General features: G+C 63.4%; 45 protein-coding genes, 1 tRNA gene and 1 pseudogene (1 of these 47 running past the window's edge). 28 read left to right on the plus strand and 19 right to left on the minus strand.

Annotation, left to right across the window (positions count from 1 at the left end):
- The 5 genes from NKK50_RS27110 to NKK50_RS27130 all read left to right on the plus strand — a co-directional run.
- Nucleotides 1-370: the final stretch of an alpha/beta fold hydrolase gene (locus NKK50_RS27110; RefSeq protein ID WP_023727309.1), read on the plus strand. Its footprint begins 464 nt before the window's first position; only the last 370 of its 834 coding nucleotides appear in the window; its start codon lies off the left edge, out of view; the stop codon is at nt 368-370.
- A 116-nt stretch (nt 371-486) separates the two neighbouring features.
- The gene (locus NKK50_RS27115) at nt 487-1143 is read left to right on the plus strand and encodes a glutathione S-transferase family protein (protein ID WP_023683999.1); all 657 of its coding nucleotides are present in this window, start codon (nt 487-489) and stop codon (nt 1141-1143) included.
- A gap of 5 nt (nt 1144-1148) precedes the next feature.
- Nucleotides 1149-1475, plus strand: a complete 327-nt coding sequence (locus tag NKK50_RS27120; protein ID WP_023699361.1) for an ArsR/SmtB family transcription factor — start codon at nt 1149-1151, stop codon at nt 1473-1475.
- A 23-nt stretch (nt 1476-1498) separates the two neighbouring features.
- Nucleotides 1499-1873 (plus strand): nuclear transport factor 2 family protein, encoded by a 375-nt coding sequence (locus NKK50_RS27125; protein WP_032893136.1) that lies wholly within the window; start codon nt 1499-1501, stop codon nt 1871-1873.
- A gap of 16 nt (nt 1874-1889) precedes the next feature.
- Nucleotides 1890-2354, plus strand: coding sequence for an SRPBCC family protein (locus NKK50_RS27130; protein ID WP_352544166.1), 465 nt, complete (start codon nt 1890-1892; stop codon nt 2352-2354).
- A 29-nt stretch (nt 2355-2383) separates the two neighbouring features.
- On the opposite strand, the gene NKK50_RS27135 is transcribed toward NKK50_RS27130, so the two are convergent.
- The 3 genes from NKK50_RS27135 to NKK50_RS27145 form a co-directional block, all read right to left on the minus strand.
- A complete protein-coding gene (locus tag NKK50_RS27135) occupies nt 2384-2647 on the minus strand; it encodes an ArsR/SmtB family transcription factor (RefSeq protein WP_023670147.1) in 264 nt (87 codons plus the stop codon).
- 32 nt (nt 2648-2679) lie between these two features.
- Complete coding sequence (locus NKK50_RS27140) at nt 2680-3918, minus strand: MFS transporter (protein ID WP_352544167.1); 1239 nt, start codon at nt 3916-3918, stop codon at nt 2680-2682.
- 96 nt (nt 3919-4014) lie between these two features.
- Nucleotides 4015-4209 (minus strand): DUF1192 domain-containing protein, encoded by a 195-nt coding sequence (locus tag NKK50_RS27145; RefSeq protein ID WP_023670145.1) that lies wholly within the window; start codon nt 4207-4209, stop codon nt 4015-4017.
- 136 nt (nt 4210-4345) lie between these two features.
- On the opposite strand from NKK50_RS27145, the gene NKK50_RS27150 reads away from it, so the two are divergent.
- The 3 genes from NKK50_RS27150 (at nt 4346) to NKK50_RS27160 (ending at nt 6873) form a co-directional block, all read left to right on the plus strand.
- Nucleotides 4346-5356 carry an NAD(P)H-quinone oxidoreductase gene (locus NKK50_RS27150; RefSeq protein ID WP_032903975.1) on the plus strand — a complete coding sequence of 337 codons (1011 nt, stop codon included), beginning with the start codon at nt 4346-4348 and terminating at the stop codon, nt 5354-5356.
- A 356-nt stretch (nt 5357-5712) separates the two neighbouring features.
- The gene (locus NKK50_RS27155; protein WP_023670143.1) at nt 5713-5853 is read left to right on the plus strand and encodes a DUF1127 domain-containing protein; all 141 of its coding nucleotides are present in this window, start codon (nt 5713-5715) and stop codon (nt 5851-5853) included.
- Between the two features lie 327 nt (nt 5854-6180).
- Nucleotides 6181-6873, plus strand: a complete 693-nt coding sequence (locus NKK50_RS27160) for a DUF1013 domain-containing protein (RefSeq protein WP_023670142.1) — start codon at nt 6181-6183, stop codon at nt 6871-6873.
- Between the two features lie 63 nt (nt 6874-6936).
- On the opposite strand, the gene NKK50_RS27165 is transcribed toward NKK50_RS27160, so the two are convergent.
- The 3 genes from NKK50_RS27165 to NKK50_RS27175 all read right to left on the minus strand — a co-directional run bounded on the left by NKK50_RS27165 (nt 6937) and on the right by NKK50_RS27175 (nt 8546).
- Nucleotides 6937-7656, minus strand: a complete 720-nt coding sequence (locus tag NKK50_RS27165) for a helix-turn-helix transcriptional regulator (RefSeq protein WP_023683994.1) — start codon at nt 7654-7656, stop codon at nt 6937-6939.
- A gap of 126 nt (nt 7657-7782) precedes the next feature.
- The gene (locus NKK50_RS27170; protein ID WP_031199867.1) at nt 7783-8193 is read right to left on the minus strand and encodes a hypothetical protein; all 411 of its coding nucleotides are present in this window, start codon (nt 8191-8193) and stop codon (nt 7783-7785) included.
- A gap of 182 nt (nt 8194-8375) precedes the next feature.
- A complete protein-coding gene (locus NKK50_RS27175; RefSeq protein WP_023670139.1) occupies nt 8376-8546 on the minus strand; it encodes a hypothetical protein in 171 nt (56 codons plus the stop codon).
- Nucleotides 8547-8750: 204 nt separating this feature from the next.
- Between NKK50_RS27175 and NKK50_RS27180 the strand changes: the two genes are divergently transcribed.
- Complete coding sequence (locus tag NKK50_RS27180) at nt 8751-8912, plus strand: hypothetical protein (protein WP_023683991.1); 162 nt, start codon at nt 8751-8753, stop codon at nt 8910-8912.
- A gap of 9 nt (nt 8913-8921) precedes the next feature.
- Here NKK50_RS27180 and NKK50_RS27185 read toward each other — a convergent pair whose 3' ends face one another.
- The 8 genes from NKK50_RS27185 to tkt all read right to left on the minus strand — a co-directional run bounded on the left by NKK50_RS27185 (nt 8922) and on the right by tkt (nt 18702).
- Nucleotides 8922-9242, minus strand: a complete 321-nt coding sequence (locus NKK50_RS27185) for a hypothetical protein (protein ID WP_155924185.1) — start codon at nt 9240-9242, stop codon at nt 8922-8924.
- Between the two features lie 25 nt (nt 9243-9267).
- Nucleotides 9268-9981, minus strand: a complete 714-nt coding sequence (locus tag NKK50_RS27190) for an SGNH/GDSL hydrolase family protein (protein ID WP_023745776.1) — start codon at nt 9979-9981, stop codon at nt 9268-9270.
- Nucleotides 9982-10043: 62 nt separating this feature from the next.
- Nucleotides 10044-10784 (minus strand): DUF899 domain-containing protein, encoded by a 741-nt coding sequence (locus NKK50_RS27195; RefSeq protein ID WP_352544168.1) that lies wholly within the window; start codon nt 10782-10784, stop codon nt 10044-10046.
- Between the two features lie 174 nt (nt 10785-10958).
- Nucleotides 10959-11984: a class I fructose-bisphosphate aldolase gene (locus NKK50_RS27200; RefSeq protein WP_023745777.1), complete on the minus strand. Its 1026-nt coding sequence runs from the start codon at nt 11982-11984 to the stop codon at nt 10959-10961.
- Nucleotides 11985-12104: 120 nt separating this feature from the next.
- Complete coding sequence (locus tag NKK50_RS27205) at nt 12105-13307, minus strand: phosphoglycerate kinase (RefSeq protein WP_352462188.1); 1203 nt, start codon at nt 13305-13307, stop codon at nt 12105-12107.
- Between the two features lie 145 nt (nt 13308-13452).
- Nucleotides 13453-15339: a potassium/proton antiporter gene (locus NKK50_RS27210; protein WP_023670131.1), complete on the minus strand. Its 1887-nt coding sequence runs from the start codon at nt 15337-15339 to the stop codon at nt 13453-13455.
- Nucleotides 15340-15544: 205 nt separating this feature from the next.
- Entirely contained in the window at nt 15545-16555 is a 1011-nt protein-coding gene (gap, locus tag NKK50_RS27215; RefSeq protein ID WP_023683984.1) for a type I glyceraldehyde-3-phosphate dehydrogenase, read from the minus strand.
- A 155-nt stretch (nt 16556-16710) separates the two neighbouring features.
- Nucleotides 16711-18702 (minus strand): transketolase, encoded by a 1992-nt coding sequence (gene tkt / locus NKK50_RS27220; protein ID WP_352544169.1) that lies wholly within the window; start codon nt 18700-18702, stop codon nt 16711-16713.
- 273 nt (nt 18703-18975) lie between these two features.
- Between tkt and NKK50_RS27225 the strand changes: the two genes are divergently transcribed.
- The 4 genes from NKK50_RS27225 (at nt 18976) to NKK50_RS27240 (ending at nt 21494) form a co-directional block, all read left to right on the plus strand.
- The gene (locus NKK50_RS27225; protein ID WP_023670128.1) at nt 18976-19248 is read left to right on the plus strand and encodes a DUF4164 domain-containing protein; all 273 of its coding nucleotides are present in this window, start codon (nt 18976-18978) and stop codon (nt 19246-19248) included.
- A gap of 12 nt (nt 19249-19260) precedes the next feature.
- Entirely contained in the window at nt 19261-19626 is a 366-nt protein-coding gene (locus NKK50_RS27230; RefSeq protein WP_023670127.1) for a cell division protein ZapA, read from the plus strand.
- Nucleotides 19627-19815: 189 nt separating this feature from the next.
- Nucleotides 19816-20475: a peroxiredoxin gene (locus NKK50_RS27235; protein WP_023670126.1), complete on the plus strand. Its 660-nt coding sequence runs from the start codon at nt 19816-19818 to the stop codon at nt 20473-20475.
- Between the two features lie 146 nt (nt 20476-20621).
- Entirely contained in the window at nt 20622-21494 is an 873-nt protein-coding gene (locus tag NKK50_RS27240) for an MBL fold metallo-hydrolase (RefSeq protein WP_352445271.1), read from the plus strand.
- Nucleotides 21495-21797: 303 nt separating this feature from the next.
- On the opposite strand, the gene rpoH is transcribed toward NKK50_RS27240, so the two are convergent.
- A complete protein-coding gene (gene rpoH / locus NKK50_RS27245; protein ID WP_023670124.1) occupies nt 21798-22709 on the minus strand; it encodes an RNA polymerase sigma factor RpoH in 912 nt (303 codons plus the stop codon).
- A gap of 244 nt (nt 22710-22953) precedes the next feature.
- On the minus strand, nt 22954-24012 hold the full coding sequence (locus tag NKK50_RS27250; protein WP_023748341.1) for an RluA family pseudouridine synthase: 1059 nt from the start codon (nt 24010-24012) through the stop codon (nt 22954-22956).
- A 26-nt stretch (nt 24013-24038) separates the two neighbouring features.
- Between NKK50_RS27250 and NKK50_RS27255 the strand changes: the two genes are divergently transcribed.
- The 6 genes from NKK50_RS27255 (at nt 24039) to tolA (ending at nt 27679) form a co-directional block, all read left to right on the plus strand.
- Nucleotides 24039-24419 carry a hypothetical protein gene (locus NKK50_RS27255; protein ID WP_023748342.1) on the plus strand — a complete coding sequence of 127 codons (381 nt, stop codon included), beginning with the start codon at nt 24039-24041 and terminating at the stop codon, nt 24417-24419.
- A 13-nt stretch (nt 24420-24432) separates the two neighbouring features.
- Nucleotides 24433-24840, plus strand: coding sequence for a VOC family protein (locus tag NKK50_RS27260; RefSeq protein WP_352544170.1), 408 nt, complete (start codon nt 24433-24435; stop codon nt 24838-24840).
- A gap of 92 nt (nt 24841-24932) precedes the next feature.
- Nucleotides 24933-25007: transfer RNA gene (locus NKK50_RS27265), tRNA-Glu, on the plus strand.
- A gap of 594 nt (nt 25008-25601) precedes the next feature.
- On the plus strand, nt 25602-26183 hold the full coding sequence (locus NKK50_RS27270) for a VOC family protein (protein WP_023711666.1): 582 nt from the start codon (nt 25602-25604) through the stop codon (nt 26181-26183).
- Nucleotides 26184-26208: 25 nt separating this feature from the next.
- Nucleotides 26209-27084, plus strand: coding sequence for a glutathione S-transferase family protein (locus NKK50_RS27275; RefSeq protein ID WP_023742938.1), 876 nt, complete (start codon nt 26209-26211; stop codon nt 27082-27084).
- A gap of 226 nt (nt 27085-27310) precedes the next feature.
- Nucleotides 27311-27679 (plus strand): cell envelope integrity protein TolA, encoded by a 369-nt coding sequence (gene tolA, locus NKK50_RS27280; RefSeq protein ID WP_352544171.1) that lies wholly within the window; start codon nt 27311-27313, stop codon nt 27677-27679.
- A gap of 134 nt (nt 27680-27813) precedes the next feature.
- Here tolA and NKK50_RS27285 read toward each other — a convergent pair whose 3' ends face one another.
- Complete coding sequence (locus NKK50_RS27285; RefSeq protein ID WP_023670117.1) at nt 27814-28029, minus strand: hypothetical protein; 216 nt, start codon at nt 28027-28029, stop codon at nt 27814-27816.
- Between the two features lie 171 nt (nt 28030-28200).
- Between NKK50_RS27285 and NKK50_RS27290 the strand changes: the two are divergent.
- Nucleotides 28201-28842 (plus strand): annotated as a pseudogene (locus tag NKK50_RS27290) (DUF2865 domain-containing protein); the annotation flags it as partial.
- 118 nt (nt 28843-28960) lie between these two features.
- Here NKK50_RS27290 and NKK50_RS27295 read toward each other — a convergent pair.
- Complete coding sequence (locus NKK50_RS27295; RefSeq protein WP_023670115.1) at nt 28961-29317, minus strand: hypothetical protein; 357 nt, start codon at nt 29315-29317, stop codon at nt 28961-28963.
- 188 nt (nt 29318-29505) lie between these two features.
- On the opposite strand from NKK50_RS27295, the gene NKK50_RS27300 reads away from it, so the two are divergent.
- The 7 genes from NKK50_RS27300 to phoB all read left to right on the plus strand — a co-directional run bounded on the left by NKK50_RS27300 (nt 29506) and on the right by phoB (nt 40759).
- Entirely contained in the window at nt 29506-34068 is a 4563-nt protein-coding gene (locus tag NKK50_RS27300) for a PAS domain-containing hybrid sensor histidine kinase/response regulator (protein ID WP_502896544.1), read from the plus strand.
- A gap of 496 nt (nt 34069-34564) precedes the next feature.
- The gene (locus NKK50_RS27305; RefSeq protein ID WP_023670113.1) at nt 34565-35593 is read left to right on the plus strand and encodes a substrate-binding domain-containing protein; all 1029 of its coding nucleotides are present in this window, start codon (nt 34565-34567) and stop codon (nt 35591-35593) included.
- A 98-nt stretch (nt 35594-35691) separates the two neighbouring features.
- Nucleotides 35692-37152: a phosphate ABC transporter permease subunit PstC gene (pstC, locus tag NKK50_RS27310; protein WP_023706293.1), complete on the plus strand. Its 1461-nt coding sequence runs from the start codon at nt 35692-35694 to the stop codon at nt 37150-37152.
- On the plus strand, nt 37149-38465 hold the full coding sequence (gene pstA / locus NKK50_RS27315; protein ID WP_023683971.1) for a phosphate ABC transporter permease PstA: 1317 nt from the start codon (nt 37149-37151) through the stop codon (nt 38463-38465). The genes pstC and pstA overlap by 4 nt, the downstream gene beginning before the upstream one ends.
- A 17-nt stretch (nt 38466-38482) precedes the next feature.
- Nucleotides 38483-39307: a phosphate ABC transporter ATP-binding protein PstB gene (gene pstB, locus NKK50_RS27320; RefSeq protein ID WP_023754147.1), complete on the plus strand. Its 825-nt coding sequence runs from the start codon at nt 38483-38485 to the stop codon at nt 39305-39307.
- Between the two features lie 41 nt (nt 39308-39348).
- Nucleotides 39349-40053 (plus strand): phosphate signaling complex protein PhoU, encoded by a 705-nt coding sequence (gene phoU, locus NKK50_RS27325; RefSeq protein ID WP_023670109.1) that lies wholly within the window; start codon nt 39349-39351, stop codon nt 40051-40053.
- Between the two features lie 16 nt (nt 40054-40069).
- A complete protein-coding gene (phoB, locus tag NKK50_RS27330) occupies nt 40070-40759 on the plus strand; it encodes a phosphate regulon transcriptional regulator PhoB (RefSeq protein WP_023822590.1) in 690 nt (229 codons plus the stop codon).
- 30 nt (nt 40760-40789) lie between these two features.
- Here phoB and NKK50_RS27335 read toward each other — a convergent pair whose 3' ends face one another.
- Complete coding sequence (locus NKK50_RS27335; protein WP_023683969.1) at nt 40790-42025, minus strand: ROK family protein; 1236 nt, start codon at nt 42023-42025, stop codon at nt 40790-40792.
- A 266-nt stretch (nt 42026-42291) separates the two neighbouring features.
- Here NKK50_RS27335 and xylF point away from each other — a divergent pair, with 266 nt between their 5' ends.
- On the plus strand, nt 42292-43332 hold the full coding sequence (xylF, locus tag NKK50_RS27340; RefSeq protein ID WP_352544174.1) for a D-xylose ABC transporter substrate-binding protein: 1041 nt from the start codon (nt 42292-42294) through the stop codon (nt 43330-43332).
- The last annotated feature ends 159 nt before the right edge of the window (nt 43333-43491 follow it).

Here is a 43491-nt window from a genome sequence, read left to right on the forward strand (position 1 = left end):
CGACCAGGTGGTCGGCTTCGTCGTCAAGGATGCGCGTGCGATCGCCAGCACCGCGCATCCCTTCGACGAGAAGGCGATGCGGGCGTTCGTCGAACGGGACTACGACCGATCCGGCGGCTTCCTGAGCGCGACTAACCATTTCATGCTGAAGAGCTGCGAGGATCTGAAAGGACGCCTGCGCGAGATCAAGGTTCCGCTGCTCGTCATTCACGGGACATCGGATCCGATCTTTCCGGTCGAGCATGGCGCAGCCCTTGCCGACGCTGTTGCCGGCGGGCGGCTTGTCCGCGTCGAAGGCGGTGGCCACGAACTGCATCCCGACGACTGGGGCACGATCGTTGCCGCCATCGTCACGCATACCAAACCCTGAAGGCAGTCTGGAACCTTGACACATTCGCCTCACGGAAATAGTTAAGTAATTGCTTCAGTGTCGGCGCAGGCTGGCACCGCTCCAGCATCGGCGAACCACAAACAGACGAGCAAAAAATGTCCCTGACCTTCCATTTCCATCCGCTGGCATCGTTCTGCTGGAAACCGCTGATTGCGTTCTACGAGAACGACACGCCCTTCACGCCGGTTATCGTCGACCTCGGCGACGAGCAGTCGCGGGCAGCATTCCTGAAGGTGTCGCCGACCGGCAAGATGCCGGCGCTGCGTGACGATGCACGCAATCGCACGGTGCTGGAATCGACCATCGTCATCGAATATCTGGCGGCGCATTATCCCGGGCCGGTCGAGCTCATCCCGGCCGAGGCCGACCTTGCTCTCCAGGTCCGCCAGGCCGACCGTTTCTACGATTTCTACGTGCAGGCTCCGATGCAGAAGATCGTCGGCGACAGGTTGCGCCCGCAGGACAAGACCGATCCGTTCGGGGTCGAGGAAGCGCGCGCGCAACTGCGCAACGCCTATGCGATCATCGAGGAGGAGATGCGTTCGAAAATCTGGGCGGCCGGCCCCACCTTCACCATGGCCGACTGCGCGGCCTCGCCGGCGCTGTTCTACGCCAACAAGGTCGAGCCGTTCGGCGACAGCTATCCGGCCGTGAAACACTACCACGACCGCCTGCTCAAGCGGCCGTCCTTCGCCCGGGTGGTCGAGGAGGCGCAGCCCTACTTCAAGTTCTTTCCCTACAATAACGGCTGATCGCGATGCTGCACGATCCCGCCCAGCTCGACCTGATGTTCCAGGCGCTCGCAGACCCGGCCAGGCGCAGCATGGTCGAACGGCTGTCGCGTGGGCCGGCCTCGGTCAGCCAGTTGGCCGAACCGCTGGCGATGTCGCTGTCGGCCGTCGTCCAGCATCTCAACGTGCTCGAAGCAAGCGGGCTGGTGCGCTCGGAAAAGCTCGGCCGCGTGCGCACCTGCCAGATCGCGCCGCAGGCGCTGCGCAGCGCAGAACACTGGATCAACGAACGGCGGCTGACATGGGAGCGTCGGCTCGACCGGCTCGGCGATTTTCTCGCCGGGACCGAATGACCTGAAGCAGAGGAGAAATGACCATGCCCGGCAAAAGCAGAGCGGAGTTGATCCGCGGCTATTTTTCCGCCTACCAGGCGAATAACAAGGCTGCCGTCGCGGCGGTGCTCGCCGACGATTTCACCTTCACCAGCCCCTATGACGACGCCATCGACCGTGCGACCTATTTCGAGCGCTGCTGGCCGGACAGCCCGGCCTTCAGCTCGATCGTCATCGAGCGGATATGCGAGGACGAGGACGCCGCCTTTGTCCTCTATCGCTGCGAGACGGCGGACGGAAAGACCTTCCGCAACACCGAACTGCATCTGTTCCATGGCGACAGGTTGCGCGCCGTCGAAGTCTATTTCGGCGCGTCCTATCGCGACGGCGTCTTCGTCGCGCAGAAACCATCAAGCTGACCAAGAGGACCCGACCATGGCCGAACGATCCGTCGTCCACTCCACCTTGGTCCTCGAGCGCCTCTATCCAGTTGCGCCGGCGAAAGTCTATTTCGCGCTCAGCGATCCGGCCGCCAAGCGGCGCTGGTTCGCCGACCCCGACAACCCGATGACCCACAGGCACGAAATGGATTTTTGCGTCGGCGGCCAGGAGGTCAATGCCGGCGGGCCGAAGGACGGGCCGATCCACACCTATACCGCCACCTATCAGGACATCGTGCCCAACCAGCGCATCGTCTACAGCTACGACATGCTGTTCGGTGATGTCAGAATCTCGGTTTCGCTGGCGACAATTGAGCTTCGCCCGGAAGGCACGGGCACGCGTCTGGTGCTCACCGAGCAGGGCGCGTTTCTCGATGGGCACGACACACCGTCATCGCGCGAGCATGGTACCGGATTCCTGCTCGATGCGCTGGGCAAGGCGCTGGCAACGGACACTTGAAAGCCAGGGAGGCGAGCTGGAATCGCGGCCTATGCTTCCCAGAACTGATCAAGCCAAATATTGAGCTTGAGGAAGCCGCCACTGCTGACTGTATAGACCCGCCTCGTGCCCTCGGCCTTGGCCTGAACCAGACCGGCGTCCAGCAACACTTTCAAATGCTGGGACACGGCCGGGCGGGAGACTGGCAGGCCCGAAGCCAGTTCGTTGACGGTTTTCGGGCCACGCCGGAGCTCTTCCAGAAGATAGCGCCGGTTGGGGTCCGCAATCGCCATGAAGGCGTCAGAAAAGATCATGCCTATACTTGTGGGGCAAAGCTTTTCAAATCTCAACCGTCGGCTTCCGCTTTTCTGAGCCGCAGTGCTTCAGGGGTGACCGAGCGATCGGCCGGCTGGGTCTTGAAGGCGTCGCGGTCTTCGATCGGCACCGGCGCGCGGCGGCTGATGCGCAGCAACGTGTAGGCGGCGAGGCTGAGATGCGCCAGCGCGGTGGCCAGGAACAGGCCTTCGGGGCGGAGCCAACCCATCAGGGCGGCAGCCAGCAGGGGCCCGATCATGGTTCCGAAGCCATACAGAAGCAGCAGGCCGCCCGAGACCTTGACGAAACCCTCCGATCGGGCGTGGTCGTTGGCATGCGCCACGGCGATCGAATAGAGCGTGTAGGCAAAGGCGCCGTAGGCGGCGGCGAAGACAATGACGAGGACGGCGGAACGCGGTTCGAACAGGAAGATCAGGATGGCGAACAGTGCGGCGCCGAAAGCCGCGCCCGCCAGCACGAAACGGCGGTCGGTCTTGTCGGAGAGGCGTCCGGCCGGAAGCTGCATGGCCGCGCCGGCAATAACGACAAGGCTCATCATCAGTGCGATCTGGGCGGTGGAGATGCCGATACGGGCGCCGTAGACGGCGCCAAGCGTGCCCCAGGCGCCATTGGCGATGCCGACCAACAGGCAGGCGATCGCCGACACCGGCGAGTTGGCGTAGAGACCTTTGACGTCGAGCTTGACGTCCTGCAAAGGCTTGGGAGACGAAGCCGACGACACCGCGGTCGGGATCAGCGACAGGCAGAACAATATGCCGGTGATCATGAACAGCGATGCCGATCTGACGTCGCCGCCGGCAACGATCATCTGGCCGCCCATGATCGAGGCATAGGTGACCATCATGTAGAGGCCGAAGACGGTGCCGCGGTTCTCGTTGGTGGCCTTCTCGTTCAGCCAGCTTTCGATGACCATGAAGGCTCCGGCCATGGTGAAGCCGGTGAAGGCGCGCAGCAGGATCCAGACATATTCGTCGATGATCAGGCCGGTAAGCAACGCCACGATGGCGCCCGAAGCGGCAAAGGCGCCGAACGCCCGGACGTGGCCGGCGCGGCGCACCAGGCGCGGTGCGAAGAAGCAGCCGGTGACGAAGCCACCGGCCCAGGCCGTGCCCATCAGGCCGAGCGATGCGGTCGAAAACCCTTCGAGCTGGCCGCGCAACGGCAACAACAGGCCGTGCAATCCCGAAGCCGCGAGCAGGAAAGCGGTGCCGCGAAGCAGCGAGAGGATCGGCCTGTAGCTTGCAAACATTGTTTGATCCGTCTGGAGATTCGGTGGCGGGGTCTGAAGACAGGCGCATTCGGGCTTTTCGGCGGCGGATGCTCAACGCCGAAACTAACGCGAAAACTAGCCGCGGCGAAACAGGGCTTCGGCCGCCGATTTGGTGCTGCCCTTGGTCTGGAGCTCGGCTTCGAGCCGGGCAATCTCCTCGCGCAGGATGCTGATCCGTTCGGTCAGGTCACCGACCGAAAGCAGCGACAGATCCTGTCCGATCTCATGCGGGCGGGCTTTCTTCTTGGGTTCGTCGTCGAAGATCGCCATCGTCGCTCCTCCCTATTCAGTATTGGGGCTGATTTGGCCATTTGCCTGATCCGGCAATCAGCATACATAGGGCAGGGGCGTAGATGCAAACAGCCGGCAAGAAGCTGGCAGCCGGCGGACCGAGACGGGAAATTTCATGGCGAGCGGACATAAAATTCCAGCCACGATGACGGCCATTGCAATCTCGCAACCGGGCGGGCCGCGGGTGCTGAAACCGGAAACGCGCGACGTGCCGGTGCCTGGTCCCGGCGAAATCCTGATCCGGGTGCGTGCGGCCGGCGTCAACCGCCCCGACGTGCAGCAGCGCAAGGGCGCCTATCCGGCGCCGCCCGGCGCTTCCGACCTGCCCGGTCTCGAGGCATCGGGCGAAGTGGCCGTCCTTGGCGACGACATATCGCGCTGGCGCATCGGCGACCGGGTCTGCGCGCTGACGCCGGGGGGCGGTTATGCCGAATATGTCAAGGTTCATGCCGGCAGCGTGCTGCCGCTGCCCGCCGGCTTCACCCACACGGAGGCGGCCGCGGTTCCGGAAAACTATTTCACCGTCTGGCACAATGTGTTCGAGCGCGGCGGCCTGAAAAAGGGTGAGACGCTGCTGGTCCATGGCGGCTCATCGGGCATCGGCACCACGGCGATCCAGCTGGCGTCGGCCTTCGGCGCCTATGTCGTCACCACCGCCGGCAGCAAGGAAAAATGCGACGCCTGCCTGAAACTCGGCGCCGACCGGGCGATCAACTACCGCGAGGAGGATTTCGTCGCGGCGGTCAAGGATGCGACCGGCGGCAAGGGGGCCGACGTCATTCTCGACATGGTCGGCGGCGACTATATCGCGCGCAACTACGAGGCCGCCGCGGTCGAGGGCAGGATCGTCCAGATCGCCGTCCAGGCCGGCGCGGTGGCGAGCGCCGATTTCTCGAAAATCATGGTCAAGCGGCTGACCCACACCGGCTCGACGCTGCGGCCTCGCACGGTCGAGTTCAAGGCGGCGCTCGCCGCCGCACTGGAAGCACAGGTGTGGCCGCTGCTCGGCACCCGGAAGGTAGCGCCGGTGATGGACATGATCTTCCCGCTGACCGACGCCTGGCGGGCGCATGAGCGCATGGAAGAGGGCGAGCATATAGGCAAGATCGTTCTCGACGTCGGCTAGATGGGGCGAGATTCAGGTGAGGCCGGCCTGCGAATGGCGGCTCCCTGCGCTTCCGGCCTTCGCCGGCCGAAGCCCTCATGAGGCGTTGCGGCAGTTAAGGCTACGGCCGGCGTAGGCCGGTGCTTCGTACTGAAGTACGCTTCGCTCCGGTTCTCGGGAGCCGCCATTCTCGGCTCGGCCTGACCTGAACCTCGCGCCATGCTCCGCGCTCAGCCTGTCGGCAAGATGAACACAAGCTTAATGCTGCAATGCAGCATTTGCATTGCGGCTATGCAAAGACGTCTGTTCAATTCGTGGGCAGCACTGCCTATCTAAGCGTCATCGAAACGATTTGATCCAACAACTGGAGGACAACCATGAACCCGATCCGCGCTTTCCGTAACTGGCGTATGTACAACGAAACCGTGCGCGAGCTGAACAAGCTCAACGCCCGTCAGCTCAGCGACCTCGGCATCAGCCGCGGCGACATCGAGAGGATTGCCCGCAAGGCCATCTAATTCGAAGCCTGGTCGGCCGATGAGGCCTGACCACGCGGCAGAAGCAAGAGCCGCCGCAGACGGTATCCCGTCGCCGGTTCCGAGCCCGCTGGACCCTGTCCGGCGGGTTTTGTCGTCTTGGACCCCCTGTACAACTCGGCATCAATGATCGCCGGAGCCGAGGTCCTCCTGGCCTCCCCCGCTGTCCGGTGTCCGACGGGCTGCGCCCTGCGCCAAAAACATTGCGAAACGGCAGCGGAGCGGTTATACAGGCCGCGAATTTCCCATTTTGGTGGCTCTAAACCACCGCCCGCGCGGGAACGCGGGCGAACGAGAAGGATTTTTGAAATGGCCAATACGCTGCTGATGCCCAAGGCGACCGCCGTCTGGCTGGTCGACAACACCGCGCTTTCCTTCGAGCAGATCGCGCAGTTCTGCGGGTTGCATCCGCTCGAGGTCAAGGCGATCGCCGACGGCGAATCGGCGCAGGGCATCAAGGGCATGGATCCGATCATGACCGGACAGCTGACCCGCGACGAGATCGCGCGCGCCGAGAAGGATCCGAACCAGCGCCTGAAACTGTCCGACCCCAAGGTGCGGGTGCCGGAATCCAAGCGCAAGGGTCCCCGCTACACACCGCTGTCGAAGCGCCAGGACCGGCCCAACGCCATCCTGTGGCTGGTCCGCAACCATCCGGAATTGAAGGACGCGCAGATTTCGCGCCTGGTCGGCACGACCAAGTCGACGATCGAACAGATCCGCGAGCGCAAGCACTGGAATTCGGCCAATCTGCAGCCGATGGACCCGGTGACGCTGGGTCTCGCTTCGCAGATCGACCTCGACATGGAAGTCAACCGCGCCTCGCGCGGCCGCGAGCAGGCGCAGCCTGTCGGCGACACGCTGCTGCCGGCTGCCGTGACCGAGCGCCTGGTGCCGGCGCCGGAGAAGCCGAAGGACGAGGATGCCGAGCTCGACGCAAACGCCGTGTTCGCCAAGCTCTCGGCGCTCAAGTCCAAGAAGGAAGATGCGGACGACGAGTAAGGTTTGCGACAGTTCATCAAAAAAGCCCGCTTCGAGCGGGCTTTTTCATTGATTATCGAAGTCTCAGCTGCGCGCCGCCCGGTCCGGCGTCATGCCATAGTCCTCCGAGCGTTCGACGGCGCGGTAGAAGTCGGCAAGCTGCTTGCCTCGCTCAGGCTTGAAGATGCGGCCGGCGATGACCACCGAGGCGATGCGGTCGATGCGGAAGGCGCGGAAATCGTCGCGCATCTCGCACCAGGCAACCAGCGTCCATACCTTGCCCCAGAACCACAGACCGAGCGGACGGATGTCACGCCCGGTGCCGCGGCCGGCCTCGTCGCGGTAGTCGATGGTCAGCACCTGTCGCTTCTCGACAGCGCGCTCGATCACGTCGATCGCCTCACGCGCGGCGTCGCTCACCACCCACATCGGCGTGTGGATCTCGGTGCGGGCGATGCGGTCCTTCTCGGCGTCGGGCAGGACGGCGCCGATCTTGACCAGCGCCTCGTCGGCCGCACGCGCCATGGCCGCGCCGCCAAAGGCCCGCACCATGCGGGCGCCGGCGACCAGCGCGACGATTTCGTCACGCGTGAACATCAGCGGCGGAAGGTCGAAACCCTCCCTCATCATGTAGCCGACGCCGGCCTCGCCGTCGATCGGCACTCCGGTCGACTGCAAATCGGCGATATCGCGGTAGATGGTCCGCTCGGAAACCTCGAGCCATGTGCCGAGCTTCTGGGCGGTGACCAGCCGGCCGCCACGCAGGTGCTGCACGATCTGAAAGAGCCTGTCGGCACGTCGCATCGTATGGTCCCTCGGCTGCTTGTCTATGAATGTCATGGGGCCAAAACCGGTTCCGGGTGACATCCATGTCCTGTTTTATGCTTGTCGTTCTCCCAAAAACCGCTGCGCACTTTTGGGCGACACGCATTATGGTTTAAGTCCTTCGCGCTTGCGCTGCACGGCGACGAATTCCGCGCCGAAGGACAACTTCTTCGTTGTCGGCGTGTTCACGTCGAGCACACGCCAGTACGGCGTGATATCGTTCAGCGTCATGCCGCGTTCGAGATCCTCATTGGCGGCTTCGGCGACGGTTCGCAGATGATAGCCGATGGTGACCGGACATGTCACTTGCGCCCCATGCTCGATGGCGAGCGCGGTGCGCAAGGCGCGTACATCCATCTCGAGGCCGTTGGGGATCGTGCGGATGAAATCATCGACCTGACGGGCCGTCGGCACCAGCATCGGCTGGCCCTCGACGACGTCGCCCATTGTGCGTGGCGTCGGCTTCACGCCGTTGACGCCCGGCGTGTTCAGCCTGTCGTTCCAGCTTTTCACCATTCATGTCTCCTGACACGTTTATGGCATGGTGCTCCTGACAGCATTCTGTCAGGAGCCTTCAGCATTGTCCGTAGCAGGCGCCAAAAGTCTTTGCGCCAGCCCAAGGCGTCGCCGCCCGGGGGTCCATGTCAATGATCCGGGCGTTGCGGGGTCCGCATCCAAGCATTGTCATGTAAAACGCCTCAGATCTCGCGAATGCGGCTGTGACCCTCATACATATCCGGCCAGCCAATGTCCTTGCGGATGTCCGCCGGCAAGGAGTTCAGGAAGCGCTGGGTACGGACTTCATTGCGCATCGTGCGGATCTTGCCGACATAGTGCTGTACGCTGTTCAAAATACCAAAGCTGTTCATGACCATCTCCTCTTCTCTGATGGAGACACTATCGCATACCCCTCCTGACAGCAGTCTGTCAGGAGCATGTCAGCTCGTTGAAGAAAGCTGCGAGGTGCTTGGCGGTCGGTTCGGAAACGAGCCTTTTGTCAGGAATGGCCAAGTCGACCGAGACCATGCAAGAACCGCTTTGACAGCCTGTCGCGATGCTGCTCAAAGGCGGGCATGTCGAAACTCCTCGCGCTCGTCATCATCGGCATGATGGCCATTCAGCTGATCAAGCCGCTCGGCTGGCCGGGCCTGAAGCGGCGCGGCGATTTCTGGAAGCTGGCCCTGATCGCCATGGCGGCCATCGCGCTGGCGGGTGCGCTGGGGCACTGGGCATAGCCTTGAGGGTCAGGTCGGGTCCACCGTTCCCATGGCAATCATCCGGATGGCGTTGAGGCTGGGCACGAAGAAGTAATCGCCACCGCGCGTCGTCATGAATTCCGGCAGGTTCGCCGCAATAAAAGGCGTGGCGTTGGCCGGGCCGGCCGGAATGACATGCTTGCTCGATTCGGCGCGGTTGCCGGTCAGCGTGCAGGTGTCGTTGCCGGTTTCGGAATCCAGGCCGTAGCTCGTCCATTGCTGCTGGATGATATTCTGGCTCAGATCCATTGGAAGCAGGCTGCAATCAACAGTATTTGGAAATACTCGCGTCAGTTCTCTGAAGCCCACCAGTCCGAGCTTGTGCCCCCTCAGGTCAATCGGCGAGCACCCATCCGACCAGATGTTCGGCCCAGGCGCGGTAACCGGCTTCCGAGGCATGAAAGCCATCGGAGGCAAAGCCGGCCTCAGGGTTGGTGATCGGCAGCCGTGGCGCCGGCACGGCGCCGCGCTCGAAACAGAGGCGCTCGCCCATGCGGTTCATTGCGGTAGCGCGGATTTCGAGTATCTTGCCGAGCAGCGGCGGCATGGCCGGCGCACGGGTGAATTCCAGCACCGGCGACCAGACGACGCGGGCCTCCGGCCATTTGGCGCGCAGCGCGTAAAGCAGGCCGCCGAACTCTTTCTTGAAGCGCGGCACCGAGTGGAAATTCTTGGTGTCGTTGGTGCCGATGGCCAGCACTATATGCGTCCACCGATCGGCCGACAGATTGGGCAGCACATGGTCGCGGATCTGGCCCGACGTTGCCGAGTTGAAGCCGGCGGCGCGCCAGCGCACGGCAAGGCCGGTTCGCTGCGCGATCATGACGGCAAGCTGCGCGGCAAGCCCGTTCTCGGAATTGCCGATGCCGACGGAAGCGGCCGAGGAATCGCCCAGCACCAGCAGCGAGATGGCCGGCGCCTTGCCCGATATTTCGTGCATGACCGGCCCTTGTGCCGGCAGCATGCGGGTGGTGCGGCGGCGCACGCCGATGCCCTGCCAGACATAGACGGGGTAGGCGAGCCAGGTAAGAAGGGCCGGGAAGCGCATGGCAGTACCGTTAGAGGTTAACGGCAGCCTTAGCGCATGTTTGGGCGCAGGTGAACGCGCTTCTAGTCGCAGCAGTTTTCCTTAGCCGCCTGCTTTTCCTGATATTCGTCATGCAGCCGCACCCAGTCCATCAGGCTTTGATAAGGGCCATTTTCGCCGCGGCCCTTCGGCGTCATATCGAGATAGTCATAGGTGCCGATCTGCGCCTCGCCGCCGCGGGCGCGCGACATAAAGGTGAGAAAGATGTCGCCGTTCTCGTCCTTGTAGAAAACACTGGTGCCGGCAAGGTCCTTTGACGTGCGCGGACGCGTCTCGAAATTGTAGGTGGTGTCGCCGGCCGCGATCTGCTTGTCGGTGAAGGAGACCTGCATGTCGAAGTTGAAATCCGAGGCGTAGGACGACACCCAGTCGAATTTCCAGCCCATACGCTGCTTGTAAGGCAGCAGTTCCGCCAGCGGCGCGCGCGCAACCACCACCAGCGACACGTCGTGGCGCCTGAGATGCTGATCGGCGCCGTCTATATGGTCGGCAAGGAAGGAGCAGCCTTCGCAGCGGTGGTTCGATCCTGGCGTCATCATGAAGTGGTAGACGATCAGTTGGCTGTTGGCGCCGAACAGTCCGGCCAGGTTCTTCGGACCCTGCTCGGTCTCGAAGACATAGTCCTTGCGGATTTTCATCCAGGGCAGTTCACGCCGCTCGGCGGCGATGCGCTCACGCAACCGTGTCAATTCCTTCTCGCGCGCCAGATGCGCCTTGTGCGCCTCAAACCAGTCTTCACGCGAAACCACCTTGCTGCGAGTCATGAAGTTCTCCCTGTCTGTTCACCCAAGGACGTTTGGGGTGGGCAGAAACCGACATCGCCGTCAGCTTTTGCCGAAAAGGAGATAAGGATGGGCGAACTCCGTCCCAAGCCCGCCTTGTCATAAACAAAACCCGGGCGCATCGGCCCGGGTTGTATGACAACGGGAGGACTGCGCTCAGGCGGCCTGTTCGAGGCTCGCCGTCCATCGTCCCAGCGCCGCCAGATGGTTCATGTGGGCACGATGGGTGAAGGCGGCCTGGCCGGAGGCGACGTTCGATGCCTTGCCGCTCCAGGCCTTTTGTGGGGCGGCCTGCAAGGCGCGGCCATAGGAGAAGGTCAGCTTCCACGGATGCGGCCCGATGGCGTTGATGGCGTTGAGGTTGGCGGTCGCCTCCTCGTCCGACTGCCCGCCCGAAAGGAAGGCGATGCCCGGCACCGCTGCCGGTACGGTTTCGCGGAACAGTTTTATGGTCTTTTCCGCGACCTCTTCGGGGCTGCTCACCTTGCCCGACTTCCTGCCGGCCAGCACCATGTTCGGCTTCAGGATGGTGCCTTCCAGCACAACGCGCGCCGCATGCAGCTCGTCATAGAGCTTGATCAGCGTTGCCTTCGAGATGTCGTAGCAGGTGTCGATGTCGTGCGCGCCGTCCATCAGCACTTCCGGCTCGACGATCGGCACGATGCCGGCCTCCTGGCACAGTGCGGCATAGCGGGCCAGCGCATGGGCGTTGGAGGCAATCGAATTGACCGAGGGCACGCCCTTGCCGGTGTCGATGTCGATCACCGCGCGCCATTTGGCGAAGCGGGCGCCGAGCTTGTAATAATCTGCGAGCCGCTCGCGCAAGCCGTCGAGGCCTTCGGTAACGGTATCGCCGGGAAAGCCGGCGAGTGGCTTGGCGCCGGCATCGACCTTGATGCCGGGAATGGCGCCCGCCGCCTTGATGATGTCGACCAGAGGCGTGCCGTCGGCAGCCTTCTGACGGATGGTCTCGTCGTAGAGAATGACGCCGGAGATGTACTTCGTCATTGCGTCCTTGGCGCGGAACATCATCTCGCGGTAGTCGCGGCGGCTATCGGCGGTCGATTCGACGCCGATAACGTCGAAGCGCTTCTTGATGGTGCCGGAGCTCTCATCGGCGGCCAGCAGGCCCTTGCCGCCGGCCACCATCGCGGCGGCAATGTCTTCGAGACGTTCGCTCATTTTTCTTCTCCTAAGGGGGTACGTTCCGCGCGTAACGGAAGTCTACCGCCAAAGGAATGGGATCGGAAAGCTCGAATCGATTGAAAGTTCCTGGCGTCCGTTTTTGCGCCCCCGATCCGGTCAGGCTTGTTTCTTCAGCACGTCGACGCCGGGCAGCGGCTTGCCTTCCATCCATTCGAGGAAAGCGCCGCCGGCGGTCGAGACATAGGTGAAGTCGTCGGCGACGCCGGCATGGTTGAGGGCGGCCACCGTATCGCCGCCACCGGCGACCGAGACCAGCTTGCCGGCCCTGGTGCGGGCCGCCGCGTGCCTGGCCGCCGCCACCGTGGCGTGGTCGAAAGGCTCGATCTCGAAGGCGCCGAGCGGGCCGTTCCAGACCAGCGTCGCGGCGCGGTCGATCCATTCACCGATCGTCTTCACGGTCTTTTCGCCGAGATCGAGGATCATGCCGTCAGCCGGGACATCCGAAATGGCAACGGTCTCGCTGGCCGCACCCGCCTTGAATTCCTTGGCGACGACACCGTCGACAGGCAGGATGATGGCGCAGCCGGCCTCGGCGGCCTCGATCATGATCTGCTTGGCGGTCGCGGCAAGGTCATGCTCGCACAGCGACTTGCCGACAGCGGTGCCACGCGCGGCGAGAAAAGTGTTGGCCATGCCGCCGCCGATCACCAGCGCGTCGACCTTCTTCACCAGGTTCATCAACAGGTCGATCTTGGTCGACACCTTGGCGCCGCCGACAATGGCGACGACAGGGCGGACCGGATTGCCGAGCCCCTTCTCCAGCGCCTCGAGCTCGGCCTGCATGGTGCGGCCGGCATAGGACGGCAACAGCCGCGCCAGGCCTTCGGTCGAGGAGTGCGCCCGGTGGGCGGCGGAAAAGGCGTCGTTGACGAAGATATCGCCATTGGCGGCGAGCCGCTCTGTAAAGGCCGGGTCGTTCTTCTCCTCGGTCTTGTGGAAGCGGGTGTTTTCCAGCAGCAGCACATCGCCCTTGTTCATGGCGGCGACCGCACTGCCCGCCGTGTCGCCGACGCAGTCGCCGGCAAAGCCGACGGGGCGGCCAAGCACCTCCGCGGCAGCCTTGGCGATCGGCTCCAGCGAGAATTCGGGCGAGGGACCATCCTTCGGGCGGCCGAAATGCGCGAGCAGGATGACCTTGGCGCCCTTGCCGGACAGCTCGGCGATGGTCGGCGCGATGCGTTCGATGCGGGTGGCGTCGGTGACCTTGCCGTCGGCGACGGGCACGTTGAGGTCGACGCGCACCAGCACGCGCTTGCCGCTGATATTGCCGATATCGTCGAGTGTCTTGAAGGCGGCCATGCGGGTTCCTTTCCGTGGAAAATCGCCGGGACCATACCTCGCATCGATGACGATGCAAGGCTTGAGCCGGGGTGCGAGCTAAATTTTGAGATCAAGGCGAAGGCTGTCATGATGATGCGGGACGTCAGCGTGAACCGATCGCTTGTCAGCCTTCTGTCGTTATCTTTTCCGCCGTCGGCTCAAGGGCCTTCTCATTGGCTGTCGCCTCTGCAGTCTGCGTCTCGGTCGGCTTGCGCCAGTTGCGGATGAAGGCGGAGACACGATCGCCGATCTCGCCGGCGCTCAGGAACACCGGAACCCGCGCCACCGGCGCGGTCGGCTCGAAGGAGAGGCCGAGACCGGTGATCTTGCCCTTGTCGTCGACGTCGCGGACGATCAATTCGATCGGGCCGATCAGCACCCGGTCGGCATATTCGGCATGGCCGCCAAGCCTTGCCGTCACCAGCGCGCCGACGGTGAGCTTCTGCTCGGCTTCGCTCAATCCCGGTGTGTATGCGGCCTCGAGCTCTGCGGCCGAGCGGGCGGGATCGACGGCGAAGGCGCCGAAGAAGTCGGCATCCTCGGGGTCGACTACGGCGCGGCTGGCAAACAGCTTGTCAAGCAGGCGCGGATAGCGGTCGGGCACGAAGATGTAAACCTGGTCGCCGGCCGCGAGCCGGCCCATGTCCTGGAAACGCATCGAGCGGCCGTCGCGCAGCACCAACGAGGGCCGTGCCCAGCGCGGGATACGCTCGCCGCGCGCCACCGGGCTGCCGGGCGCCACGCGGTAGGCGAGCAGTTCGTGGTGGGCGGAGCCCGGCAGTTCGAGTTCGACCTTGTCGAGCGGCCCGAGCCTCGCCGGCACGATCAGGCCGAGCCGGCGCGCCAGCGGACCGACCGACCAGCCCTGCACCACCAGCGATACCAGCACGATGATGAAGGCGACGTTGAAGATGGTGCGGCCGTTCTCCAGTCCGCCGAGCAGCGGGGTGATGGCAAGCAGGATGGACACGGCGCCGCGCAGGCCGACCCAGGAGACGAAGGCGATCTCGGGACGCGGCAGGCGGAACGGGATAAGGCAGAGCCAGACGGCGACCGGGCGCGCTACAAACATCAGGAACAGGCCGAGCAGCACCGCCGGCACCATGATCGCCGGAAACTGCGAGGGTGTCGCGAACAGGCCGAGGATCAGGAACATGATGATCTGTGCCAGCCACGACATGCCGTCCTGGAAGCGCTTCAGGATGGTGACGGCGCGGATGTCGGAGTTGCCGGCAATCAGCCCGGCGAGATAGACCGCCAGGAAGCCCGAGCCGCCAATGGCGCCGGCCGCGGCGAACACCATCAGCGACAGGGTTAGCACGAAGATCGGCAGCAAGCCATGGTCGAGGTTGAGCCGGTCGACGAGGCGCACGATGCCGAGCCCGCCAAGCACGCCGACGACGGCGCCGAGCCCCATATTGAGCAGGAAGCCGAGGATCAGGTCGGTGACCAGCACATGGGTCTCGGGATTGGCGTGGGCGGCGATGATCTCGACCAGCGTGATGGTCAGGAAGATGGCGATGGGGTCGTTGGTGCCGGATTCGACTTCGAGCGTGGCGCGCACGCGCTCGCGCAGATTGATTTCGCCGGCGCGCAGCAGGAAGAACACCGCAGCCGCGTCGGTCGAGGCGACGGCAGCTCCCAGAAGGAAGGATTCCAGCCAGCTGAGGTCGAGCAGATAATAGGCGGCGGCGCCGAACAGGCCAGTGGTCAGGATTACGCCGAAGGTCGCCAGCGACAGCGCCGGTCCGGCCGCTTGGCGCAGCGCGTTGAGCGGCGTGCCGAAACCGGAATCGAACAGGATGACCGCCAGCGCCAGCGAGCCGGCAAAATATGCCACGCGCGCATTGTCGAATTCGATGCCGAGACCATCGACGCCGCTGGCGAGGCCGATGCAGAGGAAGAGCAGCAGCAAAGGGGCGCCGAAGCGGAAGGCGATCAGGCTCGAGAACGCTGCGGCGACGACTAGCGCTGTGCCGACCAGCGTGACGAGATAGATCGCATGCTCCATCCGTGATTTGCCCCTCGAATTCCTCTTTCTACCGATTCACGGGAGAGTGGGGCGAAGGCATGGCCGGTGCAAGGCGCAAGGATGGCTTTTTGCCTGATGCCGCTGATTTTCCGGCGTTTGGCGGCTTGGCCCGCCTTGCCCGCCGCCCTGACGAAAAACGCCCGGACAAGCCGGGCGTTCGAAGCTGCGAGACGATGCCTTCAGGTCAGGCGATGGTCTTGCCAAAGGCGACCGAGGTGTCGGCCATGCGGTTAGAGAAGCCCCACTCATTGTCGTACCAGGACAGCACCGAAACGAAGTTGCCGTCCATGACCTTGGTCTGGTCGAGCGCCAGGATCGACGAGCGCGGATCGTGGTTGAAGTCGATCGACACATTCGGATGATGGGTGACGCCGAGAATGCCCTTCAGCTTGCCGTTGGAGGCAGCGATCACCGCTTCGTTTATCTCCTGCACGGTGGTGGCGCGCTTGGCGATGAACTTGAAGTCGACAACCGAGACGTTGGGGGTCGGCACGCGGATCGAGATGCCGTCGAGCTTGCCCTTGAGGTCGGGCAGCACCAGGCCGATCGCCTTGGCCGCACCGGTCGAGGTCGGGATCTGCGACAGGGCAGCCGCGCGGCCGCGGTAGAGATCCTTGTGCATGGTGTCCAGCGTCGGCTGGTCGCCGGTGTAGGAGTGGATCGTCGTCATCATGCCCTTTTCGATGCCGACGGTCTCGTGCAGCACTGCGGCCAGCGGCGCCAGGCAGTTGGTGGTGCAGGACGCATTCGAGATGACGATGTGGTCCTTGGTCAGCTTGTCGTGGTTGATGCCGTAGACGACGGTGAGGTCAGCACCTTCGGCAGGCGCGGAGACGACGACGCGCTTGGCGCCGGCGGTCAAATGCGCGGCAGCCTTGTCGCGGGCGGTGAAGATGCCGGTGCATTCGAGCGCGATGTCGATGCCGAGTTCCTTCCACGGCAGTTGCGCCGGGTCCTTGATCGCGGTGACCTTGAAGGTCTCCTTGCCGACGGTGATCTGGTCGCCCGAGACCGACACTTCGTGCGGGAAGCGGCCGTGCACGCTGTCATAGCGCAGCAGATGCGCGTTGGTCTCAACCGGGCCGAGGTCGTTGACGGCGACCACGTCGATGTCCTTGCGGCCGGATTCATGGATGGCGCGCAAGATGTTGCGGCCGATGCGGCCAAATCCGTTGATGGCAACTCTGACGGTCATTTTACTCTCCCTGGGAGCTGGAGGCGGCAGATGGGTCCGCAGCTTCATAGCGGCGGATGGCACAAGAATCCAGCCGCAGAAGGCCGAATTTAAATCGATTAGGTTGGTCCAGCCCCGCGAATCCGCCTTGGAGGTGCGCGGGACTGACCCTGATCTTACTTGCCGTGCAGGCGGGCTTCCGCCGCCTTGGCCGCGGCTTCGGCGGTGATGCCGAAATGCGGGTAGAGCTGCTCGATGGTGCCGGAAGCGCCGAAGCCGGTCATGCCGATGAAGATGCCGTCGGAGCCGATCAGGTGATCCCAGCCCTGGCGGATGCCGGCCTCGATCGCCATCTTGATCGGCGCGTTGCCGATCGTCTCCTTGCGGTAGGCGTCGCTCTGCTGGTCGAACAGTTCGAAGCAAGGCACCGAGACGACGCGGGTCGGGTGTCCATGCTTTTCAAGCAACTCACGGGCGCCGAGCGCGATCTCGACCTCGGAGCCGGTGGCGAAGATCGTCACCGCCGCTTCGCCGCTCGCCGTGGCCAGTTCATAGGCGCCCTGGCTCGAGAGGTTCCTGGCCGAGTGCTCGGTGCGCACCGTCGGCAGGTTCTGACGGGTCAGCGCCAGGGTGGACGGGGTCTTTTCCGATTCAATGGCGATCTGCCAGCATTCGGCGGTTTCCACCGCGTCGGCCGGGCGGAAGACATTGTGGTTGGGGATGGCGCGGAGCGCCGCCAGGTGCTCGACCGGCTGGTGGGTCGGGCCGTCTTCGCCCAGACCGATCGAATCATGGGTCATGACGAAGATCGAGCGGATGCCCATCAGCGACGCCAGCCGCATCGACGGACGGGCATAGTCGGAGAAGCACATGAAGGTGCCACCATAGGCGATGAGGCCGCCATGCAGCGTCAGGCCGTTGAGGGCGGCCGCCATGCCATGCTCGCGGATGCCGTAGTGGACATAGCGCTGGCCGTAATCGTCCGGCGTGATGTTCTTGGTCTGGCTGGTCTTGGTGTTGTTGGAGCCCGTCAGGTCGGCAGAGCCGCCGATGGTCTCGGGCACGGCGCCGTTGATGACTTCCAGCGCCATTTCCGACGATTTGCGGGTGGCGACCTTCGGCTTGTCGGCCGACAGCTTCTTCTTGTGGTCGGCAATGACGGCATCGAAGTTCGACGGCAGCTTGCCGGCGAGGCGGCGCTCGAACTCGGCCTTCATCTCGGGCTTGGCCTTGGCGAGCCGGCCCTCCCAGTCGGTGCGCGGCTTGGCGCCGGCCTTGCCGGCGGTGCGCCAGGCGTCGAGGATGTCGGCCGGGATCTCGAAGGGCGGCGAGTCCCAGTTGAAGAATTTCCGCGCGCCTGCGATCTCGTCGGCGCCGAGCGGCGAGCCGTGCGCCTTGTTGGTGCCGGCCTTGGTCGGGGCGCCGAAGCCGATGGTCGTCTTGCAGGCGATCATCGTCGGCTTGTCGGAATGGCGGGCGGCTTCGATGGCGTAGGCGATCGCCTCGGGATCGGTGCCGTCAATGTGGCTGGCGTTCCAGCCCGAGGCCTGGAAGCGGGCGACCTGGTCGGTGTTGTCGGCAAGCGAAACCGGACCGTCGATCGAGATGTTGTTGTTGTCCCAGAAGACGATCAGCTTGTTGAGCTTGAGGTGGCCGGCCAGCGCGATGGCTTCCTGCGAAACCCCTTCCATCAGGCAGCCGTCGCCGGCCAGCACATAGGTGTAGTGGTCGACGAGGTCGTTGCCGAAGGCGGCGTTCATGATGCGCTCGCCGAGCGCGAAGCCGACCGAATTGGCGAGACCCTGGCCGAGCGGGCCGGTCGTCGTCTCGATGCCGGTGGCATGGCCGTATTCGGGATGGCCGGCGGTCTTGGAACCCAGCTGGCGGAAATGCTTGATCTGGTCGAGGGTCATGTCCTCGTAACCGGTCAGATGCAGCAGCGAGTAGAGCAGCATCGAACCATGGCCGGCCGACAGGATGAAGCGGTCGCGGTCCGGCCAATGGGGGTTCTTCGGATCATATTTCAGGAAGCGGGTGAACAGCACTGTGGCGATGTCGGCGCAGCCCATGGGCAGGCCGGGATGGCCGGACTGGGACTTCTCGACGGCGTCCATGGAGAGAAAACGGATCGCATTGGCCATCCGGTCATGTTGTTCACGCGACGTCATGGTACCTCCGGGGTGGGGATTTGTGGGCTTGGCAGAGCCCAGGAAAGAGTGCGCGACACATAGCAGCCACGGGCTTTTAGTCAACAAATCGGCTGCACATTTGCCGGTCTTGTGATGGCTTTGAGACCTTATGGGGCGACCTACATTGGCGTTAGCGGGGGACAGTCGCGAGAGCTTTGTTGACGTTGCCTTCACCCGGTGCCTAATGTTTCCTTGTTAACGCGTTCTGAACGCGAAGCGATTCGGTGATGGGCAGGGCACAGGACGAAGGCCATGACCGGCGAAACCACACTCAAGGAAGTCATCCACAGGCTGGGCAAGGCCATCGAGGGGCTGGAAAACGCCGTCGCGGCCAAGCTCGAGCACGAGCGCGACTATTCCGAAGCCGAGGCTGAGGTGCAGCGCATGAACGCCGACCGTTCACGGCTGGCGCAGGAACTCGACAATTCCGAAGCCCGCGCCGAACGGCTGGAAGATGCCAACAAGGAAGTGTCGCGCCGCTTGGTGACCGCCATGGAAACCATCCGCGCGGTGCTGGACAGGTAGGAGCTGCAGGCCATGGCACAGGTCACGGTTTCCATCGACGGCAAGCAGTATCGCATGGCTTGCGACGAGGGTCAGGAAGAGCACCTGATCGACCTCGCCGAGCGGTTCGACCGTTATGTCTCGCATCTGAAGGATTCGTTCGGCGAGATCGGCGACCAGCGGCTGACGGTGATGGCCGGCATCATGGTGATGGACGAGCTTTCGGAGCTGCAGAAGCGGGTCAAGGGCATGGAGACCGAAGTGCAGACGCTGCGCAAGACGCGCGACGAAGCGCTGACCAAGGCCGACAAGAACGACACCGTGCTGACCAGCGCGCTCGGCGCGCTCGCTCAGCGCATGGAAGACCTGGCCACGTCGCTGGCGGTCAACAAGGCCTGAGCCTTCCCCGCACAAACGAAGATTGTCGACCCAACGTCGGTCCGTAGAACGAAAGTGCTCGTTCCGTCGCCAATAATAGTTTCCTATTGTCCTGCAGCCGCGATTTTTGCGCTAAGATGCGGGAATGCCGGAGCGTTGACGCCGTCCACGGCCGCTCCTGACGAAATCTGTTGCTGGGGAAATAATGCCATGAGCCTTCGTATCAACGACATCGCGCCTGACTTCACCGCCGAGACCACGCAAGGGCCGATCAAGTTTCATGACTGGATCGGCGACGGCTGGGCGATCCTGTTCAGCCATCCGAAGAATTTCACCCCGGTCTGCACCACCGAGCTGGGCACGATGGCGGGGCTCGAAGGCGAGTTCAAGAAGCGCAACGTCAAGGTCATCGGCATTTCCGTCGATCCCGTTGCGAGCCACGACAAGTGGCAGGCCGACATCAAGACGGCGACCGGCCAGACGGTGAACTACCCGCTGATCGGCGACAAGGACCTCAAGGTGGCCAAGCTTTATGACATGCTGCCGGCGGGCGCCGGCGAGACGTCGGAAGGCCGCACGCCGGCCGACAACGCCACGGTGCGCTCGGTCTATGTCATCGGGCCGGACAAGAAGATCAAGCTGGTGCTGACTTACCCAATGACGACGGGCCGCAACTTCGACGAGATCCTGCGCGCGGTCGATTCCATGCAGCTGACGGCCAAGCACCAGGTGGCGACGCCGGCCAACTGGAAGCAGGGCGAGGATGTGATCATCACCGCCGCGGTTTCGAACGAAGATGCGGTCAAGCGTTTTGGCGCTTTCGAGACGATCCTGCCCTATCTCAGGAAGACCAAGCAGCCGTCAGCCTAGGTTTTCTCCGTCGGAGCTATTTCGGGCTTCAGTCCTATTTGTGGCAAGGCGTGCTTGACCGGCGCGCTTTGCCAGATGACCATGCTCTTGTTCAGCCCCGACGGAGAAAACGGTTCCTGTCGGGCAAGGGGCAGGGGAGCCGGATATTGGACATCGCTTCGGCCAAACCTGAGGTCGCCGGCTTCTACGACAAGCCGACCGGCGCCATCCAGTATGTCGTCACCGACCCGGTGACGAGACGCTGCGCCGTCATCGACCCGATCCTCGACTTCGACGAAAAATCCGGCGCGACGGCGACGAAGAATGCCGACGCCTTGCTGGATTTTATCCGCGAAAACGGGCTGGAGCTCGAGTGGATCCTGGACACCCATCCGCATGCCGATCATTTCTCGGCGGCGCACTATCTCAAGGAAAGGACCGGCGCGCCGACGGCGATCGGCGACAGGATCGTCGAAGTCCAGGCGCTGTGGAAGGCGATCTACAACTGGCCGGATTTCCCCGCAGACGGCTCGCAGTGGGACCGGCTGTTTGGGGAAGGCGAGACGTTCCTGATCGGCAACCTGCCGGTCAAGGTGCTGTTCTCGCCCGGCCACACGCTCGCCTCGATCACCTATGTCATTGGCGACGCAGCCTTCGTCCACGACACGCTGTTCATGCCCGACAGCGGCTCGGCAAGGACGGACTTTCCCGGCGGCAGTGCCGCGCGGCTGTGGCATTCGATTGAGGGCGTTCTGGCGCTGCCGGACGAAACGCGGGTGTTTGTCGGCCACGACTATCAGGCCGGCGGCCGCGAGCCGCGCTGGGAGAGCACGGTCGCCGAGCAGAGGGCGAAGAATATCCACCTCGTTGCGGCGCGCAGCGAAGCCGAGTTCGTCGACTTGCGCGAAGCGCGCGACAAGACACTGCCGATGCCGCGGCTGATCCTGCATGCGCTGCAGGTCAACATGAATGGTGGACGGCTGCCGGAACCGGAGGCCAATGGGAGGCGGTATCTGAAGTTTCCGCTTGATGGGCTTTGAGAGGGCAGTTGGCGAAGCTGCCGATCTCCCCCCTTGCGGGAGAGATGCCCGGCAGGGCAGAGGGGGGTGCTGTCCCGCTGACCTGTCAGTCGGGTAGCTGTGCCGTCAATTCCGATAGGGTAGCCAAAACCGAAGTTGGCGATCCTTCACACCCCCCCTCTGTCCTGCCGGACATCTCCCCCCGCAAGGGGGGAGATTGGATGTCAAGAATGCTTTCGCCAATCGCCAGCGTAAGCGTAAGACATAAAAAAAGGCGGCGCCGGTTTCCCGACGCCGCCTTCTGTTCCTTAGCCGAACCCAGCTTTACGCCGCCGGCTGCGCCTCGATCGTGCGCAGCGCCTGCATCTGGCGCTTGGCGGCGGCCTTGACCGCGTCCTGCACCTTCTCGAAGGCGCGCACCTCGATCTGGCGCACGCGCTCCCGGCTGATGTCGAACTCGGACGACAGCTCTTCCAGCGTCAGCGGCTCCTCGGCGAGGCGGCGGGCCTCGAAGATGCGCCGCTCACGATCGTTGAGCACGGCCAGAGCGCCCGACAGCATGCCGCGGCGGTTTTCCAGCTCGTCCTGCTCGATCAGCATGTCTTCCTGGCTTTCGTGGTCATCGACCAGCCAGTCCTGCCATTCGCCGGATTCACCTTCGCTGGCGCGGATCGGCGCGTTCAGCGACGCGTCGCCCGACAGGCGGCGGTTCATCGACACGACTTCGGCTTCCGACACGTTCAGCCTGGTGGCGATCTCGGTGATCTGGTCGGGCTTGAGGTCGCCATCGTCCAGCGCCTGGATCTTGCCCTTCACCTTGCGCAGGTTGAAGAACAGGCGCTTCTGATTGGCGGTCGTGCCCATCTTGACCAGGCTCCACGAGCGCAGGATGTACTCCTGGATCGAGGCCTTGATCCACCACATGGCGTAGGTCGCGAGGCGGAAGCCACGCTCGGGTTCGAATTTCTTGACGGCCTGCATCAGGCCGACATTGCCTTCCGAGATCACTTCGCCGATCGGCAGGCCGTAGCCGCGATAGCCCATGGCGATCTTAGCGACGAGCCGAAGATGGCTGGTGACGAGCTTGTGCGCAGCGCTGGTGTCTTCATGCTCGGCGTAGCGCTTGGCGAGCATGTACTCTTCCTGCGGCTGAAGCATGGGAAAGCGGCGGATTTCTTCCAGGTAGCGGCTGAGGCCGCCTTCGCCGGAAACAATACTGGGTAGTGACTGGGCCATGATAGCGCCCCCTCTCTATTGGAGTGATGCCCCCGAAACGCGGCGGGCATGTGACGCGAGCACCAAAAGGCTCGCCCGCGGCAGCTGATTTATATAGGAACAAAACCAGAAAAGACAGGCATTTGTTCAACACGAAACAGTGTGTCACGCTGAAGTGAACAATGCCGCTCAGGTTTTAGCTGGCTTGTTTAGACGCAATTCCGGACGGAAAACCGTTTCACACTTTTCCTGGAATTGCTCGGGTTCAGAGTTTGCGAAAGCCGCCGACGAGTTCCTCCATGTCCCCCGGTATCGGCGCCTCGAACCTCATCGATAAATGGGTAGCCGGGTGCCGAAATGCAAGGAGCCAGGCATGCAAAGCTTGCCTGGAAAATGCCTTGACCTGACCCTTCAGCCGCTCGGGCAGCCGGTTGGCCTTGGTGCGGAAGGCCTGGCCGTAATCGGGGTCGCCGATGACGGGATGGCCGATATGGGCCATGTGGACGCGGATCTGGTGGGTGCGGCCGGTTTCCAGCCGGCATTCGACCAGGCTGGCGGTGGCGAACGCCTGCTGGCCCTCGCCGAAACGCTCCTTGACGGTGAAATGGGTCACGGCGTGGCGGGCATCGTCACGGCCTTCCGGCACGACGGCGCGGCGCACGCGGTCGGCGGCACGGCCAAGCGGCGCATCGACCGTTCCGGCCGGCCGCGACGGGATTCCCCAGACCAGCGCCAGATAGGCACGTTCGAGGTCGCCGGTGCGGCCGTGGTCGGCAAAGGCCTCCGACAGCGCCTTGTGGGCGCGGTCGGTCTTGGCCACCACCATGACGCCGCTCGTTTCCTTGTCCAGCCTATGGACGATGCCCGGCCGCCTGACGCCGCCAATGCCGGAAAGACTGTTGCCGCAGTGGTGGATCAGGGCGTTGACCAGCGTGCCGGTCCAGTTGCCGGCGCCGGGATGGACGACGAGGCCGGCCGGCTTGTTGATGACGATCAGCTCGTCGTCCTCATAAAGCACGTCGAGCACGATGGGCTCGCCTTGCGGTTCGGCCGGTTCCGGCTCGGGCATGACGACCGATACGCGCTCGCCGGCACTCATCTTGCGCTTGGTCTCGTCGACCGGCTTGCCGTCGATCGAAACGGCACCTTGCCGGATCAGCATCTGCACCCGGCTGCGCGACATGTCAGGCCCGAGGGCGCTCGCCAGCCACTGGTCGAGGCGCTGGCCGGCCGCTTCCGCGCCGGCTTCGAGCACGGTCGGCGCCGCCTCTATGAATTGTCCAGCCTCTATCAATTCAGGGGTCTCTTCGCTATGAGCGCTCATCGAAAAAAGTTCCGGAAAGTTCTGCCATGGCCCGGCCCGTTGCCGATGAAGAAGAAAAGCCGCTCGATCCCGAGATCGAAAAGGTGCGCGGCAGGCTCATCCGTTTCATGGCCATCAATCTCGGCCTGCTTTTGCTGGCCCTTATGGTGGTGATCGCGGCCATTGTCTACAAATCGCGCAAAGCGCCGCCCGCGAACCCGCCGCTCGCCAACGACATTCCAATTCCGCCCGGCGAGCCGCTCGCGGCCGACATAGTGCTCCCGGTCGGAGCCAAGGTGATCAGCCAGGCTCTGTCGGGCAATCGAATTTCAATCGACGCCGAGCTCAGCGACGGCAGCCGCACCATCTTCGTCTACGACATCGCCGAGCGCCGTATCATCGGCCGCTTCGCCATCCGCAACAAATGAGCGGGCCGAAACAATGACCGGGTTTGCCGACCATCGCCGCATAGCAACCGTTACGCTCGTCGTCGCCGATTATGACGAGGCGATCGCCTGGTATGTCGGCAAGCTTGGCTTTGCGCTCTGCGACACCATCGATCTCGGTGACGGCAAGCACTGGGTGACGGTGACGCCGTCGGCCGGGCAAGGCCCCCGGCTGCTTTTGGCGGAAGCGTTGGACGATGTGCAGAAAAGCCGCGTCGGCGACCAGACCGGCGGCCGCGTGGTTTTGTTTCTCGAAACCGACGATTTTGCCAGGGACCATGCGACGATGCTGGAAAACGGCGTCGATTTCCATGAAACGCCACGCCATGAGCCGTACGGCACCGTGGCGGTTTTCGCCGATCTCTACGGCAATCTGTGGGACCTGATCGAGCCGAAACGCTAAGTCCGCAAACCGAGATTGCACAGAAGCGGTCCGGCCGTTCGAAGCCCAGTTGCTTTTTCCAAACCGTCAGCCTATATCGCCGGTTCTTGAACGCGCCCATCGTCTAGCGGTCAGGACACCGCCCTCTCACGGCGGGAACAGGGGTTCGATTCCCCTTGGGCGTACCAAGCAACCGCTTTCCTTCCGCATCATCGACAATTTCGGGCAGCAGCCGCGCGGATCGCGTGTGACCGCGAGGGTCGGCGGCATCAGCGAAAACCCGGCAAATCCGCGTCACAGATACACCCAATTTAAGTCAGACCGCGACGCTTGAAAGCGTAGCGATCTCTGTTACTTGCGGTGCGGGGATAGCATCTGCGGCAACGCGGATTTGGTTGGGCATAGCAGGTATGAGTTCGGCAAAAATGATATGCCCGTGCTGTCACGGCAGCGGGCAGGTTTTCGATTGCTTGAAATGGCGCGAGTCGAAAGGGCATTGCTGCCCGCAAGGCACGCATCGGGCCGGCTGTCCCGGGCAGACCATGGCATGCGCCGAATGCGCGGGCCTGGGCACGCTGGCGGAAGCCGAGCTCAGAGCGGTCGCGTAGCCTCAGGTCATGCAACCTTAAGCCTCTTTCACCATCCAGCGCCGGCAGTCTCCGCGAGCTTCTGGCGCGGCGCTGCCAATTGCACTAGCATCATGTACGAAGCCTTGCCAAAGGGCTCGTTGCGGCGCGCAAGACGCCGGGGAACATAGGCGAGGGTCGGCGAGGAGGAGACCGATGCAGAAACTGCAGTCGCAGGGCGTCCATCACATCACCCTCGTCGGCGCCGGCCGCCAGACCTCGATCGATTTCTGGGAGGGCGTGCTCGGCATGCCGTTCATTTTCGAGCAACCCAATCTCGACAAGCCAAGCGAAAGCCATCTCTATTTCGATCCCGGCGACGGCAGGTTGATCACCGTCTTCACCGACGAGAGCCGCACGCCGGTCAAGCGGCGCACGCCCACCGAACCGGGCTGCGTCCATCATATTGCGTTCTCGGTGTCGCGCGTGACCTTCCTGCAGGCGGTCGCCCGGCTCGACGAGCGCGCCATCAAGCACAGCGGCGTCAAGGATCGCGGCTTCATGGATTCGATCTATTTCGAGGATCCGCTCGGCCTCTTGATCGAGCTGGCGTCCTATCGCTTTGAGCCGCCGGCCGGCTTCACCCACGCCGATGTGCTGATGCAGGCGCACAAGCTGCGCGTTGCGCGCGGCGACTACAACATCGCCGAAGTGCACCTTGCCGACGCGATCCAGACGCTGGTCGAACGGTCGCGCGCGACCTTGTCGGACGACCGGACGCCGAAGAATCCATACTGACGGCCAGCAAAAGGGGAGGACCATAATGGCAAAGACAGTTAAGAGCGCTGGCAAACCAGCGGCCAAGCCAGCAGCAAAAGCGGCAGCGAAGCCGGCCGCAAAGGCGGCCGTAAAGGCCGCGCCGAAGGCAGCCGCGAAGCCGGCCGCGAAAGCCGCGACAAAGCCGGCTACTAAGATGTCGGGGCCGAAGGCCAAGGGGGCGAAAAAACCGGCGCTGAAGCTTTCGATGCTGAAGCCGAGCGTCAACAACATGACCGTCCGGGTGTTTGCCCGTGCGGCCGGGTTCGACGCCGCCGAGACCGACGCCTGGGGCCACACGCGGTCGCCGGAATATATGGCGCGCAATCCGGCGCATCTGACGCCGATGATCGAGGACAAGGGGCTGCCGCGCGGCGTGCTGTGGGAGAGCTGTGCCATCATGCAGTATCTCGCCAACAAGCACGGGCTGGAGAAATTCTATCCCAAGGCGCCGGCCAAGCGGGCGATGGTCGACAGCGCCATGTTCTACCTGATCGGCACGCTCTACCCGTATGTGGCGCGCGCCACCTATCCGGCGCTGGGTTTCCCGCACTATGCCGGTGAGGTCGGCCATAGCGACGCCCATCCGGAGAAGAAGTCCGAGGCGCAGAAGGCCGCCATGGCGGCGATTGCCGAGCCGCTGGAGGTGTTTCACTCCTTCTTCAGGGACGGCAAGCCGTTCATCGGCGGCAAGCACCCGTCGATCGCCGACATACGCCTGGCATCGACGCTGGAGTTCCTGGCCGTCATCGACTATGCGCTGCCAAAATGGGCCAAGGAGTATGTCGCGGCGATGGAGAAGAAACTCGGCAAGGCCTATGCCGAGCCGGCCGGCGACGTGCGCGGCTACATCGCCTATGTGAAGTCGCAGGCCAGCGCGTAAAGCTAAGGATTCATTAACCAGAACGCTGTCTATTGAAGGCACCGCGCGACCACGGATGTACTGGCGCAAGGGTGAAGGGAAAGGTCGGCGCAATGCCGGCCTTTTGCTTTTCGCCGATGCGCCATCAGGCGCGTCTCATGGTGTAAAGTCCGACATCAGGCATATTGCCATCGTCTGCTTCGACCCTACCATCATGGTCGGCGGACGACACACGAGGAGCTTTGCGATGAAGGGCGTAGCGAGAGTGTTTGCGATTGCCGGTGTTGTGTTGGCCGGAGGCTACCCGTCCGATGCCGCGCCGCTCGACACGATGGCGGAGGTCGGCGATGCCATCCAGGCGTGCTGGACGCCGCCGGCGGGTGTTGGAAATGCCAGCGTCACCTTGAGCTTCAGCTTCAAGCGCGACGGCACGCTGATCGGTCCGCCGCGGCCGACAGCGATCAAGGTCGATGGCGATGCGGATACCAGGAAATCATTCGTCGACGCCGCAACCACTGCTCTGCAAAAGTGCCTGCCGTTGAGCTTCTCGCCGACGCTGGCGCAAGGCGTCGCGGGCAATGTCTTCAACTTGCAATTCGCCTCGCCCAAGCAATAAGCGAGCGGGCGAGCGTTTCACCGTTTCACAGAAACGGCGACCCCCTCTCTCGTTGTCTTGACGCAATTCCCAGGGGAAAGCGCTACGCGCTTTTCCCGGAAAAACGACTCACACTTTTCCTGAAATTGCTCTGATCAGTTGTGCGGGCGTCTGATATCGACATGCCGCTGCAGTTCCGGCGCCTCGAAGACGTAGTCGGCCCAGGCGGATTCCGGAATCTGTCCGGCGAGATAGCATTCCAGCAACAGGCTCTGTTCGGGATCGAGCGCTCTCGGCGCCCGCTCATGGTCCAGCCCCAGAGAGTGGAACAGGTTCCTGGTCAGGCCAGAGACAGTGAAGTGAATAGACATCTTCGTCTCCTTTGCCCGACACAACGCGAGACACCGGAGAAAGGTTTCATCCGCAAGGGCCGACAACGCGGGATCGATGGTTGCGGGCGGCCTGGCTCGCCCGAGCTTGGCTTCGTCTCATCTTGAAACAAAAGTGTAATAGCGAATTTACAGGAACCGGCATAATACACTCGGGTGCAACGCCAGATCGCCGGCGCCGCGATTTCGCGCCGGGATACGTCCGGACTGCAGGCCAGGCTCGTCGCGCTCGGCTGCACGCCCGCCGCCGGGCAACAAAGACAGCGTCCGGCTGGCGCCATGATCGGCAGCAATTCGATGCTGTTTTGCGTTCGTCTCACCGACGGCTATTTCTTCCCGGCGCCGAAATCGCAGTTCGTGCAAGGCGGCGATGTCAAGGAGATGGTCGACCAGTGCCGCTACATCTGCGACGATGCCGGCGTCGACCTGTACACGCTCAGGGACCCAAGCCTTGAAACCGAAAAGATGGTCGCGCTCGATACGCGCACATCCTACAAGGACCTGCCGACGGCCTTCAAATATCGCAATGATGCGAACTTCAGGGCCTGCGACCTCAAGCGCTATCACCAGCGCGTTGCCGATCTGAGAGCGCGCACGGTGACGCCAGCCAATATGGCCAACGCGATCATTCCTTTGCCGTCAGCGAAGCCGGATCTTGGCACCGTGGCGCAAATTCCCCAGCCTGGCGCAGACGCTGCAGAGGCCAGGGGCGCCGCCCAGCGACAGTCGGTCGAGCCATTGGCCGGGTCGCGGCCGGTCAGGGTGGTCGGGCCGGCTTTCTTCCCGGCGGAGTAACCTGCGCCTAGAGCGTTTCACCGTTTCACGGAAACGGCGAACCGCTCTATGTCTTTGTTTTACGCAATTCCGGACGGAAAACCGTTTCACACTTTTCCTGGAATTGCTCTAGTACCAGCTATTCGCAAACCATCCTGTAGCGTTTGCCGGGTTCGCTGACATTCTTGCAGGTGAGCGGATTGGCCGGTTCGGAAGCCATGCTGGGAGGGCTGGACCTGACGTGCCGCCTTGGCGCAGCTATTTGTGTCGTGTGCCTGCGTGCCGCGGGCCGGTAGGGCTCCTGCGGCGGCGGCGTCGGAAACACACCGGCTGCCGCCTGCATCCGGCTGGCCTCAGTCTGCGACGGATCGCGATCCCAGACCCGCCTGATATCGAGCGGCTTCGGGATCACCACCGTGCCGTCATAGCTGCGTGCGCAGCCGCTGCCCGCAAGCAGCGCCATGCACAGGAAACAAGGCACGATCCAACCGGTCATCAGCAACACCCCCGCCGACTTATAGCCCGGCCGGGGTTCCGCCGACAACCGGCGGAATACCGCAGGGCAATGTGGCTCTGGCCGCAGTCTGGATTGGTTATGGTTAGCGGATCATTAATGCTTCTCGGGCACATTCCGCCGGCGAACCGCTGAGGGGGTTCGGCCTTGGCTTTCGGGGTGGGAACGGGATGGCTGACGGGACTGTTGGAACACGCGGCGGACGCGGTTCCCGAAAAGGGGTGGTGAACGGCGAGGATACGTCCGTCGGGGGTTCGCCCGAAGCGCTGCGCGAACTGGTCGAGGCCGGCACCGACTGGGTCTGGGAGACCGACGCCGAGCTGCGCTTTTCCTGGCTTTCGGAGAACTACCAGGCCGCCACCGGCATCGATCCCGCCAGCATACTTGGCCGTTTCCGCTTCGATTTCCTCAAGCAGATGGTGCACGGCAATCGACACGCCGCCGCGCATCTGGAGGATCTGCAGGCGCATCGGCCGTTTCGCGACTTTGTTTATGAGTTGAAGGGCGGCGGTCCCGGCTGTCGCTGGGTTTCGATCACCGGTTCCCCGCGGTTCGACGGCGAAGGCGAATTCATCGGCTATCGCGGCATCGGCCGCAACGTCACGGCACTGGCCGGTGCGCTGGACGAACTGCGGGAGGAGGAGAGCGATCCGCCGGCCGGCGAGGCCACGCAGCACCTCGCCGATCTCGAGCGGACGATGGATGCCATGCATATGGGCGTCGTGCTGCTTGACGAAAAGCTCGGCACACTCATCGTCAACAAGGCCTATCGCGAGCTCTCCAGGATTCCCGATGGCGCCGTCACTGTCGGCGCGCCGTTCAGTCTGTTGATGGAACTCAACCGCCGCAACGGCATCTACGGCGATCTCGATGAACAGCAGTGGCGGCACTACCTCGCCACCCGCATCGAGGAGATCAGCGCCGGCTCGGTTGCGCCACGCGAATTTCTCCATGCCAATGGCAGGACGATGATGTTCTCGGTGACGGCATTGTCCGGCGGCAAGCGGCTGTTGACCTACTACGACGTCTCCGAGCTCAAGCGTCGCGACGCCGAGATCGAGAGTGCCAACGCCAAAATTACGGAGACCTTCGCCAATCTTCGCACGATGGTCGACCAGATGCCGATCGGCGTGCTCGTCCTCGATGCGGAGATGCGCGCGGAGGTGATCAACCGCGCCTTCTATGATTTCTGGGAAATCGATCCCCGACGCGCCGGCATCGGCTGCGGCTTCCGCGAACTGATGCAGGCCAGCCGCGATATGGACCCTTACGGTGCTGACGATGCCGAATGGCAGGGCCACATCGCCGAGCGCGAAGCAGAAATCTCGGCCGGCCTGGTTGGCTCCAGGCAACTGCCACGCAATGACGGCCGTACGCTGATTGCCTCGCTGGCGCCGCTCGCCGGCGGCAAAAGGCTGATCTCCTATGTCGACGTCACCAACATGAAGGATCGCGAGGCTGAACTCGCCCAAGCGCTGGAGAAATCGCGGCTGGCCGAGGCGGTGATCAACGGCGTCAAGGACCCGATCTTCGTCAAGGACGACAATCTGCGTTTCGTCTTCGTCAATGAGGCGTTTTCGGCACTGTTCGGACAGAGCCCGCAAGCGATGCTGGGCAGGCCCGGCGGCGACTTCCTCAAGCAAAAGGACGCCGCGCAATTCGAAGACAGCGAACGCGCCGTGCTGGCGACCGGCACGCCCTACGAGGTCGAGGAGACTTTCGACGCCGAGGGCGCCAGCCGCTCGCGCATCCTGCGCAAGAACCGCGTCGGCATGCCCAGCGGCCGCAACTATGTCGCCGGTTTCCTGTTCGACATCTCCGACATGAAGCGCCGCGAGACCGAAGCCGAGGACGCCCGCAAGAACCTCACCACGGTGCTGGAGTCGCTGCCGGCGGCCGTCATCATCTATGACCGCGACGACAAGTTCGTCTTTGCAAACCGCAAGCTGCAGGACACGCTGCCGGAGCTGAAACCGGCATGGCAGCCCGGCCGCAGCTTCCGCGAGGCCCTGGAACTCGGACATTCGGTCGGCTATTTCCGATCGAGCGGCGATCGAGAAATCGATAGGCTCTATGAAGGCGACCCCGATGTCTGGCTCAATGCCATCCTCGCCCGCTATCGCCTGCCCAACTCGTCCTATGAGCGCCTCAATGCGGACGGCCGCTGGTATCAGGTCTACGATATGCGCACCGAGGACGGCACCTTCATCGGCGTGCGCGTCGACATCTCGGAGATCAAGAGCCGCGAAAAGGCGCTGCAGGAAAGCATGCGCCAGATCGACCTGTTCCGCCACGTCATGGACGAACTGCCGGTCGCCGCCTTCATCAAGGCGCAGGATCTGAGCATGGAATTCGTCAACAAGGCCTGGTGCGCGCTGACCGGCATCCCCAAGGAGGAAGTCATCGGCCGGACCGATCTCCAGCTTTTCGGCATCGACGACGCCGAAACCTACACCCATGACGACACCGAGGTCGTCGTCACCGGCCGCGGCCGCGAGATCGAGGAGCCCGTTACCCATCGCGACGGCACGGTGCGGCAATTGATGACGCGCAAGAGCCGGCTGGTGGCGCTCGATGGGTCGGTGCACCTTGTCGGCTCCAGCACCGACATCACCGACGTCAAGGCGCGCGAGCAGGCGCTGGAAGAGAGCATGCGCGAGAACGAGGTGTTCCGCAATCTCATCGACAACGTGCCGGTGTCGATCTACGCCAAGCGCTCCGACCTCAGGCAGTTCTACGTCAACAAGGGCTGGTGCGACCTCACCGGCCTCCGCAGGGAAGACGCGATCGGCAAGACGGACATCGAGATTTTCGGCGAAGACGGCGAAGCCTTCGTCAACAGCGATCTCGCCGTGCTGCGCACAGGCGATACACAGGAGATCGAGGAAACGGTGACGCTTGCCGACGGCAGCGTGCGCCACCAGTTCGCCCGCAAGGGCGCGATGATCGCGTCCGACGGTTCGCTCTATCTGATTGGGTCGACCACCGACATCACCGAACTGAAGCTGCGCGAGGCCGAACTGCGCGAGGCGCGCCAGCGCGCCGTGCTGGCCGACCGCGCCAAGTCGGAATTCCTGGCCAATATGAGCCACGAGATCCGCACGCCGATGAACGGCGTACTCGGCATGGCCGAGTTGCTGGCCAAATCCGACCTCGATCCCAAGCAGAAGACGTTCACCGATATCATCGTCAAGTCGGGTAACGCGCTCTTGACCATCATCAACGACATACTGGACTTCTCCAAGATCGATGCCGGACAGCTGGTGCTCGACCCTGCGCCCTTCAACCTGCCCGAAGCGATCGAGGATGTGGCGACGCTGATATCGACGCGCGCCAAGGAGAAGGACCTCGAGCTCATCGTGCGCGTCGAGCCGGGCCTGGAAAGCCTGTTCGTCGGCGATGTCGGTCGCGTCAGGCAGATCGTCACCAATCTGGTCGGCAACGCGGTGAAGTTTACCGACGAAGGCCACGTGCTGGTCGACGTGACCGGACAAAGGGGGCCGACGGGGACAAAGCTTACCGTTTCGGTCACCGACACCGGCATCGGCATTCCGCAGCAGAAATTAAAGCTCGTCTTCGAAAAATTCAGTCAGGCCGACACCTCGTCGACCAGACGCCACGAAGGCACAGGGCTCGGGCTCGCCATCACCTCGCGGCTGGTCGAGTTGATGGGCGGCGAGATCGGTGTCGAGAGCGCCGAAGGCAAGGGCTCGACCTTCTGGTTCACCGTGACATTGCCCAGGGCCGAGGAACAGACCGGACGGCGGATCATGCCGGTCGACGTGACCGGCTCACGGGTGCTGATCGTCGACGACAATGCCGTCAACCGATCGATCCTGAGCGAGCAGATGGCGTCATGGACCTTCGATTCCTGCGCCGCCGAAAGCGGACCCGAAGGGCTCAAGGTGCTGGTCGCCGCGGCTGCCTACGGCGTGCCGGTCGACTGCGTCGTGCTCGATTATCAGATGCCGGGGATGAGCGGCGCCGAAATGGCGCGCGTCGTGCGCAACACCGCAGGGCTGGCCGACACGCCGATCATCATGCTGACCTCGGTCGACCAGTCGCTCGCCAACACCAGCTATCGCGATCTCGGCATCGACGCCCAGCTGATCAAGCCGGCGCGTTCCTCGGTGCTTCTGGAAACGCTGGTCGCCACCATCCAGCGGCACCATCACAATATCACGGACGGCCGTGTGCTGCCGGCGGCAAGCAGCGGTTCCGGCGGCGGCAGGAACGAACCGTCGCCGGCAAAGCCGCCGCTCGCTGCATCGGAACGCGCCTTGCTGCAACCGCCGCCGGTTCGTGCCCGCGCCCGGGCCGCCGGGGATGAACGCCGGCTCGACATTCTCGTTGCCGAGGACAATGAGGTGAACCAGATGGTGTTCACCCAGATAATCGGCGAAACCGGCTACAGTTTCGAAATCGTCGGCAACGGCCGCAAGGCGCTCGACGCCTTCGGCCGGCTTAATCCGCGCATGATCCTGATGGACGTCTCGATGCCGGAGATGAACGGGCTCGAGGCCACCGCCGCAATTCGCCGGCTGGAAGAACATACGGGTATGCATATCCCGATCGTCGGCGTCACCGCGCATGCCTTGAAGGGCGACCGTGAGCGCTGCCTGGAAGCCGGCATGGACGACTATCTGCCCAAGCCGATCAGCCCCAGGGCGCTGCTCGAAAAGGTCGAGCGCTGGGTCGGCATATCAGGCGAAGCCCAACGAGACGCTGGATAGCAACCTGCGGCGCCGCCGGGATTCGGCCGCGCCGCAACAGCCAAGGATATGGTGCGATCGCACCATATCAAAGCTGGCGCCCAGTCAGGACAATGGTCGCAACGAAACCGCTCATTCAGTTACGGGCGGGAGCAAGCGACCGCCGACAAGAAACAGCGTCGAATCTACCCCAACGGACCTGTTTTTGGCGATGGCTCGGCCAAGATTCGCTCTGGTCACGGGCAACGCGCTCCCGTCCGGTTTTTCTTTCTCGGCATCGCGGCCTGCGGTGTGCCGGGACTTGATGCCAGCACGAATTGCGCAAGCGTCTGATTCCAGCGGCAACTTCCATTCCCACAAACCGGCTTAAAGGGTGCGGCCCACAAGACGTCTGTGCGACGTTACCGGGCTGACACGAAACTGTCATGCGACTGTAATAATCGAAGGCTATTGGCCTCAGCGGGCGCCGGTTTGAAGAGGGCGCCAAGAGACCATCTTCCGAACAGGAGCAGGCCACATGAAGAAATTCCTCGTTACGGCATCGGCCGTGGCGGTAGCGTTCGCCGCATCGTCCGGTGTCGCCGCTGCGCGTGACCAGATCCAGGTCGCCGGTTCGTCGACCGTGCTGCCTTACGCCAAGATCGTCGCCGAGCAGTTCGGCGAAACCTTCACCAACTTCAAGACCCCGGTGGTCGAGTCCGGCGGCAGCGGCGCCGGCATCAAGGAGTTCTGCAAGGGCGTCGGCGAAGACACGATCGATATCGCCAACTCCTCGCGCCCGATCAAGAAGGACGAGCTGAAGTCCTGCGCCGACGCCGGCGTCAAGGACGTCCAGGAAGTCCGCATCGGCTATGACGGCATCGTCTTTGCCACCGACATCAAGGGTCCGGACTGGGCGCTGGTTCCCGCCGACATCTACAAGGCGCTCGCCGCCAAGCTGGTGGTCGACGGCAAGCTGGTCGACAACCCGAACACCAAGTGGAACCAGGTCAATCCGAAGCTGCCCGACTGGGATATCGCCGCCTATATCCCGGGTGAGAAGCACGGCACCCGTGAAGTGTTCGAGACCAAGCTGCTCGACGCCGGCTGCGACAAGGCCGCTTTGAAGGCTGCCGGCATCGCCGACGACAAGGAAATCGGCAAGACCTGCATCGCCATCCGCAAGGACGGCAAGGCTGTCGACATCGATGGCGACTACACCGAGACGCTGGCCCGCATCGACTCCAACAAGACCGGCGTTGGCGTGTTCGGCCTCGCCTTCTACGAGAACAATGCCGACAAGCTGAAGGTCGCTACCGTGGAAGGCATCGTGCCTTCGACGCAGACCATCGCCGATGGCACGTACCCCGTGTCGCGGCCGTTGTTCTTCTACGTCAAGAAGGCGCATCTGGGCGTCGTTCCCGGCCTCAAGGAATATGTCGAGTTCTTCCTTGATGACCAGATGATCGGCCCGGAAAGCCCGCTCGCCCAGTACGGCCTGGTTTCCGCTCCCGACGCCGAACGTCAGGGCCAGCGCGACGCCTTCGCCGCCGGAAAGACGATGTAATCAACCGACCGGATCAGGGCGCGGACCAAATCTCCGCGCCCTGATTTCGCCGCTTGCCGCAACGGTGGCGGCGATCTGAATTTTCCCTGGGGTGGGTGATGTCGTCCTTGCTCGTACTCGCCATAGTCATCGCCATAGGCGTGGTCGCTTTTGTGATCGGCCGCCAGCGCGCAGCGGCGCAGGATACCGGCAAGGTCAAGCCGCATTCGCGCGCGCATTATCATGGCTGGTGGGCCTTTCTGCTCGCGGTCCTGCCTGCCGTCCTGCTGCTCGCCGTCTGGGATATCGGCTCTTCCTTCTATCTCGACCGGCACATCCATGCCGCTTTGCCCGAGCGCACCGCCGACACAAAGGTGGCCAGCGAAGCGCTCGACGCCAGCCTGGTGAAGAGCCTGGCCAAGGGCCTGCGCCGGCTCGATGGCGATACCGCACTTCCCGCTACTTTCGCCGAATTGCAGCCGCTGCTCGCCGCCAAGGGCGTGGCACTGGCCAGCGACACACAGGACTATATGATCCCGATCGCGGTCGAGGCGAACCAGGTCCAGGACCGGCTCGGCCTGTTCGGCGCCGTGCTGACCTTCGCGCTGTCGGTCGCCGGCGCCTTCTATGCGCTGAGGCAGATCGCGCCGCGCGCCAGGGCGCGCAACAATGTCGAGAAGCTGATGCTGTGGGGGCTGCTTGCGGCCTCGACCATCGCCATCCTGACCACGGTCGGCATCGTGCTGTCGATGCTGTTCCAGACGATCACCTTCTTCGAGAGCGTATCGCCGATGAGCTTCTTCTTCGGCACGGTGTGGGATCCGCGTTTCGCCGCCGCCGGTTCCGGCGGCAGCCAGGGTCAGTTCGGCCTGATCCCGCTACTCGCCGGCACGCTCTACATCGCCGCCGTCGCGCTTCTGGTCGCAGTGCCGGTCGGGCTGATGTCGGCGGTCTACATGTCCGAATATGCCTCGCGCGGTGTGCGCTCGGTGGTCAAGCCGGCGTTGGAACTGCTGGCCGGCATTCCGACCATCGTCTACGGCATCTTCGCCGTTGTCACGCTCGGACCGTTCTTGCGCGACCTGTCGGCGGCACTCACCGGCGGCTCGCCCTTCATCCAGGGCCAGAGCATCTTCACCGCCGGTCTGGTGATGGGCGTCATGCTGATCCCGGTCGTGTCCTCTTTGTCCGACGACATCATCACCGCGGTGCCGCGCGCAATGCGTGACGGCTCGCTCGGCCTCGGCGCCACCCGCTCCGAGACGATCAAGCGGGTGATCCTGCCGGCGGCACTGCCCGGCATCGTCGGCGCCATCCTGTTGACGGCGTCGCGCGCCATCGGCGAGACGATGATCGTCGTGCTGGCGGCGGGCGTCGCCGCCAATCTGACGGCCAATCCGTTCGAGGCGATGACGACCATCACCGTCAAGATCGTCAACCAGCTGACCGGCGACCTCGAGTTCAACTCGCCGCAGACGCTGGTCGCCTTCGCGCTCGGCCTGACGCTGTTCGCGCTGACGCTGGTGATGAACATCGTCGCCCTCTACATCGTGCGCAAGTACCGGGAGCAGTACGAATGACCGACATCCCCCTGGACACGATGGCGGGCGCCGTCGCGCGACCGCGCCGCGACATCGGGCTGAAGGCGCGCTATGCCGCCGAACGCCGGTTCCGCATCTATGGCGTGATTGCGATCTCGGTGGGCCTGGCGTTCCTGGCCATCATGCTGATCACCATCGTCTCGAAAGGCTACACCGCCTTCTGGCAGACGACGGTGACGCTGCCGGTCACCTTCGACGAGAAGGTGATCGATCCCTCCGGCAAGCGCGCGACCGACCCTACCGTGCTGATCAAGGCGAACTATCCCAAGCTCGCCGAAAACGCGCTGGTGGCCAAGCTCGGCATCGATCCGGCCAACAAGCCGATGATGCTGAAGCTCAAGGGCTTCCTGTCGGAAGGCGCCCGCGTCCAGCTGCGCGACATCGTCTCCGCCGATCCGTCGGTGATCGGCAGGACGCGTGACGTCGACATCCTGGCTGCCGCGAACCTCGACTCGGCCTTCAAGGGCCAGATCGACCTCGGCGTCGATGAAGCGCGCCGCAAGGTGTCCAACCAGCAGATCGACTGGATGAACAAGCTTAAAGCCGACGGCGTGATGGCCGAGCATTTCAACACCGGCCTGTTCACCTATGGCGCCTCCAGCCGGCCCGAAACGTCGGGCATGGGCGTGGCGATCATCGGCTCGTTCTACATGATGGTGATCGTGCTGTTGCTGGCGCTGCCGATCGGCGTCGCCGCCTCGATCTATCTCGAGGAATTCGCCAAGAAGAACCGCTTCACCGACCTGATCGAAGTCAACATCAACAATCTCGCGGCGGTGCCGTCGATCGTCTTCGGTCTGCTTGGCCTTGCCGTGTTCATCAACTTCCTCGGCATGCCGCGCTCGGCTTCCTTCGTCGGCGGCCTGGTGCTGACCTTGATGACATTGCCGACCATAATCATCGCCACGCGCGCCGCCCTCGCCGCGGTGCCGCCGTCTATCCGCTCGGCGGCCCTAGGTCTCGGCGCCTCCAAGATGCAGATGGTGTTCCATCACATCCTGCCGCTTGCCGCCCCAGGCATCCTTACCGGCACCATCATCGGCCTGGCGCGTGCGCTCGGCGAGACAGCACCGCTGCTCTTGATCGGCATGGTCGCTTTCGTCGCCGATTATCCGACGACGCCTTTCGATCCGGCGACCGCGCTGCCGGTTCAGATCTATATGTGGGCAAACGAGGCTGAGCGCGCTTTTGTCGAGCGCATGTCCGGCGCCATCATCATCCTGCTCGTCTTCCTCATGGCCATGAACATCACCGCGATCGTGCTCCGGCGCCGCTTCGAGCGGCGCTGGTAGAAAAAAGGCAATTTGGTATGAACATCATGACCGAACAGTCCCTTGAGAATGCAGTGGGCGACAAAATGAACGCCAAGTCGAACGAAGTCATCAAGATGCGCGGCGACAAGGTCGGCGTCTTCTACGGCGAGAAGCAGGCGTTGTTCGACGTCAATCTCGACGTCCGCCAGAACCAGGTGACGGCGCTGATCGGCCCGTCCGGCTGCGGCAAGTCGACCTTCCTGCGCTGCCTCAACCGCATGAACGACACCATCGATTCGGCGCGGGTGACCGGCAAGATCACGCTCGATGAAGACGACATCTACGACAAGAACATCGATGTCGTCGAACTGCGCGCCCGCGTCGGCATGGTGTTCCAGAAACCCAACCCGTTCCCGAAGTCGATCTACGAGAACGTCGCCTACGGCCCGCGCATCCATGGGCTGGCCAAGCGCAAGTCCGACATGGACCAGATCGTCGAGCAGAGCCTGAAGAAGGCTGCGATCTGGAACGAGGTCAAGGACCGCCTGCAGGAGCCCGGCACCGGCCTGTCCGGCGGCCAGCAGCAGCGCCTGTGCATCGCGCGCGCCATCGCCGTGTCGCCGGAGGTGATCCTGATGGACGAGCCCTGCTCGGCGCTCGATCCGATCGCCACCGCCCGTGTCGAGGAGCTGATCGACGAACTGCGCCAGAACTACACGATCGTCATCGTCACCCACTCGATGCAGCAGGCGGCGCGCGTCTCGCAGCGCACGGCGATGTTCCATCTCGGCTATCTCGTCGAGGAGGGCGTCACCGACAAGATGTTCACCAACCCCGACGACAAGCGCACCCAGGACTACATTACCGGCCGCTTCGGCTGAGCCGTCCGGCGGGTGAATTTTTAGGCACGAGGACCAAGATCATGGGTGAACATACCGTCGCCTCCTTCGATGAAGAGCTCGGGCAGATCAGCAAGCTGATCCGCGACATGGGCGATCTGGCCGGCTCGATGGTCAGCGGCTCGACCAGGGCGCTGCTCAATTCGGACAATGCGCTGGCACAGCGTGTCGTTTCCGACGACGCCATCATGGATGCGCGCCAGCGCGAACTGGACGACCGCGCCATCACGCTGATCGCCAAGCGCCAGCCGATGGCCAACGATCTGCGCGCCGTGGTCGGCTCGATCCGCATGGCGGGCGACCTCGAGCGCATCGGCGACCTCGCCAAGAACATCGCCAAACGCGTCGGCACCGTGGGCTTGAGCGTCACGCCGCGCGACCTCTCGCACTCCATCGATGCCATGGCGCAACTGGTGCTGATCCAGGTGCAAGGCGTCGTCGAGGAATATGCCGCCACCGATGCGGCAGCGCTTGCAAAACTCAGGAATGACGACGAGCGCATCGACGTCAAATACACGTCCGTGTTTCGTGAGCTCTTGACCTACATGATGGAAGACCCTCGCAACATCACCGCCTGCACGCATCTCTTGTTCTGCGCCAAGAATCTTGAGCGCATCGGCGATCATGTCACCAACATCGCCGAAAATGCGTATTATGTGCTGACCGGCCAGCAATTGCCCGCCAATCGTCCGAAGCAGGACGAGACGGCGATGGCCACGCCGGCCTGATGAGGGTGAACTGCCTATGATCGCGCCACGCATCATGGTCGTGGAGGACGAGGAGCCGCTGGGCGTGCTCCTCCGCTACAACCTCGAATCCGAAGGCTATCAGGTCGAGGTGGTGACACGCGGCGACGAGGCCGAGATCCGCCTGCAGGAAAACGTGCCCGATCTCCTGGTGCTCGACTGGATGGTGCCCGCTGTTTCCGGCATCGAGCTCTGCCGGCGGCTTAGAGTGCGGCCCGAAACCGAGCGGCTGCCGATCATCATGCTGACCGCGCGCGGTGAGGAAAGCGATCGCGTGCGCGGCCTGTCCACCGGTGCCGACGACTATCTGGTCAAGCCATTCTCGACGCCGGAGTTCATGGCGCGCGTGAAGGCGCTGCTGCGCCGGGCCAAGCCGGAAGTGCTGTCCAGCGTGCTCAAGGTCGGCGACATCGTGCTCGACCGCGAGTCGCACCGTGTCTACCGCAAGAAGAGCGAGATCAGGCTCGGACCGACCGAGTTCCGGCTGCTCGAATTCATGATGCGCCATCCCGGCCGCGTGTTCTCGCGCAGCCAGCTGCTCGACAATGTCTGGGGCGAGACGATCTATATCGACGAGCGAACCGTCGACGTCCATGTCGGGCGCTTACGCAAAGCGGTCAACAACGGCCGCATGCCGGATGTCATCCGTACCATTCGCGGCGCCGGCTACGCGATCAGGGAAGACTAGGATGCTGCGCGTCGCGCCGTTGCCGGCCATTCAGGCGACATGCTTGCCGGATTTGGCCTGAATGCCCGGCGCGAAAATCTCCTGATCGACGAAGCCGAGCGCGCGCATGGCACAGCCTTCGCGGATCAGCGGCAGCTCGTTGGGCTCGGTGTCGAAGGAGATCGATTTCGAGTGCTGGCCGCCGGCGGTCTGGGCGATCGCTTCGCGCAATGCCGGTTCGATCAGGTCGAAGGCGGCGGCGCTGACGCCGACCATGGCGACGGGTGCCGGATCGATCAGTGCAAACAGGCTGCCGAGGCCGAAGCCGAGCGCCTCACCGGCCTTGCGATAGGCTTCGCGCTCCGGGCCATCGGTTTCGCGGGCGCGCGCGGCGAGTGCGCGCATATCAGCGTCGCCGATATCGACCGGCTCGGCATCTTCGCTCATCATTTTGGCGCTGCGCCAGATGGCGTAGTTTCCGGCATAGGCCTCGACGCAGCCGCGCCGCCCGCAGCGGCAGAGCGCGCCGCCCGGACGGTGGATCATGTGGCCGAACTCGCCGCCCGAGGAATGGGTGCCGGTGAACAGTTCGCCTTTCAGCACCAGCCCCATGCCGATGCCGTGCGACAAGAGGATCGCGATGAAATTGTCGCGGTAGCGCTCGGGCTGGCGCCATTGCAGGGCCACCGCCATCATATTGCAGTCGTTCTCCATGGTGGCAGGAATGCCGAATTCCGCTTCCAACATGTCGGCGAAGGCAATGTCGGTCAGTGGCGTGATTGGCGACCACAGCATGGCCCGCGCCTGCGAATCGGTGATGCCCTGGATGCCCATGGCAATGCGGGCGATGCTCTGGACATCGAGGTCCGGGTCCGCGAGACGCCGCCCGACGATTGCTACGCATTCGCCGATCAGCTCGTCGCGCGGCATGGTCAGCGTGTCGAGCCGGCGCTGTTCTTCCGCGACCACCTGGCCGGCATAGTCGATGACGGTGACGGAGAGGAAGTTCAGCGACAGCACCACGGTCATGACCGCCGCCGCTTCCGGGTTGAGGCCAAGGCCGACCTGCGGCCGGCCGCGTTTCAGCGAGCCGGTCTCGCCAGGCTTGCCTTCAATCAGGATGCCTTCTTGAATTAGATCAGACGAGATTGCCGATATCGTCGAATGGCTGAGGCCGGTGGTCGCCGCAATCTCGGTCCGCGACGGCTGGCCGGCCCGGCGCACGGCCGAAATCACCATCGCACGGTTGCGACGGCGCAGATCGTCGTGGCGGATCCCAACCGACATTTGTTTTCCTCCCGGCCTCCTCGCGCCTCATGATAGTGAAGGCGTTCGACGGCACCAGCCAAATATTGGCAGACGCCGGCAGCCCTGTCATTGTTTATTGCGGAGCTCGAAAAAATTCGGCAACGCCATCAGAATCCATCATAATCGATGTTGACAGTGCCTTATCATTGAACCAGTATTTTTTCGAGGCTCGAAAAAATGGAGCCTCTTTGTGCAGGCCTTCGGGCCGGTTTTGTCGCGCCGTGGGCGGCGCAGGGAGGGTTATAATGAACAGATTTGCAGCCGCCATGCTGGCGGGTGTCGCCATGTCGCTGGCGCTGATGTCGGTCGCGCAGGCGAAGGACAAGGTCATCGGCGTGTCGTGGTCGAACTTCCAGGAAGAGCGCTGGAAGACCGACGAGGCGGCGATGAAAACGGCGATCGAAGCCGCCGGCGACAAGTACATTTCGGCCGACGCGCAGTCCAATCCCGGCAAGCAGCTGACCGACGTCGAAAGCCTGATCTCGCAGGGCGCCAACTCGCTGATCATCCTGGCGCAGGACGCCTCGGCCATCGGCCCGGCGGTGCAGAAGGCGCTGGACGAAGGCATTCCGGTCGTCGGCTATGATCGCCTGATCGAGAACAAGGACGTCTTCTACCTGACCTTCGACAACAAGGAAGTCGGCCGCATGCAGGCCCGCGAAGTGTTCAAGGCGAAGCCCGAAGGCAACTATGTCTTCATCAAGGGCTCGGGCTCGGATCCGAATGCCGATTTCCTGTTCTCGGGCTCGATGGAAGTGCTCAAGGAAGCCATCGACTCGGGCAAGATCAAGAATGTCGGCGAGACCTATACCGATGGCTGGCTGCCGGCCAACGCCCAGAAGAACATGGAACAGTTCCTGACCGCCAATGACAACAAGGTCGATGCCGTGGTTGCGGCCAATGACGGCACCGCCGGCGGCGTTGTCGCCGCGCTGACGGCGCAGGGCCTTGCCGGAACGGTTCCGGTCTCGGGCCAGGACGGCGACCATGCCGCCCTGAACCGCATCGCGCTCGGCACGCAGACGGTGTCGGTGTGGAAAGACGCGCGCGAACTCGGCAAGAACGCCGCCGAGATCGCCTCGCAGCTTGCCGATGGCAAGAAGACGGGCGACATTGCCGGCGCCAAGGACTTCACCACGCCTGGCGGCAACACCGTCAAGTCGCTGTTCCTGACCCCCGTCGCGATCACCAAGGACAACCTCAACGTCGTCATCGACGCCGGCTGGATCAAGAAGGACGAAGTCTGCACAGGCGTCGCCGCCGGCAGCGTCGCGGCTTGCAACTGATCTCGACGACTTGAAGAAATGAGGCGCCCCCGGGGGGGAAGCGCCGGCGTTTTTTAAAAAAGAATTTTTTTTTTAGCCCAACCGGGGAGCAAAAAATGGGGGTGTTGGGGCGCACGCCCCCCACGCACACCCCCGCGCGGCCAAAAAAACCCACCCCCC

The organism is Mesorhizobium sp. M0001 (assembly GCF_040324255.1).
GTDB lineage: Bacteria > Pseudomonadota > Alphaproteobacteria > Rhizobiales > Rhizobiaceae > Mesorhizobium.

Bases quoted from the DNA above. Each gene is read 5' to 3' on its own strand.
- NKK50_RS27300 (WP_502896544.1), top strand. From the start codon at position 29,506: ATGGCTGACGGGACTGTTGGAACACGCGGCGGACGCGGTTCCCGAAAA.
- NKK50_RS27125 (WP_032893136.1), top strand. From the start codon at position 1,499: ATGCCCGGCAAAAGCAGAGCGGAGTTGATCCGCGGCTATTTTTCCGCC.
- NKK50_RS27190 (WP_023745776.1), bottom strand. From the start codon at position 9,981: ATGCGCTTCCCGGCCCTTCTTACCTGGCTCGCCTACCCCGTCTATGTC.
- NKK50_RS27230 (WP_023670127.1), top strand. From the start codon at position 19,261: ATGGCACAGGTCACGGTTTCCATCGACGGCAAGCAGTATCGCATGGCT.
- NKK50_RS27335 (WP_023683969.1), bottom strand. From the start codon at position 42,025: ATGTCGGTTGGGATCCGCCACGACGATCTGCGCCGTCGCAACCGTGCG.
- NKK50_RS27155 (WP_023670143.1), top strand. From the start codon at position 5,713: ATGAACCCGATCCGCGCTTTCCGTAACTGGCGTATGTACAACGAAACC.
- NKK50_RS27225 (WP_023670128.1), top strand. From the start codon at position 18,976: ATGACCGGCGAAACCACACTCAAGGAAGTCATCCACAGGCTGGGCAAG.
- NKK50_RS27285 (WP_023670117.1), bottom strand. From the start codon at position 28,029: ATGTCTATTCACTTCACTGTCTCTGGCCTGACCAGGAACCTGTTCCAC.
- NKK50_RS27145 (WP_023670145.1), bottom strand. From the start codon at position 4,209: ATGGCGATCTTCGACGACGAACCCAAGAAGAAAGCCCGCCCGCATGAG.
- NKK50_RS27205 (WP_352462188.1), bottom strand. From the start codon at position 13,307: ATGGCCGCCTTCAAGACACTCGACGATATCGGCAATATCAGCGGCAAG.
- NKK50_RS27165 (WP_023683994.1), bottom strand. From the start codon at position 7,656: ATGCGACGTGCCGACAGGCTCTTTCAGATCGTGCAGCACCTGCGTGGC.
- gap (WP_023683984.1), bottom strand. From the start codon at position 16,555: ATGACCGTCAGAGTTGCCATCAACGGATTTGGCCGCATCGGCCGCAAC.
- NKK50_RS27195 (WP_352544168.1), bottom strand. From the start codon at position 10,784: ATGACTCGCAGCAAGGTGGTTTCGCGTGAAGACTGGTTTGAGGCGCAC.
- NKK50_RS27175 (WP_023670139.1), bottom strand. From the start codon at position 8,546: ATGAACAGCTTTGGTATTTTGAACAGCGTACAGCACTATGTCGGCAAG.
- NKK50_RS27275 (WP_023742938.1), top strand. From the start codon at position 26,209: ATGGCAAAGACAGTTAAGAGCGCTGGCAAACCAGCGGCCAAGCCAGCA.
- NKK50_RS27135 (WP_023670147.1), bottom strand. From the start codon at position 2,647: ATGATCTTTTCTGACGCCTTCATGGCGATTGCGGACCCCAACCGGCGC.
- pstB (WP_023754147.1), top strand. From the start codon at position 38,483: ATGAACATCATGACCGAACAGTCCCTTGAGAATGCAGTGGGCGACAAA.
- NKK50_RS27255 (WP_023748342.1), top strand. From the start codon at position 24,039: ATGGCCCGGCCCGTTGCCGATGAAGAAGAAAAGCCGCTCGATCCCGAG.
- NKK50_RS27170 (WP_031199867.1), bottom strand. From the start codon at position 8,193: ATGGTGAAAAGCTGGAACGACAGGCTGAACACGCCGGGCGTCAACGGC.
- tolA (WP_352544171.1), top strand. From the start codon at position 27,311: ATGAAGGGCGTAGCGAGAGTGTTTGCGATTGCCGGTGTTGTGTTGGCC.
- NKK50_RS27270 (WP_023711666.1), top strand. From the start codon at position 25,602: ATGCAGAAACTGCAGTCGCAGGGCGTCCATCACATCACCCTCGTCGGC.
- NKK50_RS27210 (WP_023670131.1), bottom strand. From the start codon at position 15,339: ATGGAGCATGCGATCTATCTCGTCACGCTGGTCGGCACAGCGCTAGTC.
- NKK50_RS27260 (WP_352544170.1), top strand. From the start codon at position 24,433: ATGACCGGGTTTGCCGACCATCGCCGCATAGCAACCGTTACGCTCGTC.
- NKK50_RS27180 (WP_023683991.1), top strand. From the start codon at position 8,751: ATGTCGAAACTCCTCGCGCTCGTCATCATCGGCATGATGGCCATTCAG.
- rpoH (WP_023670124.1), bottom strand. From the start codon at position 22,709: ATGGCCCAGTCACTACCCAGTATTGTTTCCGGCGAAGGCGGCCTCAGC.
- NKK50_RS27295 (WP_023670115.1), bottom strand. From the start codon at position 29,317: ATGACCGGTTGGATCGTGCCTTGTTTCCTGTGCATGGCGCTGCTTGCG.
- NKK50_RS27115 (WP_023683999.1), top strand. From the start codon at position 487: ATGTCCCTGACCTTCCATTTCCATCCGCTGGCATCGTTCTGCTGGAAA.
- NKK50_RS27250 (WP_023748341.1), bottom strand. From the start codon at position 24,012: ATGAGCGCTCATAGCGAAGAGACCCCTGAATTGATAGAGGCTGGACAA.
- NKK50_RS27120 (WP_023699361.1), top strand. From the start codon at position 1,149: ATGCTGCACGATCCCGCCCAGCTCGACCTGATGTTCCAGGCGCTCGCA.
- NKK50_RS27235 (WP_023670126.1), top strand. From the start codon at position 19,816: ATGAGCCTTCGTATCAACGACATCGCGCCTGACTTCACCGCCGAGACC.
- phoU (WP_023670109.1), top strand. From the start codon at position 39,349: ATGGGTGAACATACCGTCGCCTCCTTCGATGAAGAGCTCGGGCAGATC.
- tkt (WP_352544169.1), bottom strand. From the start codon at position 18,702: ATGACGTCGCGTGAACAACATGACCGGATGGCCAATGCGATCCGTTTT.
- pstC (WP_023706293.1), top strand. From the start codon at position 35,692: ATGTCGTCCTTGCTCGTACTCGCCATAGTCATCGCCATAGGCGTGGTC.
- xylF (WP_352544174.1), top strand. From the start codon at position 42,292: ATGAACAGATTTGCAGCCGCCATGCTGGCGGGTGTCGCCATGTCGCTG.
- NKK50_RS27140 (WP_352544167.1), bottom strand. From the start codon at position 3,918: ATGTTTGCAAGCTACAGGCCGATCCTCTCGCTGCTTCGCGGCACCGCT.
- NKK50_RS27200 (WP_023745777.1), bottom strand. From the start codon at position 11,984: ATGAGCGAACGTCTCGAAGACATTGCCGCCGCGATGGTGGCCGGCGGC.
- NKK50_RS27160 (WP_023670142.1), top strand. From the start codon at position 6,181: ATGGCCAATACGCTGCTGATGCCCAAGGCGACCGCCGTCTGGCTGGTC.
- NKK50_RS27150 (WP_032903975.1), top strand. From the start codon at position 4,346: ATGGCGAGCGGACATAAAATTCCAGCCACGATGACGGCCATTGCAATC.
- NKK50_RS27130 (WP_352544166.1), top strand. From the start codon at position 1,890: ATGGCCGAACGATCCGTCGTCCACTCCACCTTGGTCCTCGAGCGCCTC.
- NKK50_RS27305 (WP_023670113.1), top strand. From the start codon at position 34,565: ATGAAGAAATTCCTCGTTACGGCATCGGCCGTGGCGGTAGCGTTCGCC.
- phoB (WP_023822590.1), top strand. From the start codon at position 40,070: ATGATCGCGCCACGCATCATGGTCGTGGAGGACGAGGAGCCGCTGGGC.
- pstA (WP_023683971.1), top strand. From the start codon at position 37,149: ATGACCGACATCCCCCTGGACACGATGGCGGGCGCCGTCGCGCGACCG.